The 57,013-nt window shown below is 50.3% G+C and carries 55 protein-coding genes, 2 tRNA genes and 1 riboswitch (1 of these 58 cut by a window edge); of the genes, 27 read left to right on the top strand and 30 right to left on the bottom strand.

The window, feature by feature from the left end:
* Positions 1 to 81: 81 nt before the first annotated feature.
* The 10 genes from PsW74_RS09835 to rpmH all read right to left on the bottom strand — a co-directional run bounded on the left by PsW74_RS09835 (position 82) and on the right by rpmH (position 9,120).
* Complete coding sequence (locus PsW74_RS09835) at positions 82 to 540, bottom strand: DUF4265 domain-containing protein (RefSeq protein WP_057462872.1); 459 nt, start codon at positions 538 to 540, stop codon at positions 82 to 84.
* A 200-nt stretch (positions 541 to 740) separates the two neighbouring features.
* Positions 741 to 1,592 carry a 2,3,4,5-tetrahydropyridine-2,6-dicarboxylate N-succinyltransferase gene (gene dapD / locus PsW74_RS09840; protein WP_063286794.1) on the bottom strand — a complete coding sequence of 284 codons (852 nt, stop codon included), beginning with the start codon at positions 1,590 to 1,592 and terminating at the stop codon, positions 741 to 743.
* Between the two features lie 110 nt (positions 1,593 to 1,702).
* Entirely contained in the window at positions 1,703 to 2,596 is an 894-nt protein-coding gene (locus tag PsW74_RS09845) for a LysR substrate-binding domain-containing protein (RefSeq protein WP_063286795.1), read from the bottom strand.
* A 191-nt stretch (positions 2,597 to 2,787) separates the two neighbouring features.
* Entirely contained in the window at positions 2,788 to 3,486 is a 699-nt protein-coding gene (locus PsW74_RS09850; protein ID WP_063286796.1) for a pyrimidine 5'-nucleotidase, read from the bottom strand.
* A 114-nt stretch (positions 3,487 to 3,600) separates the two neighbouring features.
* On the bottom strand, positions 3,601 to 4,488 hold the full coding sequence (gene argB, locus PsW74_RS09855) for an acetylglutamate kinase (RefSeq protein WP_063286797.1): 888 nt from the start codon (positions 4,486 to 4,488) through the stop codon (positions 3,601 to 3,603).
* A 146-nt stretch (positions 4,489 to 4,634) separates the two neighbouring features.
* Entirely contained in the window at positions 4,635 to 5,561 is a 927-nt protein-coding gene (locus PsW74_RS09860) for an EAL domain-containing protein (RefSeq protein WP_063286798.1), read from the bottom strand.
* A gap of 283 nt (positions 5,562 to 5,844) precedes the next feature.
* On the bottom strand, positions 5,845 to 6,495 hold the full coding sequence (gene yihA, locus PsW74_RS09865; RefSeq protein WP_063286799.1) for a ribosome biogenesis GTP-binding protein YihA/YsxC: 651 nt from the start codon (positions 6,493 to 6,495) through the stop codon (positions 5,845 to 5,847).
* A 162-nt stretch (positions 6,496 to 6,657) separates the two neighbouring features.
* Entirely contained in the window at positions 6,658 to 8,469 is a 1,812-nt protein-coding gene (yidC, locus tag PsW74_RS09870; protein ID WP_057462866.1) for a membrane protein insertase YidC, read from the bottom strand.
* Between the two features lie 49 nt (positions 8,470 to 8,518).
* A complete protein-coding gene (rnpA, locus tag PsW74_RS09875; protein ID WP_208981682.1) occupies positions 8,519 to 8,923 on the bottom strand; it encodes a ribonuclease P protein component in 405 nt (134 codons plus the stop codon).
* Between the two features lie 62 nt (positions 8,924 to 8,985).
* Entirely contained in the window at positions 8,986 to 9,120 is a 135-nt protein-coding gene (gene rpmH / locus PsW74_RS28330; protein ID WP_082596783.1) for a 50S ribosomal protein L34, read from the bottom strand.
* 445 nt (positions 9,121 to 9,565) lie between these two features.
* Here rpmH and PsW74_RS09880 point away from each other — a divergent pair, with 445 nt between their 5' ends.
* The 5 genes from PsW74_RS09880 (at position 9,566) to PsW74_RS09900 (ending at position 13,925) form a co-directional block, all read left to right on the top strand.
* Positions 9,566 to 10,342, top strand: a complete 777-nt coding sequence (locus PsW74_RS09880; RefSeq protein WP_057462864.1) for a VTT domain-containing protein — start codon at positions 9,566 to 9,568, stop codon at positions 10,340 to 10,342.
* A 40-nt stretch (positions 10,343 to 10,382) separates the two neighbouring features.
* A complete protein-coding gene (locus PsW74_RS09885) occupies positions 10,383 to 11,828 on the top strand; it encodes an FAD-dependent oxidoreductase (RefSeq protein ID WP_063286800.1) in 1,446 nt (481 codons plus the stop codon).
* A 151-nt stretch (positions 11,829 to 11,979) separates the two neighbouring features.
* Entirely contained in the window at positions 11,980 to 13,506 is a 1,527-nt protein-coding gene (locus PsW74_RS09890) for a HAMP domain-containing sensor histidine kinase (RefSeq protein WP_063286849.1), read from the top strand.
* A 191-nt stretch (positions 13,507 to 13,697) separates the two neighbouring features.
* Positions 13,698 to 13,774, top strand: a tRNA-Arg gene (locus PsW74_RS09895).
* Between the two features lie 74 nt (positions 13,775 to 13,848).
* Positions 13,849 to 13,925 (top strand) — tRNA-Arg (locus PsW74_RS09900).
* 70 nt (positions 13,926 to 13,995) lie between these two features.
* Here PsW74_RS09900 and PsW74_RS09905 read toward each other — a convergent pair.
* Positions 13,996 to 15,216: a dipeptidase gene (locus PsW74_RS09905; protein ID WP_063286801.1), complete on the bottom strand. Its 1,221-nt coding sequence runs from the start codon at positions 15,214 to 15,216 to the stop codon at positions 13,996 to 13,998.
* A gap of 211 nt (positions 15,217 to 15,427) precedes the next feature.
* On the opposite strand from PsW74_RS09905, the gene PsW74_RS09910 reads away from it, so the two are divergent.
* Positions 15,428 to 16,012, top strand: a complete 585-nt coding sequence (locus PsW74_RS09910) for a nitroreductase (RefSeq protein WP_057462861.1) — start codon at positions 15,428 to 15,430, stop codon at positions 16,010 to 16,012.
* A 5-nt stretch (positions 16,013 to 16,017) separates the two neighbouring features.
* Here the strand turns inward: PsW74_RS09910 and mog are convergent, their stop codons facing one another.
* Entirely contained in the window at positions 16,018 to 16,542 is a 525-nt protein-coding gene (gene mog / locus PsW74_RS09915; RefSeq protein WP_063286802.1) for a molybdopterin adenylyltransferase, read from the bottom strand.
* 523 nt (positions 16,543 to 17,065) lie between these two features.
* Between mog and PsW74_RS09920 the strand changes: the two genes are divergently transcribed.
* The 6 genes from PsW74_RS09920 (at position 17,066) to PsW74_RS09940 (ending at position 21,879) form a co-directional block, all read left to right on the top strand.
* Positions 17,066 to 18,682: a glutamate synthase-related protein gene (locus PsW74_RS09920; RefSeq protein ID WP_063286803.1), complete on the top strand. Its 1,617-nt coding sequence runs from the start codon at positions 17,066 to 17,068 to the stop codon at positions 18,680 to 18,682.
* Between the two features lie 45 nt (positions 18,683 to 18,727).
* A complete protein-coding gene (locus PsW74_RS09925; RefSeq protein WP_057462859.1) occupies positions 18,728 to 18,997 on the top strand; it encodes a hypothetical protein in 270 nt (89 codons plus the stop codon).
* The gene (locus tag PsW74_RS28855; protein ID WP_159096913.1) at positions 18,997 to 19,164 is read left to right on the top strand and encodes a hypothetical protein; all 168 of its coding nucleotides are present in this window, start codon (positions 18,997 to 18,999) and stop codon (positions 19,162 to 19,164) included. Before PsW74_RS09925 ends, PsW74_RS28855 begins: the two co-directional genes overlap by 1 nt.
* Complete coding sequence (locus tag PsW74_RS09930; protein ID WP_063286804.1) at positions 19,161 to 20,228, top strand: Rieske 2Fe-2S domain-containing protein; 1,068 nt, start codon at positions 19,161 to 19,163, stop codon at positions 20,226 to 20,228. Before PsW74_RS28855 ends, PsW74_RS09930 begins: the two co-directional genes overlap by 4 nt.
* Entirely contained in the window at positions 20,228 to 20,998 is a 771-nt protein-coding gene (locus tag PsW74_RS09935) for a hypothetical protein (RefSeq protein WP_063286805.1), read from the top strand. The genes PsW74_RS09930 and PsW74_RS09935 overlap by 1 nt, the downstream gene beginning before the upstream one ends.
* Positions 20,999 to 21,219: 221 nt before the next feature.
* Positions 21,220 to 21,879: a glutathione S-transferase family protein gene (locus PsW74_RS09940; RefSeq protein WP_063286806.1), complete on the top strand. Its 660-nt coding sequence runs from the start codon at positions 21,220 to 21,222 to the stop codon at positions 21,877 to 21,879.
* A 69-nt stretch (positions 21,880 to 21,948) separates the two neighbouring features.
* On the opposite strand, the gene PsW74_RS09945 is transcribed toward PsW74_RS09940, so the two are convergent.
* Positions 21,949 to 22,731 (bottom strand): transporter substrate-binding domain-containing protein, encoded by a 783-nt coding sequence (locus PsW74_RS09945; RefSeq protein ID WP_208981684.1) that lies wholly within the window; start codon positions 22,729 to 22,731, stop codon positions 21,949 to 21,951.
* Positions 22,732 to 22,975: 244 nt separating this feature from the next.
* On the opposite strand from PsW74_RS09945, the gene PsW74_RS09950 reads away from it, so the two are divergent.
* The gene (locus PsW74_RS09950) at positions 22,976 to 23,731 is read left to right on the top strand and encodes an amino acid ABC transporter permease (RefSeq protein WP_206599920.1); all 756 of its coding nucleotides are present in this window, start codon (positions 22,976 to 22,978) and stop codon (positions 23,729 to 23,731) included.
* A 15-nt stretch (positions 23,732 to 23,746) separates the two neighbouring features.
* Here PsW74_RS09950 and PsW74_RS09955 read toward each other — a convergent pair whose 3' ends face one another.
* A complete protein-coding gene (locus tag PsW74_RS09955) occupies positions 23,747 to 24,205 on the bottom strand; it encodes an NUDIX hydrolase (RefSeq protein ID WP_063286808.1) in 459 nt (152 codons plus the stop codon).
* A 378-nt stretch (positions 24,206 to 24,583) separates the two neighbouring features.
* Between PsW74_RS09955 and kynU the strand changes: the two genes are divergently transcribed.
* The 7 genes from kynU to PsW74_RS09990 all read left to right on the top strand — a co-directional run bounded on the left by kynU (position 24,584) and on the right by PsW74_RS09990 (position 31,685).
* On the top strand, positions 24,584 to 25,816 hold the full coding sequence (gene kynU, locus PsW74_RS09960; protein WP_063286809.1) for a kynureninase: 1,233 nt from the start codon (positions 24,584 to 24,586) through the stop codon (positions 25,814 to 25,816).
* Between the two features lie 2 nt (positions 25,817 to 25,818).
* A complete protein-coding gene (gene kynA, locus PsW74_RS09965) occupies positions 25,819 to 26,661 on the top strand; it encodes a tryptophan 2,3-dioxygenase (RefSeq protein ID WP_063286810.1) in 843 nt (280 codons plus the stop codon).
* Positions 26,662 to 26,979: 318 nt separating this feature from the next.
* Positions 26,980 to 27,753: an ABC transporter ATP-binding protein gene (locus PsW74_RS09970; protein WP_057462851.1), complete on the top strand. Its 774-nt coding sequence runs from the start codon at positions 26,980 to 26,982 to the stop codon at positions 27,751 to 27,753.
* Positions 27,753 to 28,523, top strand: coding sequence for an ABC transporter ATP-binding protein (locus tag PsW74_RS09975; protein ID WP_244271718.1), 771 nt, complete (start codon positions 27,753 to 27,755; stop codon positions 28,521 to 28,523). The genes PsW74_RS09970 and PsW74_RS09975 overlap by 1 nt, the downstream gene beginning before the upstream one ends.
* Before the next feature lie 14 nt (positions 28,524 to 28,537).
* Complete coding sequence (locus PsW74_RS09980; RefSeq protein WP_057462850.1) at positions 28,538 to 29,410, top strand: branched-chain amino acid ABC transporter permease; 873 nt, start codon at positions 28,538 to 28,540, stop codon at positions 29,408 to 29,410.
* Between the two features lie 13 nt (positions 29,411 to 29,423).
* Positions 29,424 to 30,404 carry a branched-chain amino acid ABC transporter permease gene (locus PsW74_RS09985; RefSeq protein ID WP_057462849.1) on the top strand — a complete coding sequence of 327 codons (981 nt, stop codon included), beginning with the start codon at positions 29,424 to 29,426 and terminating at the stop codon, positions 30,402 to 30,404.
* Between the two features lie 81 nt (positions 30,405 to 30,485).
* Entirely contained in the window at positions 30,486 to 31,685 is a 1,200-nt protein-coding gene (locus tag PsW74_RS09990; protein ID WP_063286811.1) for an ABC transporter substrate-binding protein, read from the top strand.
* Between the two features lie 67 nt (positions 31,686 to 31,752).
* Here the strand turns inward: PsW74_RS09990 and PsW74_RS28335 are convergent, their stop codons facing one another.
* Positions 31,753 to 31,920, bottom strand: coding sequence for a hemin uptake protein HemP (locus tag PsW74_RS28335; protein WP_082596781.1), 168 nt, complete (start codon positions 31,918 to 31,920; stop codon positions 31,753 to 31,755).
* Positions 31,921 to 32,219: 299 nt separating this feature from the next.
* On the opposite strand from PsW74_RS28335, the gene PsW74_RS09995 reads away from it, so the two are divergent.
* The 5 genes from PsW74_RS09995 to PsW74_RS10015 are packed head-to-tail and all read left to right on the top strand — an operon-like array spanning position 32,220 to position 35,414.
* A complete protein-coding gene (locus tag PsW74_RS09995; protein WP_063286812.1) occupies positions 32,220 to 32,663 on the top strand; it encodes a hypothetical protein in 444 nt (147 codons plus the stop codon).
* Between the two features lie 51 nt (positions 32,664 to 32,714).
* Complete coding sequence (locus tag PsW74_RS10000; protein ID WP_208987921.1) at positions 32,715 to 33,440, top strand: MotA/TolQ/ExbB proton channel family protein; 726 nt, start codon at positions 32,715 to 32,717, stop codon at positions 33,438 to 33,440.
* Positions 33,430 to 33,813 (top strand): biopolymer transporter ExbD, encoded by a 384-nt coding sequence (locus PsW74_RS10005; protein ID WP_063286814.1) that lies wholly within the window; start codon positions 33,430 to 33,432, stop codon positions 33,811 to 33,813. The genes PsW74_RS10000 and PsW74_RS10005 overlap by 11 nt, the downstream gene beginning before the upstream one ends.
* Positions 33,814 to 33,846: 33 nt before the next feature.
* Positions 33,847 to 34,233, top strand: coding sequence for a biopolymer transporter ExbD (locus PsW74_RS10010; RefSeq protein ID WP_063286815.1), 387 nt, complete (start codon positions 33,847 to 33,849; stop codon positions 34,231 to 34,233).
* Complete coding sequence (locus PsW74_RS10015; protein WP_063286816.1) at positions 34,230 to 35,414, top strand: energy transducer TonB; 1,185 nt, start codon at positions 34,230 to 34,232, stop codon at positions 35,412 to 35,414. The genes PsW74_RS10010 and PsW74_RS10015 overlap by 4 nt, the downstream gene beginning before the upstream one ends.
* A gap of 53 nt (positions 35,415 to 35,467) precedes the next feature.
* On the opposite strand, the gene rirA is transcribed toward PsW74_RS10015, so the two are convergent.
* Positions 35,468 to 35,938: an iron-responsive transcriptional regulator RirA gene (gene rirA, locus PsW74_RS10020; protein ID WP_082596779.1), complete on the bottom strand. Its 471-nt coding sequence runs from the start codon at positions 35,936 to 35,938 to the stop codon at positions 35,468 to 35,470.
* Positions 35,939 to 36,224: 286 nt separating this feature from the next.
* On the opposite strand from rirA, the gene PsW74_RS10025 reads away from it, so the two are divergent.
* Positions 36,225 to 36,899: a GntR family transcriptional regulator gene (locus tag PsW74_RS10025; RefSeq protein ID WP_057462842.1), complete on the top strand. Its 675-nt coding sequence runs from the start codon at positions 36,225 to 36,227 to the stop codon at positions 36,897 to 36,899.
* A gap of 84 nt (positions 36,900 to 36,983) precedes the next feature.
* Here the strand turns inward: PsW74_RS10025 and PsW74_RS10030 are convergent, their stop codons facing one another.
* The 7 genes from PsW74_RS10030 to PsW74_RS10060 form a co-directional block, all read right to left on the bottom strand.
* Positions 36,984 to 38,564, bottom strand: coding sequence for a BCCT family transporter (locus PsW74_RS10030; RefSeq protein WP_063286817.1), 1,581 nt, complete (start codon positions 38,562 to 38,564; stop codon positions 36,984 to 36,986).
* Positions 38,565 to 38,581: 17 nt separating this feature from the next.
* On the bottom strand, positions 38,582 to 39,724 hold the full coding sequence (locus PsW74_RS10035; protein WP_057462840.1) for a mandelate racemase/muconate lactonizing enzyme family protein: 1,143 nt from the start codon (positions 39,722 to 39,724) through the stop codon (positions 38,582 to 38,584).
* Positions 39,725 to 39,776: 52 nt separating this feature from the next.
* On the bottom strand, positions 39,777 to 40,952 hold the full coding sequence (locus tag PsW74_RS10040; protein WP_063286818.1) for a UxaA family hydrolase: 1,176 nt from the start codon (positions 40,950 to 40,952) through the stop codon (positions 39,777 to 39,779).
* A complete protein-coding gene (locus tag PsW74_RS10045) occupies positions 40,952 to 41,287 on the bottom strand; it encodes an SAF domain-containing protein (protein WP_063286819.1) in 336 nt (111 codons plus the stop codon). The genes PsW74_RS10040 and PsW74_RS10045 overlap by 1 nt, the downstream gene beginning before the upstream one ends.
* Before the next feature lie 302 nt (positions 41,288 to 41,589).
* Complete coding sequence (locus PsW74_RS10050) at positions 41,590 to 41,967, bottom strand: nuclear transport factor 2 family protein (RefSeq protein WP_063286820.1); 378 nt, start codon at positions 41,965 to 41,967, stop codon at positions 41,590 to 41,592.
* 60 nt (positions 41,968 to 42,027) lie between these two features.
* Positions 42,028 to 42,954, bottom strand: a complete 927-nt coding sequence (locus PsW74_RS10055) for a DMT family transporter (protein WP_063286821.1) — start codon at positions 42,952 to 42,954, stop codon at positions 42,028 to 42,030.
* Positions 42,954 to 43,931 carry a glutathione S-transferase family protein gene (locus PsW74_RS10060; protein WP_208987922.1) on the bottom strand — a complete coding sequence of 326 codons (978 nt, stop codon included), beginning with the start codon at positions 43,929 to 43,931 and terminating at the stop codon, positions 42,954 to 42,956. The genes PsW74_RS10055 and PsW74_RS10060 overlap by 1 nt, the downstream gene beginning before the upstream one ends.
* Between PsW74_RS10060 and PsW74_RS10065 the strand changes: the two genes are divergently transcribed.
* Positions 43,912 to 44,955 (top strand): LysR family transcriptional regulator, encoded by a 1,044-nt coding sequence (locus tag PsW74_RS10065; RefSeq protein WP_208987923.1) that lies wholly within the window; start codon positions 43,912 to 43,914, stop codon positions 44,953 to 44,955. The genes PsW74_RS10060 and PsW74_RS10065 overlap by 20 nt on opposite strands.
* A 228-nt stretch (positions 44,956 to 45,183) precedes the next feature.
* On the opposite strand, the gene PsW74_RS10070 is transcribed toward PsW74_RS10065, so the two are convergent.
* The 7 genes from PsW74_RS10070 to PsW74_RS10105 form a co-directional block, all read right to left on the bottom strand.
* Positions 45,184 to 45,876: an ATP-binding cassette domain-containing protein gene (locus PsW74_RS10070; RefSeq protein ID WP_063286823.1), complete on the bottom strand. Its 693-nt coding sequence runs from the start codon at positions 45,874 to 45,876 to the stop codon at positions 45,184 to 45,186.
* Complete coding sequence (locus PsW74_RS10075) at positions 45,863 to 47,410, bottom strand: ABC transporter permease subunit (RefSeq protein WP_063286824.1); 1,548 nt, start codon at positions 47,408 to 47,410, stop codon at positions 45,863 to 45,865. Before PsW74_RS10075 ends, PsW74_RS10070 begins: the two co-directional genes overlap by 14 nt.
* On the bottom strand, positions 47,386 to 48,366 hold the full coding sequence (gene thiB, locus PsW74_RS10080) for a thiamine ABC transporter substrate binding subunit (protein WP_063286853.1): 981 nt from the start codon (positions 48,364 to 48,366) through the stop codon (positions 47,386 to 47,388). The genes PsW74_RS10075 and thiB overlap by 25 nt, the downstream gene beginning before the upstream one ends.
* 33 nt (positions 48,367 to 48,399) lie before the next feature.
* Positions 48,400 to 48,506: riboswitch (TPP riboswitch) on the bottom strand.
* Between the two features lie 116 nt (positions 48,507 to 48,622).
* A complete protein-coding gene (katG, locus tag PsW74_RS10085; RefSeq protein ID WP_063286825.1) occupies positions 48,623 to 50,800 on the bottom strand; it encodes a catalase/peroxidase HPI in 2,178 nt (725 codons plus the stop codon).
* A gap of 591 nt (positions 50,801 to 51,391) precedes the next feature.
* The gene (locus tag PsW74_RS10090; protein ID WP_063286826.1) at positions 51,392 to 51,799 is read right to left on the bottom strand and encodes a hypothetical protein; all 408 of its coding nucleotides are present in this window, start codon (positions 51,797 to 51,799) and stop codon (positions 51,392 to 51,394) included.
* Positions 51,800 to 51,888: 89 nt separating this feature from the next.
* A complete protein-coding gene (locus PsW74_RS10095) occupies positions 51,889 to 55,230 on the bottom strand; it encodes a M10 family metallopeptidase C-terminal domain-containing protein (protein ID WP_063286827.1) in 3,342 nt (1,113 codons plus the stop codon).
* Positions 55,231 to 56,268: 1,038 nt separating this feature from the next.
* Positions 56,269 to 57,013 carry the 3' portion of a helix-turn-helix domain-containing protein gene (locus tag PsW74_RS10105; protein WP_063286829.1) on the bottom strand. The gene runs 11 nt beyond the window's last position, so only the last 745 of its 756 coding nucleotides appear in the window; the start codon falls outside the window, past its right edge — the gene reads right to left on this strand; it ends in the stop codon at positions 56,269 to 56,271.

The raw sequence follows: 57,013 nt of genomic DNA on the forward strand, positions 1-57,013 counted from the left end.
TAACGGGATCCTCAAACACAAACACCGCCGGGGTGATCCAGCGGTGATATTCGTGCTTGTCAGTTTGAGCGGGCTGAAACGCTAGACCTTATGCCCGCAGTGGCCTTCTTCAAAAGCCCAGATGCCAAGGCCTTCGCCTTCTTCAAGAATGGAATAGGCGACGTGGATGTCGACATTTGCCGGAATATCTACGCTGAACAGCGGTGGGTCAGCGTCAATGTCCTCGCATGTACAGCCAAGCTTTTCCAGCTTGGACCACTGCTTGGAGAATTCTTCCGGCTGTGTCGTCTCTTCCACCATGATCCGGTAGGTGGAATGACCCGATGCCTTATCGACCCTGTCAAAAACAAGCTGCCCTTTTTGCCGGTTGGCAAGCAGCTCGTCACCATTGGCAACGCCGCAAGCAAAGAAGGGTGTGTTTTCAAGCTTATAGCGATTGCCACCGAGCGAGCGTACCCACACAGTTTCACTCTCAATGCCGTGCCAGTCATGTGGATCCAGCTGGAAGACAAGTTTGTGCAGATTGCTGTTCTTATTCATGGGGCCTCACAAATTCTAAGCGCAATATACTCATGCGTTCCAGCGAAGCAACAAGCATCTTGAGGTAATGTGTTCATAGCCTAACAGAGCCGGTTTTTAGGTTAAGAGGCGCGTTTAAACACGTGGAATCCGCACCGGTTAGTCAAGAAAAAAGCCGGAGTGTTTGCCCCGGCTTTAATCGATCACATCTGATCTAAAACTTAGTCGCGCAGAAGATCGTTCACAGAGGTCTTTGCACGGGTCTGTGCATCAACGCGCTTCACGATAACCGCACAACCCAGGTTTGGACCTGGAGTGCCGTCTGGAAGCGGTTTGCCTGGCATGGAGCCCGGAACAACAACGGAGTACGCAGGAACTTCACCGTAGAAGATTTCACCGGTCGTGCGGTCGACGATTTTGGTCGTTGCGGAGATGAACACGCCCATGGAAAGCACAGCACCTTCACGAACAACAACGCCTTCAACAACCTCAGAACGAGCACCGATGAAGCAGTTGTCTTCAATGATAACCGGACCAGCCTGAAGTGGCTCAAGAACACCACCAATGCCAACGCCGCCGGAAAGGTGAACGTTTTTACCGATCTGAGCACAGGAACCAACAGTCACCCAGGTATCAACCATTGTGCCTTCGTCAACGAATGCACCAAGGTTTACGAAGGAAGGCATCAAAACAGCGGACTTGCCGATGAATGCACTACGACGAACAATGGAACCTGGAACAGCGCGGAAGCCAGCTTCTTCAAAGTCGATCGCGCCCCAGCCATCAAACTTGGAAGGAACTTTATCCCACCAGGGAGCCTCGTCCGGACCGCCTTTGATGATCTGCATTGGGTTCAGGCGGAAAGAAAGCAGAACAGCTTTCTTGGCCCACTGATTAACAATCCAGTCGCCAGAGGATTTTTCCGCAACGCGCAGCTTGCCGTGATCCATAAGGTTCAGTGCGGTGTTTACTGCATCACGCACGTCACCTGTGGTGTCAGTGCTGATGTTGTCACGGTCATCAAATGCAGCGTTGATGGTGGCCTCAAGGGCAGCAAGATCAATCTGGCTCATTGGCGGCAGACTCTCATAATTAATGGGTTTCGAATTAGAGCTACCGAGGGGTACGCAAGCCCCAACCAGAAGTCAATACTCTCAGACTTCCGGTTGTCTCATGTATCAATTTAGGTTGCTTCATGTGCCTTGAATGGTTGCTGGGATTGTTCCATCAGCCATTTGTGGAAGGAAGATACCGGACGGGTCAAAGGACGGTTCGCATTACGTACAAACCAATAGCCGCTTTCCAGAGAAAGGCGCGGCCAGTCCGGAACCACCAGATGACCTGCAGCCACTTCCTGTTCAACAAAGCGGGTATCAATCGCAATAGCACCCATGCCTGCAACAGCGGCCTGAATAGCCATGTTCCGGCTTTCAAACATCGCACCAGAGGTCTGGTCCGGATGAGGCAGGCCAGTGCCATTCAACCAACGCGGCCAGTCTTCACGTCTGGAGGAGGTATGCAGCAATTTCAGCTTATCAAGCAGCTTGATGTCAGGGTTCGGATCGCCGTTACTCAACTGAGGAGCAAACGCAACGACCAGATCTTCCTGCCAGAGTTGATGCCGTTCAACATGCGGCCAGGCCCCATCCCCCAATCGGATTGCGCAATCATAGGACTCTCGGTCAAGGTCCACGACGCGCATACTCGTCGAGATCAGCAGCTCAATATCCGGATGCTTATCCTGAAAGTCTGGCAACCGCGGAATAAGCCAGCGTGTTGCAACTGTAGAAAGGGTAGAAATGCGCAACTCAGTCCGGCTTCTGCGCCGGAAGGCTTCAACAGCGTGCTCGATTTGGTCAAACGAGTTGCCAAGATTGGAGGACAGGCGCTGCCCTTCTTCAGTCAGGGCAAGTCCGCGGCCATCACGAATAACCAGCGCGGCGCCAAGCTCATTTTCCAATGATCGGAGCAGGTGCGTCAGGGCTGATGGTGTAACGCCAAGATCCTCTGCGGCACGAGCTGCTCGGCCGTGTTTGGCCAACAGTGAAAATGCGTGTAGCGCGCGCAGTGAAACCATGACGAATGCCCTTCCTTATGAGTTCTTGAATTAATCTCAATAAAGGGAAAAAAGGCATTCGTCTAGACGATCGTGATATTTTTTCTCTTTGCGCCTTATTATGCGCAAAAATTGCAATTTTTAGCCGAAACTGCCCCTACAGGAGTTTGAGATGCGAAACCGGGGCACCTTCGTGTTTTGATGGAATGGCTCTAATTCTTGAGTTCCCCTAGGATATTATAGAGGAAACCGTCCAGATGATCGGTCACGAAATCCACGTGAGGCTCGCTGCCGCTCGAAAGCTCCCAATCTTCGCGGAAAACCTCACGTGTTCCGTCCGGAATGACAAGAACAGTGCGCATGCCAAGAGAGTTTGGAACAACCAGATTGCGCGAAAGGTCCTCAAACATGGCTGCTTTCTGCGGAAGAATACCGTTTTTCTCCAAAAAACGCTGATAGGTTGCTTCAGCAGGTTTTGGAACTAAATCTGCTTCCATAATCCCGAAGATGTCTTCGAAGTGCTGTGTGATACCCAGACGATTGGCAACAGATTCCGCGTGTTTCCGCGTTCCGTTCGTCAGGATGTAGCACTTGCCCGGCAGTTGGTTGATCGCATCTGCAAGCTGAGGATTTGGGTCCAGCACAGAGTGGTCAATGTCATGCACGTACTCAAGGAACTCATCGGGCTCAATGTGATGTTCAAGCATCAAACCACGAAGCGTGGTTCCATACTCTTTGTAATAGGAGATCTGTAACTCTCTCGCCTGCTCAGCCGGTTTTCCGGTGAGCTTTTGTACAAACTCAGACATCCGCTGATCGATTTGATCAAACAGATTTGAATGGTGAGGGTAGAGAGTATTATCCAGATCAAAAACCCAGCTTTCAACGCTGGCAAATGGGGAATTGGTCATGCTTATCCGTTCAGTTATCAGCTATGCCGATAAGTGTTGTTTGATACCAAGCAAAACAGGAAAGAATAAGGATAGCAAGAGAGGCGAGCGTCTTTCGCCTCCCTGTATCAATTATCAAGGTACGATCAGAGTACCAGCACCGTGGTCGGTGAAGAGTTCCAGAAGAACGGCGTGGGCGACTTTTCCGTCAACAATAACAACGCCTTCAACGCCCTGTTCAAGGGCCTCGAGACAGGTCTCAACCTTCGGGATCATGCCGCCGGAGATTGTACCATCCTCAATAAGAGCCCGGGCACCGGCACGGGTCAGCTGCTTGATAAGCTTGCCGTCTTTGTCCAGAACACCCGGAACGTCGGTAAGGAACAACAGACGTTTGGCGTTCAAAGAGCCCGCAATCGCACCAGCAAAGGTATCTGCATTGATGTTGTAAGTCGCACCATCACGACCCGGCGCAACAGGAGCAACAACAGGAATGAGGTCACGTTCAAGGATCAGCTCAAGCACCTTAGCGTTGACTGCTTCGGGCTCGCCAACAAACCCAAGGTCCAGAACCTCTTCGATCTTGGAATCCGGATCACGGTGCTTGCGGTGCAATTTACGTGCAGTGACCATGTCACCGTCTTTGCCACAAAGACCAACAGCACGCCCACCTTCGCGGTTGATGTCTGCCACAATGCTTTTGTTGATGGAGCCGGCCAGCACCATTTCGACAACCTCAACGGTCGCCTGATCCGTCACACGAAGGCCGCCTTTAAACTCGCTCTTGATGTTGAGACGATCAAGCATAGAACCAATCTGAGGACCACCACCGTGAACAACAACCGGATGAACACCAGACTGGCGCAACAGAGTGATATCTCGGGCAAAGGCGCGGGAAAGGGAGTCATCTCCCATGGCATTGCCGCCGTATTTTACAACAACACGTCGGTCATCATAGCGCTGCATATAAGGGAGAGCTTGGGCAATGACGTGCGCACGATTACTGGATTCCGAGAAACTCATAGCGATTTGTACACCTGGAGAAGACAAAGGACTGATACGCAAATCATACGGACTGCGTGTGAAGTATATAGCCGCATTATGAACACGTCACAAATGTTCAGTCATCCCCACCTGCGTGGATTTACTCAAGTAATCGAGGAAATTGTCTAATGCCTCTCGCGCAAATAATCTGCAAAACCGTCTTCACCCGCTGGAGGGGAGAACAAAAAGCCCTGAGCATTGGTGCAGCCGCTGCTTTCCAGCAAGTGCATCTGCTCTTCCGTCTCAACACCTTCAGCCGTCACTTCCATGTCTAGCAAATGAGCCAGTTCAATCAGATGAGCGCAAGCGGTGCTGTGAACAGCAGAGGTTGGCACTCCAGATAGGAAACTGCGGTCGATCTTGATCCGGTCAACAGGGCAATCCAACAAGTGCTTCATAGAGGCAAAGCCAGTGCCGAAGTCATCAAAGGCCACTGAGATACCTATCTCCTGCAGCTTCCGCATGTTCTCCATAGCATGTGGTGCTCTGTCCAGATCAATCCGTTCTGTAACTTCAAGCTCTAAGAAATGCCCGGGGGTCCCAGTGTCCTGTAAAATCTTTTGAATGCGGGAGACGATGTATTGATCAACAAACATCCTGCCGCAAATGTTCACGGAGATCTTGAAACTAGGGTCAACAAGATTACTCCATCCACTGCGTGCTTTGCAGGCCTCACGGATAACCCAGTAACCGACGTCCTTTCCAAGGCAACTGCGGCACAGGGTTGTGATGAAACGGGAAGGGGGCAACAATCCACTCTCAGGGTGCTCCCACCTGATCAAAGCCTCAGCCCCAACGAGCTTACGATCTGTCACACGGACGATTGGCTGATAATGCAGCACGAACTCATCACGGAGGTAGGCAGAAATTAGTGAACGCTCCAGTGGGGTAGGCCCAAACTGGCGTGCCTTGTACCACTTCTTCAAATTCAGCCCTGCCAACAGCAACGTCGGTAGCGCATGAATGAAACGCCACACATAGGTCAACGCATTGGTAATGGAATGCTCAGGTACAAGAGCCCAATGGTGACGGAGGGACGGAGTTGCACACATACATCACCCCCTTTGACTGATTTTGGCACTGTGATTGTAATCTTGTTTGTCTCTTCCAGACATTCGACGACCTCCCCTTCGACGACGGCCTGTCTATATTCGGGGGGTAAATTGACCCAAGGTCAAGAAAAGGTTAAGGCGGGCTGGGGAAAAGGCAGCAAAACGTGAGAACAAGGGGAATTCTGCAAATTGCAGGATGGACAAGGGGTTCTGGATATGTTTGTGCAGCCGCTGTCCGAAAGGGGAAGGCGCAGGGAAATATGAGCCCTGCACCTGCAATTGATTAGCCGTAACTGACCAGCTGCGCAATCTCTGCGCGCAATTCATCCAGACCGTTGCCTTTTTCTGAAGAGGTGGCAATGACTTCCGGATGTGCAGCAGGACGTTTCGCGAGTACTTTCAGCGTATCGTCTTTCATGCGCTGCAGTTGCCCTGGCTTCAGTTTATCTGCCTTGGTGAGCACGACCTGATAAGGCACAGCGGACTTGTCCAGAATCGACATGGCATCAAGATCGTTCTTTTTGATGCCGTGACGTGAGTCGATCAAAGAGAACACACGGCGCAAGGTGCTTCGACCACGTAGGTAGTCAAAAATAAGTGATGTCCACGCATCGACCATGCCTTTTGGTGCTTCAGCGTACCCGTAGCCCGGCATATCGACAATCTTGAGGATGGAGTGCTCTGCTCCAAAGAAGTTCAGCATCTGGGTCCGGCCAGGTGTGTTGGATGTACGAGCCAACGTTTTCTTACCGGTGAGCTTGTTGATCAGGCTGGACTTACCAACGTTGGAACGACCGGCAAACGCGATCTCGATACCATCCAGCTCAGGAAGCTGATGCATCTCTTTCACACTGGTAATAAAATCCCAAGGACGCGCAAACAGAAGGCGTCCCGCCTCCAGTTGTTCTGCTGAATATTCTTTTTCTGAGCTCATGCCCTGCCTTTTAACCTGCAATCTCGATTTGGTCGAGTGCTGTTTTCCAAAGCGCAGCCTTAATGTTTGCTACGGTGAAGCTTCACCACAAAAGGTGTTAACCCCAAACAAAAAACGCGACCCTGAGGCCGCGTTTTCGAAGTCTTATTCAAAGAGGAAAGCTTACTTGCTTTCTTCCTTAGGCTTGCGCTTGAACATGCTCTTCAAGTTATCAAAGAGCTCAAGTTTCACGCCCTGACGACGCATGATGATTCCCTGCTGTGCAACAGAAAGAGTGTTGTTCCATGCCCAGTAGATCACGAGACCAGCTGGGAAGGTTGCCAGCATGAAGGTGAACAGAACAGGCATCCAGTTGAAGATCATCTGCTGTGCAGGCTCAGCTGGTGCTGGGTTCATCTTCATCTGCAGGAACATGGTTACACCCATGATCAGAGGCCAGACACCAATCATCAGGAAGCTTGGCGGATCCCATGGGATCAGGCCGAACAGATTGAAGACTGTGGTTGGGTCTGGAGCAGAAAGATCCTGAATCCATCCGAAGAATGGCGCATGACGCATCTCGATGGTAACGAACAGAACCTTATAGAGCGAGAAGAAGACGGGGATCTGAATGACCATCGGCAAACACCCTGCCAATGGGTTGATCTTTTCCTTCTTGTACAGCTCCATCATGGCTTGCTGCTGTTTCTGCTTGTCGTCCTTGAACTTCTCGCGGATCTCAGTCATCTGCGGCTGCACGAGCTTCATTTTACTCATGGAGACGTAGGACTTGTTTGCCAGCGGGAAGAACAGGGCCTTCACAATAACGGTCACAAGCAGGATAGCGACACCGAAGTTGCCAACCAGAGAATAGAGCCAGTCAATTGCCCAGAACATCGGCTTGGTCAGGAAGTAGAACCAACCCCAGTCGATCATGAGATCGAAGCTTTCGATGTTGTAGGATGCCTGATAGCCTTCGATCAGCTTGGTAACTTTTGCACCTGCATAGAGCAGTGATGAGCTGGTGATTTTAGTGCCATCAGCTATCTGAACCGCGTCACCAAGATAGTCACTCTGGAAGTTCTGAGTGCGGGCGTTGTAGGAGAAGTTTGGCTGGAACTCAGTGCCCGGAGTTGGGATCAGTGTTGCAGCCCAGTACTTATCAGTAAAGCCGAGCCAACCCGTGTTAGCGCGACCTGGGCGAATGCTTCCATCCTCAATCAGGTCAGAATAGTTGATTTCCTGGAGGCCTTCTTCGCCGATAACGCCGATAAGACCTTCATGCAGTACGAAGAAGCCAGCGGTTTCTGGCTCGCCGTTACGCGCAATCAAACCATAAGGATAAAGCTGAACGTTCTGGCCAGTGCTGTTCTGCACTTCCTGGTCAACAGTGAACATGTAGTTCTCGTCGACGGAGAAAGTGCGCTTGAACACCAGCCCTTCGCCATTGTCCCAGCTCAGAACGATAGGGGAAGACGGTGTCAGGTTACCAGAAGTCTCTGCAGTCCAGACAGTTTCAGCATTCGGAAGCTTAACCTGTGCACCTGGATCCGCAACCCAACCATGCTCAGCGTAGTATGGCTCTGGGCTGCCTTTCGGCGAGAAAAGAACAACAGTTTCACTGTCCTTGGCCTGTGTCTGACGGTAGTCATTCAGGCGAAGGTCATCCAGCTTCGCGCCTTGCAAATTGACAGAGCCGGAGAGGCTAGGGGTGTCAATGGTCAGGCGAGGAGATGCAGCCAGTGCTTGTGCGCGACTGACGAATGATTGCGCCGCGGTCCCGCTATCGGTGCCAGGAGCAGCCACTTGACCGGATGCACCTTCAGGCAGTGCAACGGGTGAGCTGGAACCGGCTTGTTGTGCATCGTCTGCCAGCTGCGCCTGTTGCGCTTCCTGCTGAGCTTCTAACTGTGGTCCGGCAATAAAATATTGCCAGCCCAATAGCACAACCAGCGACATTACGATCGCTACGATCATATTGCGATTATCGTTCATCGACTGGATCACTCATTTTCAAAAGGGTGGAATAAATAGTCATCACTGGTCAGTTGGCCTCAACTTTATCATGTGGAGGTTTAGAATTTGCCAGCGAGTTCGGTTTTGATCGGATAGGGCGAGGTTTACGAGGCTTGAACGCATTTCTTACACTGCCTTTGAGGTCTTTCAGAAGATCTTCGAAAGGTTGTGAAAGTGCAGCTCTCCTGCCAACCAGAACATAGTCGGCGCCTATCTGGGCGATATCCAAATCAAGAAAGGCAACAGCGGCTCGAAGTCGGCGCTTTATTCGACTGCGCTCAACAGAGTTTCCGGTTTTCTTGGTGACCGTATAACCCATTCGAGGGTCGCCATCACTGCGGGTTTTAGCCGCTTGAAGCACAAAAGCGCGCCGAGCTGTCCTTCCGCCTTTTGCGACGGTAAGAAACTCGGAGCGCTTTTTGAGTGTTTTCATGTTTTTGCGGCGGAACTTTTGTTCAATGGATATGAAGTGAATGCCGCCGCGCAACGTCGCGATTAAGCGCTAAGACGCTTACGGCCTTTAGAACGACGACGTGCCAGTACCTGGCGGCCATTTTTAGTTGCCATACGTGCCCGGAAGCCGTGGCGACGCTTGCGAACAAGGTTGCTCGGTTGGAAAGTACGCTTCATTTTATTACCCTAGCAGAGCCGTTGGCTCCAACTTAAACGTTAATTTGGATTGTGCGTCTTCTCCCCGAAGTCACCGCGACTTTATTCAAGTTGCAGGACTTTGCGCAGGGGATCCGCACTCCTATTCGTCGGCGCTTATATTAGTGTGCGTGCTTCAAGTCAATAATTGCTGTGCCGGAATCTACGATATCCTGACTCTTTATTGTCTCACAGCCTCGTGTAGAGCCGTTACCCCTCATTCAAAACAGAGTGAAACTACGGGTAACGCACGAACCTGTGATAACACCGGAGGTCTTTCTGATTGTATGAAAATTGTAAGACATCAATTCATTAGGCGATTGAGCCTGCAAAAAACATAGTAACCTATTCAGTCTAGACTAGGCAAGAACACTGAGGTTTCGGTTCTTTTCAGGTCTGAACGTTGAAACCATCTAAGGAAAAGCACATGGGAATCACGGAACACAATGATAACAAGTCACCAGCCGAGGGAGCTTTGGGCTTCATCAAACGCTGGGGACTACTCTTTGTTATCCTTGCCGTGTCCGCCTATGGCATCTCTCAAGGCTGGCATCAGCAAATCACAATCAGCAACCTGATCAAAAATCAGCAACTGCTTTCTGGCTATCTGGCCGAATACCCAATCCTGACCCCGCTGATCTATTTCGTCGTGTACACACTTGCGGTTGCTCTGTCTTTCCCGGGTGCATCCCTGCTTACAATCGCAGGCGGTTTTTTGTTCGGTTGGTTCTTCGGTGGTTTGCTCACCGTTCTGGCAGCAACAATTGGTGCCGCACTGTTGTTCATCGCTGCAAAAACTTCGGTTGGTGCAACGCTCAAAGCAAGAGCAGGGCCGTTCCTCGATAAAATGTCAGAGGGTTTCCGTAAGAACGCGTTCAGTTACCTACTCTTTCTGCGTCTCACCCCAGTGTTTCCGTTCTGGCTCGTCAACATTGCGCCTGCGTTGTTCCATGTTCCGTTGAGCACATATCTGATCGCAACATTCGTCGGTATCATTCCAGGCACTTTCGCCTATGCCTTCGTTGGGGCTGGTCTGGATAGTGTGATCCTGGCGCAAGAGCAGGCAAATCCGGGTTGTTCGGCTGCTGGTACATGTGAAGTGGAGATTTCCGCACTCATTACGCCTGAGCTGATTTGGGCATTTGCAGCGCTAGGTTTGGTAGCGCTCATTCCGCCGATTGTTCAGCGTTTTCGCGGCAAATAAATCTCAGACCAGATCAATTTCGAAATGACGGACTTTCTCGATGACAAATAACAATAATGCAAAAACATTGACCCCGGATATCTGTGTTATTGGCGCTGGCTCGGGCGGCCTCTCAGTCGCGGCAGCTGCAGCAGCCTTTGGCGTGGATGTTGTCCTGATTGAAAAGGGTAAGATGGGTGGCGACTGTCTGAATTATGGCTGCGTCCCATCCAAAGCAATTATCGCAGCTGGTAAAGCTGCCGCTACCTTTCGGTCCTCAGAAAAGTTTGGCGTTGGTGCTCAAGAGCCTGAGATTGATTTCTCTAAGGTGAATGATCACGTTCATGATGTTATCGCCACCATAGCTCCACATGACTCTGTTGAACGCTTCGAAGGCTTGGGTGTGCACGTCATTCAGGGCGCAGGTGAGTTTACTTCCGCAGATACCGTCAAAGTCGGTGAGCAGGCCATCAAAGCACGCCGCTTTGTCATTGCCACGGGCTCCAGCGCTGCGGTCCCTCCGATCCCTGGTATTGAAAACATACCGTACCTGACCAACGAAAACCTGTTTGAACTGAAAGAACGCCCAGAGCACCTGATCATTATTGGCGCAGGGCCAATCGGCATGGAGATGGCACAGGCTCACCGTCGTTTGGGAAGCCGTGTCACAGTCATCGAAGCGCTACGTCCACTGGCGGTGACCGATCCTGCTCATGCAGCTCAAGTTATCCAGAAAATGGAGTCCGAAGGTGTTGAGATCCTTGCAAACACCAAGGTCAACAGTGTTGAACGCACTGACACTGGCGTAAAAGTCGCTATTAAAGTTGATGATGAAGCAGAAGGAACCATTGAAGGCACACATCTGCTGATCGCGGCAGGTCGTTCCCCGAACGTCTCTTCTCTTGGTTTGGAAGCCGCTGGTATTGAGTATAGCCGCAAAGGCATCAAAGCAGATGACGGGCTACGCACCACAAACCGTAAAGTATATGCGATCGGTGATGTCGCCGGTGGACCGCAGTTCACACACGCAGCAGGCGCACATGCGTCACTCGTCATTCGTTCAATCCTGTTCCGGATGCCAGTCAACCATAACAACATAACAATGCCTGCAGTGACCTACACTGAGCCTGAGATTGGGCAGGTCGGTCTTTCAGAGCAGCAAGCACGCGAACAGCTGGGCGATAAACTGAAAATCTTGACCGCAGAGTTTTCCGGAAACGACAGAGCGCTTGCTGAAGGCAAAGGTAAGGGCCAGGTTAAGCTCCTGACTAACGGAAAAGGACAGCTCGTTGGAGCATCTATTGTGGGCCCAGGCGCTGGTGAACAGATTGGTCTGCTGGCTTTGATGATCTCTCAAAAGTTGAAGGTCGGCGCTCTCTTAGGAGTGGTCCTCCCGTACCCGACACTAAATGAAGCAATTCGTAGGGCTGCACTTACGTATTATGCGGATGCCCCCAAAAATCCATGGGTCCGCAGAATTCTGGCGCTTCTGAGAAAGCTTGGATGACGCAGTTGTGATCAGCTGTGAGAGAAGTGTGTTGCTTGACACACGTCATCTGCTAAAAATGAGTAAGGCATAGCGCGTAACAACAATCTGCGCTGCACGATCATTGTGTACCAACTCATCAGGTAGGTGGATGGCTCAAAATAATGGGAGAGTGACCTCTGATACAGAGGTCACACCGAAAAAATTGAACTCGGATGGTACTCCGAAAGGCAAACACCGCAGATTATTTCGCGGGGGCATGGGACTCTCTGGCAAACTCCTGATGTTGACGATCTCGTTTGTCATGCTCAGCGAAATTCTTATTTTCGTACCTTCAATTGCAAATTATCGTAACACTTGGCTAAGTGACCGTTTGGCAGTCGGCGGTGTTGCTGCGACATTGTTGTCAGAAAGTGAGACACTGTCTCCGCAGGTCCAGCACAAACTACTGGAAGCAACGGGCGCTCAGGCCATCTCTCTTGCCTTTGGAGAACGTCGTAATTTGATCGCTATGGAGAGTTCAGAAATGAACGTCACCAAAACGATTGACATGACACAAGATTCTCCCTGGGATGCGATCGGATGCAGCCTTCAGTTTCTGACTGGAACGCGAACCGGCCAGATACGCGTCATCGGCGATATTGATATGCGCTCAGGCGGTAGAGTGGATATGGTCTTCCCAGCATCTTTGCTGCGAGACGATTTGCAGAAGTATGCTCTGAACATTCTGCAGTTATCTCTCCTCATCTCATGCCTGACAGCCGCGCTCGTTTACCTGTCCATTCGGTCATTGCTGTTGCGTCCTTTGCAGCGGCTCACTGGCTCCATGATGCGGTTTGCTGAATCCCCTGAGAACGCTCGGGAGATTATCAAGCCAAGCGGACGTACGGATGAGCTGGGTGAGGCTGAAATGCAGCTGCAGTCCATGCAGAAGTCTCTGAACCAGACATTGAACCAGCAACGCCGTATGGCAGCGTTGGGACTAGCTGTTTCCAAGATCAATCATGACATGCGGAATTTGCTGGCATCAGCACAGTTGTTCCTTGAAAGGCTGGAGTTATTGCCGGACCCGACCGTACAACGTGTTGCACCCAAGATTCTTGCGACGCTTGACCGAGCGGCCGCCTACACCAGTGCAGTGCTGTCCTACGGCAAGGCACAGGAAGCTGCTCCTGAGCTACGTGTCATCCGCCTTGCATCGGTTCTACGCGATGTGGAGGAGGTTCTTGGCCTGTCCAGATATGCTGATGGCATAGAGATGCATGTCAACGTACCGGAGACGCAGGAGCTGGAAGCAGATCCTGAGCAAATATTCCGCGTACTGCTCAACCTCTGCCGGAACTCGGTGCAAGCGATGGAAGCGTCCAAAGGCGCGTCTGGTGTTGTTTGCAGGATTGAGATCCATTCAGAGGTAAAAGATGACATGCTGTCTATCTATGTCTCTGATACGGGACCAGGCATCCCTGCAAAAGCTCAGGAGGGGTTGTTCAAAGCCTTCCAGACATCCGGCAAAGTTGGCGGAACAGGATTGGGTCTGGCGATTGCAGCAGAGATCGTTGTGGCGCACGGTGGTAAGATCACATTGGAGAAAGATGTGACGACCGGGGCTTGTTTCAAAATCCAGCTGCCATACCGGCATGGGGCACAAGCGACTGAAAAAATTACGAGACTATTCCCTGCTGACCGCAGCAAGGGCTAATCTCTGGAAAAGCTGTACTGTGCAAGTGCAGCTTTTCTCACGTTTAGGCTGCAATGCCCTACGTCTTTGTTCTGATAGTCAGAAATTGTTATCCCCAAAACGCAAAATCACTTTAAAAAACTTCTCTAAAGCGCTTGCCAAGGTCCAGTAAGGCGGCTACATAGACCCCCGTTCCGCAGGGAACGCGGCCTGCACCGGTAGCTCAGCTGGATAGAGCACCAGACTACGAATCTGGGGGTCGGGGGTTCGAATCCTCCCCGGTGCGCCATTTACTCTTCTCTTAAGAGTGGGTGGTTTAGATAGCACTAGGCCGATACATAATTCTTGTTCGCAAGAAACAGCGCACCGGTAGCTCAGCTGGATAGAGCACCAGACTACGAATCTGGGGGTCGGGGGTTCGAATCCTCCCCGGTGCGCCAATCTTCTCTCTCTTAAAATTTAACTGCTTCATCTGATAGATGAATTGTGCTTATTAAACTCTTTGAGCATTCAATTGCTTGAAGCGAGAGTTTCTTCTTCGCTCTGCCCTTGTGGAAGATTTTCCAGCAAAAACCTGATGATGTTTTCGCCCATCACAGCTGCGATCTGTTTTTCTGTGAAGCCCTTTTTCAAAAGTTCCTGTGTCAGAACCGCATATTCAGATGTATCGAAGGCAGTTGTAACAGAACCATCGAAGTCAGATCCCAGCACCACATGGTCGATACCAGCAATTGAAACAGCATAATCAATTGAAGCTGCAACGCCCTTTGGGCTGATGTCGCAAGCTGCTGCATCCCAAAAACCGATACCAATCAACCCGCCTTTTGCTGAAATCTTCCTGACTTGATCATCTGTGAGATTGCGAGGCGTGTCACAAATCCCCCTCACACCTGTGTGAGAAACGACGATCGGTCGTGTCGCCATTGCCAGCACATCTTCAACCACCGCTGGAGAGGAGTGAGCAACGTCAACAATCATCTCCTTCTTCTCCATAAGCCGTACCACGTCCTTGCCAAAGTCCGTGAGACCTGCCTTGGATTGGCCATGGAGAGAGCCACCCAGTTTATTGTCGAAGAAGTGCTGGAGGCCCATCAACCGCAATCCGCCCTCATAAAGCCGATCTACGTTCTTGATATCACCATCCAGTGCGTGCCCACCTTCTGTGCCTAAGACCCCGGCAATGATTTTGGAGCCTTGGGCTCTGGCTGTGAGGACAGCTTCCAGTTGTTCTCTATTGTGGACAACAGTAATTTCGTCTGGATGTTTCTGCTCTAGATCGTATAGGCGCTGCGCCTGCAACAGCGCACGCTCAGAAAGCTTATTCAGTGCGCTAGAAGGCCAGCTTTGCAGCCAACCTAGCAGAGTGATGTTGTCAAAGGCCTCGGCTGAGTTCTTCTTGTAGTTTTGTCCACGGGGGGACTTGGTGACGCTGGTGAAGATTTGTACACCAACATTACCCTTTTTGAAGCGCGGCAGGTCTGAGTGACCGATCGAAGATTCCTGCGATATGTTCCGGCCCCAAAGCAAAACATCATTGTGAAGGTCCGCAATGCGTAGCTTATCGTGTAAAGCCTGTGCATCTGCACTGATGGGATAGGAAGCGTGTTCGACAACGTGATTTTGGGATTGATCAACATACTGGGCAACGTAGCCAGATCGAATAATACCGTATCCAGCTGCTGCAATAATCACAACGGCACCTAAACCAACCTTTAAATAAGAGATACCCATAATACACGCTCAATATGTTTGTAGTCACCGACCCAGAAATATTGGTTTACCTTAAGGTAAATCGCATGTTTGTCCAGATACTCTAGCCGAGAGATGCTCCCGTTATAGTGCAGGCGTGTTGCGTATCTCCTTGTAGGCAGACAACACTTCTGGGTAATATGAGAGCGAATTTCATCGGTTCTATAAACAGTTAAAGGCGAAAGGCGTTATCATGAATGCTCAGCAACTGGTCGAGACCATTCGCTCGCGTACATCTGCATCTCTTAAGCTCATGAAAGCTCCCGGGCCGAATAGAGAAGAGATGAAGCTGATAATTGAGGCCGCTGCAGCTGCTCCTGATCACGGGCATCTACATCCATTCCGAATTTTGGAGATCCCGACAGACGCACGCAATGATCTGGGAGATCTGTTTGTAAAAGCCGTTGAAGAAATAAAAGATGACCCAACCGAAGAAGCGCTTACCCGTGCAAGGGAAAAAGCGCATAAAGGGCCTGTACTTCTGGTTTTAATCGGATGTTTTCACGGTTCGGATGAGACCCGTATTCCCCAATATGAGCAAATGCTCTCAGCGGGAACAGCTTTGCAAAACATGGTGCTTGTAGCTCACGCAATGGGGTATGCATCCCGGATTACCAGTGGTGACAGTGCGCGTTCCTCTGCCTTCCATAAAGGGTTGGGTCTCTCCGAAAACGAGGAATTCCTGTGCTTTATCTCTCTTGGTAAGGTTGATGAAGCAAGACCTGCCAAAGGTAGACAAGAAGCCCAGGAAATTCACTCAACGTGGGTGCCGGAATAACGCGCTTACTTCGCTTTTGGGCGGAACGCCACAATCACATCTGGGTCCGTTTCAATACGCCCTGCACCGATCAGATCAAGACAGTACGGCACCGCCTGAAACACTGCATCAAGGCAGGTTTTGATGCTGGCTGGTTTACCCGGCAAGTTGATGATGAGGCTTTTGCCCCGAATGCCAGCTGTCTGACGTGAAAGAATTGCTGTCGGCACTTCTTTCAGCGACAACTGACGCATCAGTTCACCAAACCCGCGAAGCTCTTTCTCCATAACGAGCTCCATAGCTTCCGGAGTCAGATCGCGAGGAGAGGGGCCTGTTCCGCCTGTTGTAAGGATGAGGTCGATACCATCTTCATCAGCCAATTGCTTCAAAGTAGTGCTGATGCTTTCAATTCCATCCGGAATGATCTTATGGATGGGTTCCCAGGGACTGGTCACAGCTTCTTCAAGGTATGCGAGAATAGCTGGGCCACTTTTGTCTTCGTAAGTTCCATCACTGGCGCGATCGGAGATGGTAACAGCTGCAATCTTCATGGATATCTCTCATAGACACGGATGATTTGCAGCGAGAGTAAGCGTGGAAATGCTTGGGTTCAAACATTAATTGCCTGCTACTTTCCTTGTCCTCTTATTCTTTATGGCTTGCAGAGAGCTGGCTTCCTTCCAAGGTTTGCCATCTACTCCCCATGTGTTTCTCACTGTGTATTTTGATAGACTGACGCTTCTTTGTTTAAACGTTACTATCCCGTCATTACTGAAGTTTTTAGGATGTTATCTACGTAATCCGGGGGGAGAAGCTGCAACAGATTGAGATGCATTTTACCCGTAACAGTAATGGTCTCTTGCAAGTCCGATACTAACTTTGGGTAAGGTCATATGCAGTTATTCTAAGTCACTCTCAGCTTACGACTTTGATGTGCCGGGATGTTTCGGACATGTACTCTGCAGCTGTGCTAAATAGAACAGATATGGGTAAGTACGTAGAATAGCTTGGCGATCTGAATTTTGAAATGCACTCAAACAGCTGTTGGGCTGCAAAGCGTAAGGAATCTGCTTAATGCGTAAAGTGCAAGTTGCTGCATTAGATGAACTTGAAGATCGTAAGCCTGCTCATGCACTTGTTAGCGAGGTAGATCTCGTTGTCGTAAGGTTCGATGAGGACATCTCCGTCCTCTACGGTCGTTGCCTCCATCGCGGTGCATTGCTTTCTGATGGATATGTCAGGGGTCGCAATCTGATTTGCGGACTGCACCAGTGGGATTATCGTCTGAACTCCGGCGTCAGCGCCTATGACAACAAAGAGTGCCTGCGAAAATTCACGCATTTCGTTGAAGACGGCAACATCTATGTTGATGAAGATGAAGTGAAGGCATGGGCTAAGGACAATCCGCAGCCCTATTTCCGCAAAGCCTATCTGGGTGAGTATGCGGACTTTCATGGTACGGAAGAAGAACCTCATAACAAGCTGATTCAGACATACGCTCGGGCAGGGCTGAAGCAGACGGGCCATCATGGCGCAATTGAAGCTATGGGAGTGCCGACAACAGAACTACCTCAATGGGAAGACATTCAGATACTGACAGCGCAGTTGCAAAAGCCGCCGCGGTTGGATGAAGAACCCGTTGGAACTGATATTGTTATCGGCCCCAAGGCCCAGAAGCCGTTACACCTGAAAATCCCGCTCTTTGTCTCAGACATGAGCTTTGGCGCACTATCAGAACCCGCCAAAATTGCACTTGCTCGCGGAGCAGAGAGCGTTGGCACAGGCATCTGTTCTGGTGAAGGTGGGATGCTCCCAGAAGAGCAAGCAGAAAACACACGCTACTTTTATGAATTAGCTTCTGCACGTTTTGGTTTCTCTTGGGATCAGCTGGAAAAAGTTCAGGCCTTCCATTTCAAAGGCGGGCAGGCTGCCAAAACCGGAACTGGTGGACATCTCCCAGCTGCGAAAGTGACTGAGAAAATCGCAGCGGTGAGGGGACTACCTCCGGGAGAGGGCGCTATCTCGCCTGCAAGATTTCCTGAGTGGATGAAACCAGCAGATTTCCGCAAGTTTGCAGATGAAGTGCGCGACAAGACTGGCGGTATCCCAATTGGTTTCAAGCTGTCTGCGCAGCATATCGAGAAAGATATCGATGCAGCTCTGGAAGTTGGCGTTGATTACATCATCCTCGATGGGCGTGGCGGTGGCACCGGTGCTTCGCCGCTCGTGTTTAGAGATAACATTTCTGTTCCAACCATTCCGGCGTTGGCGAGAGCGCGTCGTCATCTGGATCGCAGTGGTCAACGGGATGTGACGCTTGTCATCACCGGCGGTCTTCGCAAACCGGAAGATTTCGTGAAAGCAATGGCCTTGGGTGCCGATGCCATAGCCCTGGCGAATGCGCCAATGCAGGCCATCGGCTGTATCGCCATGAGAGCATGCCACACCAACAACTGCCCGGTCGGTATTGCCACCCAGAAAGACCATCTGGTCGCGCGTCTGGAAGTTGAAAAGTCTGCAAAGCGCCTGGAGAAGTTTTTCACGGCCTCAGTTGAACTGATGAAGGTGATGGCCCGGGCTTGCGGGCATGCGCATATCTCCGATTTCTCTATCGACGATATTACAAGTTGGAAGAAGGAAATGTCGGAGCTTGCTGGTATCAACTGGGCAGGGCACGGCCCCAATGACTAATTCTCCCTGCCATCAACGGCAGCACAAAATCAGTAGGGTGCAGAAATGATTGTTGCTGAAGGTATTATTCTGATTGCACAAATTTACTGCGTGATTGGCCTTGTCGTCGCACTGGCCTTTATCAGTTTTGGCCTTGGGCGCGTGGAACTTGCTGCACGTGGAGCTTTTCTTTTCCGCCTGCAAATCATCCCGGGGCTGATCCTGCTTTGGCCAATCGTCATTGTGCGTTGGATTGCGCTGGAACGCTCCGGTGAAAAAATCTTGCTCGATAAAGAAGAAAAAGAACTCCACGAAGAGCAGGAGGCCAAGAAGTAATGCAACGTGCCTATAGAAAAGCCCACCGCACCATTTGGCTCATTCTGGCCATTCTCATTCCTCTCGTTTTGGGCCTAGCGCTTTTGATGCGTCCAACAGGAACGCACGAACAGCCGCCTGTTCCCCTTGATGACACAGCAAAGTCGGCTCTGGAGGCAAACCAGTGAGTGTTAAATATGTACCGGTAATCTGGAACCGTACAAAATTTGTCTATGATGCCGTCGTCTTGGCAACTGTTGGCGCATATCTGGGAATCTACATCTACATCGCGCCGATGTTCCAGACAGTCACAAGACCGATTGATTGGGATATCTACAAAGCGCAGGCATTTGGTACCTGTGTCTTCTTCCTACTCACATTTATTCTATGTATCGGGCCACTAGCTCGACTGGACAAGCGCTTCCTGCCGCTTCTTTATAACCGCCGTCACCTGGGCGTGATCACTTGCGTGCTGGCCTACTTCCATGTCGACAACATTCTTGGCTGGTACAATGCATTCTCGCCAATTAATCGTTACGTCTCGGTCTTCATTGTAAATACCAGCTTCGACCGCTTTCTGGGTTTTCCTTTCGAAATCCTTGGCGTCTTTGCCCTTCTGATCCTGACCATTCTCGCAGTTACAAGTCATGATTTCTGGCTCCATTTCCTAAAGCCTACGCTTTGGAAGACACTTCATATGGGGATCTATCTGGTTTATGCGCTGGTTGTTGCCCATGTTGCACTCGGTGCTTTGCAGAGTGCTGCCGGTCCTTTCATGACCACTGCAGTCGGTGCGTCTGTTGCGCTTGTCGCCACCTTACACTTGCTTGCTGCAAGAAAAGAGCATCTCTTTGATACGCAACAAAATACGATGGATGACAGCGGCACGTGGATGGATGCAGGTGATCCAAAAGATGTTCCTGATAAGCGGGCGAGAATTATTTCCATTACCGATGACGAGCGTGTCGCGATCTTCAGAAATGGCAAGAAACTCTCTGCGATCTCCAATGTTTGCGCCCACCAGAACGGACCTTTGGGAGAAGGTAAGATTGTCTATGGCTGTGTGACCTGCCCATGGCATGGCTATCAGTACCGTTTGGAAGATGGAAAATCTCCACCTCCATTTACAGAGAAAATTTCCACTTATCGGCTCAAATTGGAAAACGGTCGTTTGTGGCTGAACGTAGAGGCTCTGCCACCGGGAACGTATGTTGAACCTATTGTTTCTCCGATAATGGCAGAGGGAAGCTAATGGCCAAAAAGAAACCAGATCCCTTCTTTATCGGTTGGGCGAAAAAGCCACCAAAGAGCCTGCAAGGCTTCTTGTTCCTAATCTCTGCAATTCTCGTTGGCGCAGCAGCAGGCGTGGCGTTTGGTATTGGCTCGTCTGTTCCGGACCCGGGTGACGCTCGCTTTGCTTGGGGCGCTGGATATCAAACGTTTACAGGCTACGTAGATGCAAAACCTTACCCTCTACTCCGGCTTCCTGCAGGAGAAAATGGGCGTGACAAGCCACATGCCATGCTGATTTCTGGTATTGGCAAACGCGGCATGCAGCAACTTGCCGGCCCTTTGGATGGTCAGCCTGTTGATGCTGGCGGCATTTTGCTGAAGCGTGGTGATCTCGATATGTTGCAGGTCGGAGGAAAGGTCTCTCTTCGCGCTGCAGAAAATCCAGTCCAAAATTTTACACCAGCACCAGCAGAGCATTTAGGCAAATGGCGGTTAACTGGCGAGATCTGTGATGGCAAATGCTACAACGGCGCAATGCGTCCGGGTGTTGGCTTAGCCCACAAGGCCTGCGCAAATCTCTGCATCATTGGCGGTATCCCTCCCGTTTTTGTGACTTCTACCCCCCTTATGGGAAGTGAATTCTTCGTGTTGGCTGACGAGAATGGTGAGCCCTTGACTGCTGAGGTTGAAGATTGGGTTGCTCTACTGATTTCGTTGGAAGGTGAGGTCGAGCGTCGGGATGATCTGATGATCTTCAAGGTGAATCTGGACAGCGCTAAACAACTCTAGCTTATCGGAGACAGCACTTACGGCGGCGAAGCAGTTTGCCGCCCAAAAACAGCGTACCCAAAGGTTGAAGTGGCGAAACAATTCATAGACTGCTAAAAACACCACGTTTGCAGTGCAACACAAATTGTATTGCGTCCTCCTTCCTAGGCGCTCTTATTTGCCGCATGTTCCCAAGCGTGCGCACAAAGCAGCGCCGCCGCTAAGCACAATCTGGTGATCCAATGATACAATTTTATGCCTACCCAGAATCCGTATTCTGCGCGAAAGTTCGAATTGCTTTGGATATGAAAGATCTGGATTACGCCGAGCTACCGCCCCCAGATGGATATGGATCAGCAGCCTATAAGAAGATCGTTCCAGCGGGTTCAATTCCCGGCCTGAAGGATGGTGAAGCTGCTCTGTCAGATTCAAACGCGATCCTTGAGTATCTTGAGGAAACCGCACCGTCTCCAGCGCTAATGCCAGAACACCCTGTCGAGCGCGCTAAAGTCAGAGCATTGATGGGCCTGCACGACACGCGGATTGAGCCATCAGTTCGTGCATTTTATGCCCCAATCAAAGCCGGAAAACCGCCGAGGGATGAAATCTACAAGCAGTTGATCAATGACATGAGTGCTGCGTTCGAACGTTTGGAGGACATGATTGAGGCTGAGCCGTATGCGATCGGTCATCATGTTACTTTGGTTGATGTAGCCTTTGCCACAACGTTTTCTCAGGCTCAGCAGCTTGCTGGTATGTTTGGTGGAGAGCTAATGCTGAAGCCTAAATGCCAACATTGGTGGCAAGCTATGCAATCACTCTCTCATGCAGCGACGTCAATCGATATAAACCGCAAAGCGATGCAGGATTGGGTCGCGAAGTTTATTCAGGTAGACGCATAAGCGTGCAGTGAACCCAAAAGAAAAGGCGCCCCAATTTGAGGCGCCTTTCTTATGCTTTATGAGCAGTTTTTACTGCGCCAAGCCCCATTTCTGAGCTGTCGCAGCAAGGAAACCATTCATTTTTTTAATCTTGATCCAGTTGTTGATGTAGTTGATCCAAACCTGATCAGTCTGCGGCATCAACATAGCGATCGGGGTCGGGTTTCTGCTTTCAGAAACTGGCACGTTGGTGATCTGCTTGAACTTCGCTTTCAGCGTAGCACCTTCAATGTTGGAGGTGATGAAAACATCAGCGCGGCCTGACAGCACTTCCTGATAACCACGAGCAGGTGCCTCAACAACCTTGATAGTCGCATTCGGGAACCATTCCTTGCTCAGCTTCTCAAAGGTAGTGCCAAGCGTGGTTGCTACCGTCACATCTTTCTGGTTGATGCTGTCCCAGCTGTTGAACTCACCAACTTTGCTGCTGGTTGTATACGGCAGGATCTCAACGGAAATATAGCTTTCGGAGTAACCAGCTACTTTCATGCGGCTTGGGGAGATTGAAGCAGAGCCAGTCAGGTTGTACTTGCCTGCAACGATACCATTCACCAAGGTTTTCCAATCGGTTGGAATAAAGGTGAGCTTCACACCAAGGTCGGTTGCAAGCTCGTTCATGATGTCGATGTCATACCCTTTATATCCATTGCTGGCAGGATCTCGAACAGACATTGGGTTCCAGTCTCCGGTTGTACCAACCCTCAGTTCACCGGAATCCAAAATTTCGTTAAGCGCGGATTGCGCAAATGCAGAGCCGGAGAACAACGTGCCGGCGGCGAAAATTACAGTAAGAAATGAACGTAGCATCTTCATGAGAGTTCCTTGAAACGCAGTTGGAATCTGGCCCAATGCAAACCTAGCCATTTTAGCGATAACTACAATGCTGTTTTTGAGAGAAAACCGACTTCAATTAATTGTGTGCGGTAAGTCTCTATAAGATTTGTATAAGAGCGCACGACACTCTAGGTTTTGTGTCCGGCAATCTATCTGTGTTGAGGCAGATACATGAGCTGCTTACGTGTTTTGCTTCCGTTGGCAGCCTTCTTAAATTTGGAAGGTGGATACCTTGAATTTCCGAAATGCAGCAGTGCTCGTCGCATTGGCATTCGTTTTGGCGGGCTGCACTGGTGACCAGTGGGGCTGGTATGTAGTCTCACCAGACACTGAGACAGGAAGAGTTAATCTCGGTTTCATGATCGCCGGGCTGCAAGAAACAGTCAGTATCTCGCTCACAGCAATCGCAATATCCATGTTCGTTGGCCTTCTTGTCGCTCTGCCGGGGCTTTCAGACAATAAGTACGGAATTGCGTTTAACAGAACTTACGTTGAAGTGGTGCGCTCAGTGCCAAGTCTGGTGCTGATTTTTTGGGTTTATTACGGCTTGCCTGTTGTCGCGAATATCTCAATCAACGTGTTCTGGGCAGGTGTACTGGCTCTTGCCCTGTCCGACAGCGCGTTTCAGGCTGAAATTTTCAGAGCAGGTATACAGTCAGTCGACAAAGGACAGATCGAAGCGGGTCGCTCTCTTGGGCTGAGTTATTTCCAGCGGCTTCGCTTTATCATTCTTCCGCTTGCTATCCGCCGCATGCTGCCACCGCTTGGAAACCAACTGGTCTATATGCTGAAAATGTCGAGTTTGGTGTCCGTGATTGGCCTGCAAGACCTGACAAGGCGTGCAAATGAGCTGGTCGTCACAGAATATCGACCACTCGAAATCTACAGCGTCCTTGTGCTGGAGTATCTAGTTTTGATCCTGATTGTCTCGCAAGGTGTTCGTTGGCTGGAGCGTCGTTTTAAGGCGGAGCATGCCTAGAAAACAGTCTGTTACCTAGCTTTCCTCTGGCGACCAGTTCGCCAGCAAAGCCTTTAGTTCCGGCTCATCTACAGCATGAACAGCGTCGCTTACGGAGAACCATTTCCGTGTGCGCTCGTCCTTTTCTGGCCAGTCCTCAAGCATCTCAGTCACTTCCAGCGGAAAAACCTTCACGCGGCAAGGGATTGGCTCTTTGGTGACCCGAAGTTTAGGGTAATGATAGATGCCCGCAGCTTGATCTGTCAGCTCACCTTTAATGCCAGCTTCTTCGAAGGCTTCTTGCTCTGCAGCTTCTCCACCACTGAGATCCTTCATTGGCCAGCCTTTAGGGAGAACCCAACGCTTGGTTTCGCGGGACGTAATCAGAAGAATTTGTAGCTTACCTTTTTTATTCTTTTTGAAAGGCAGTGCAGCAAACTGGCGTTTTGGTTCTGGCCAGACTTGTGCCTCTGTCTTTCTAAGGGCACTCTTCATGGGTTTCTTCCTTAACAGTGATCCGGCCTAGTTTCATTTTTGTTTGATCCAGATCTTCAGCCGTGAGCAGAGCTTTCCTTTGTTTGTGGTAGGAAGTTAGGTCTGCCCCTGACTATCTAGTGTACTGCTTATATTTTTTCAGCGCTATTGCAAGATATAGCTGTGATTGCAGCCCGGTTGAGCGAGATTTATTTCCTTTTCTACATATTTAGAATATTTGTTCTGAAATTTCCAGATAATACTTTTTACCTAGACTTCATGGCGAGACTGTTGCTAAAAATACTTTAAACTTGAAATATTAAAAAATGGAATCGCAGCTCGGTATTGCTTTGATGCCAAAAAGAGTGTGATCATAAAAACGATAATAGGGGGCTGATAGTGGAACTGGATGCAGTAAGCATTGAGCAAAGAGATGGAGCTGACCCGCTCGCTCATTTGCGCCAGCTTTTCTCAATTCCTGATGGGATTATCTATCTGGACGGAAACTCATTGGGGGCTTTACCTAAGAATGTGTCTGCGGTTTTAGCCAATGCAGTCGAAGAGCAGTGGGGCAAAAGTCTCATTAAAGGGTGGAATTGCCACGGCTGGATTGATCTGCCAAGCAAAGTCGGAAACCGGATTGCCAAGCTCGTTGGAGCTGATGACGGAACCTTGATCTGCACCGACAGCACCTCTCTGAATGTCTTTAAAGTCCTGGCGACTGCCATCAAGATGCGGCCGGACCGTAAAGTTATTCTTTCCGATACAGGAAACTTCCCGACTGACCTCTACATGGCGCAAGGTCTGAAAGAACTGACCGGTGGTGACATCGAGTTGCGTCTGGTTGCTCCGGAAGAAGTTGAAGCCGCCCTCGATGATACTGTTGCAGTCATGATGCTAACAGAAGTGGATTACCGCACAGGTCGCAAGCACGACATGAAAGCATTGACTGAGAAAGCGCATTCTGTTGGCGCTTTGGCGATGTGGGATCTATGCCACTCTGCAGGTGCTTTTCCGGTTCATCTGAAGGACGCAAAAGCTGACTTTGCCGTTGGTTGCTCCTACAAGTATCTGAATGGTGGCCCCGGTGCTCCGGCATTTGTTTATGTGGCACCCCAGCATCAGAACCATTCAGGCAACCCACTAACGGGCTGGATGGGACACAATGCGCCGTTTGCTTTCGATCTGGGATACACGCCATCTGCTAAAACAGACCAGATGCGCGTTGGTACGCCTCAGGTTCTTGCTATGACGGCTCTGGATGCGTCTTTGGATGTCTTCGATGAAACCTCTTTGGAGGCATTGCAGGCCAAATCCATTGAGTTGAGTGAGTTGTTTATTGCTGAAGTCAAACGCCGCTGCCCTAATCTGGCGCTTGCGTCACCAGCGGATCCACTTAAGCGCGGCTCACAAGTCTCGTTCCGCCATGATCAGGGCTATGCAGTCATGCAAGCACTCATTGATCGTGGAGTGATTGGGGACTTCCGCGCACCAAATATCATCCGCTTCGGGTTTGCTCCTCTGTACCTCTCTTTTGCTGAGGTCTTTAAAGCTGCTGAGATTCTTGAAGAAATTATTGCAGGAGATCTCTGGGACAAGCCGGAATACCACCAGAAGAGCAAGGTTACATAAGCATGGTTGAGAGTATTGATCGCAAATTAGAGCACCACGGGGCAGAGCTCTCTTTCAAAGAAAACATGTCTTATGGCGATTACCTTCGTCTTTCCGATGTACTGGGTGCGCAAGCACCTCTAACTGAAGCTCATGATGAACTGCTGTTTATCATTCAGCATCAAACAGCGGAACTTTGGATGAAGTTGGCGATCCGTGAGATGTCGGAGGCTTGCACTGCTTTGGCAGAGGATGAGTTTGCCGAGGTCTCAAAGCTGATGGCCCGCGTCAACAAGATCTTCGCGCAGCTCAACAGCGCGTGGGACATTCTACGCACCATGACGCCAAGCGATTACACCACGTTTCGTGATAGCCTTGGCAAGTCATCTGGATTCCAAAGCTACCAATACCGTGCCATCGAATTTGTGGTCGGTAACAAAAACCCGGCTCTGATGAAACCACATGAGCATATGCCGGAAGTATCAGCATGGCTTCGTCAGATTTATGAGGCACCGGGCATCTATGATCAGATGGTGCGTGCTTTGGCGCGTGCAGGCTTCGAAATCTCCGATGCGGTACTCAACCGGGACGTCACCGAGCCATATACAACTGATGCGTCAGTTCAGAAGGCTTGGGAAATAATATATCGCAATCCACGTGATAATTGGCATTTCTACGATCTCGCGGAGAAGTTAATCGACTTTGAGGACTTTTTTCGTCGGTGGCGATTCAATCACCTTACAACCGTAGAGCGTATTATTGGAAGCAAAATGGGCACTGGAGGCACATCAGGGGCACCGTACCTGAAAAAAATGTTGGATACTGTGCTGTTTCCAGAACTTTGGCAGGTGCGCAGTGATCTGTAAGATTGCTGCGAAAATTAATCAATTTATGAAATTATTTTGTTCTAAAATCTCTACAAACTGCGCATATAAGTGGAATTATCTATATGTTTCAGGCAATATATGCGCAGTTGAAGCTGTTTCCTCGCAACTTATGGGAAGGTTGTTGGGAGATGGAATCTGGAAAGTTTCACTCAACTTGTCCAGATAGAACCATGATAATCGAGTAATTAGGCTGCAAATGGCGCGGACTTCTGCCTTGAAATAACATGCTACTAAGGGCATTAGGTAGGTGCTTGACAACAATAAAACGCCAGTCCTTTGCAGTCTGGGGGGATAATAATGCTGGAAATCGAACAGCTGTCGAAGCAATTCGGCGGGTTTAGAGCCGTCAATAATTGCTCATTTTCGGTTCAAAAGGGCACAATCACAGGTTTAGTCGGTCCAAATGGAGCTGGTAAAACCACAACGTTTAATCTGATTGCCGGTGCCCTTCAGCCAACTGCTGGAAAAATCAAATTTTTGGGAGAAGATGTAACGCGCCTCAGCTCTGATCAGCTGTTTCATAAAGGCTTGGTACGTACATTTCAGATCCCGCATGAGTTTCATCGTCTGTCAGCTCTCGAAAACCTCATGTTGGTTCCGCCCGCTCAAAAGGGTGAGAGCTTATTCCAGAACTGGCTCAGCTTTGGCAGCGTGAAAAAGCAAGAAGAAGAAGTACGCCAGAAAGCTTTAGAGACACTGGAGTTTCTGGAACTGTCTCATGTTGTAAATGAGCGTGCAGGTAATCTGTCCGGTGGACAGAAAAAGCTTCTCGAGCTTGGCCGTACAATGATGACCGATGCAAAGCTTGTTCTGTTGGACGAGCCTGCCGCAGGTGTCAACAGAACATTGCTACGCCGCCTTGAAGACAAAATCCAAATCCTGAACCAGGAACGTGGCTACACATTCGTTCTGATTGAGCACGATATGGAGATGATCGAGAAGCTCTGCGATCCGGTCATCTGTATGGCGGAAGGCTCGGTTCTGATTGAAGGTGATTTCCAGACCGTTCGTTCTGATGCGCGGGTGCTTGAAGCCTACCTCGGTGAAACGGTTGGGGAGGCTGCACTCTAATGACGTCTCAAGCAATTGCAGAGCAACCAATGTCAAAGAACTCCGTGCAACAAGAATACTCCGGCAAACCAATCCTCACCATGACAGGTGTTCGTGGCGGATATGGCGATGCAGACATCCTGCAGGGTGTCGACATGCAAGTGACCGAGCAGGAAATTGTTGTAATTGTTGGCCCGAATGGAGCTGGCAAATCGACTGCGATGAAGGCGATCTTTGGCCTTCTGAAGGTTCGCGGAGGTTCTATTGTCGTCAATGGAACAGATATCGCGGGCTGGAAGCCAAACCGTATTGTACAGCACGGTGTTTGTTACGTCCCTCAGGTCAACAACATCTTCCGTGAGATGACCATTCACGAAAATCTCGAAATGGGGGCCTTCCTACGGAAAGGTGACATTTCTAAAAGCTTGGAAAGGGTCTACACCCTGTTCCCTGATCTCAAAGAACGCCGCAATGCGTTGGCTGGAAACCTGTCAGGCGGTCAGCGTCAAATGGTGGCAATGGGCCGTGCATTGATGCTCAACCCGTCATTGCTCTTGCTGGATGAGCCGACCGCTGGTCTCTCTCCAAAATACATGGAGCAGATTTTTGAGATCACCCGCAACCTGCGTGATGCAGGTCTTTCGATCTTGCTCGTAGAGCAGCACGCCAAGCAAGCATTGGCATTTGCTGACAAAGGCTACGTTCTTGCAGCTGGTAGCAACCGGCATGAAGGAACGGGGCAGGAGCTGCTCGCAGATCGTGAAGTTGCTGAAATGTTCCTCGGCGGGTAATAAGGGAAAATCCAATGCCATTTATGGAATTCGTCAATTTTTACCTCATGCCGGGGATCGTACTGGGCTCAATTTACGCTCTGGGCGCAGTTGGTATCACGCTGGTATTCGGTATTTTGAGATTTGCGCACCTTGCGCATGGTGACCTCGCAACGCTTGGCGCATTTGCGGCCCTCGGCGTGGTGACCATCTTCGGGGTAAGCCCTTGGGTTGCTCTTCCCGTTGCTATGGTTGTGTGCGCGTTTATGGCGATCGGCATCGACAAACTATTCTACGACTACCTCTCAGAGCGTCCAAAGATCATCGTGGTGATGTCCTCACTAGGTATCGCTCTCATGTTGCGTGCCGTTGTTCAGGTGGTCTGGGGTGTTGATACAGAAACCTATACCCGTGGTATCGTCAGACCAGATGATTACTGGGGCATCCGCATCCGTGATCGTGAGATCTACACTATCATCGCAATGTTTGTGATCGTTGGCGTGTTGTGGGCGTTCTTGCAGAAAACCAAGTGGGGCAAGGCCATGCGTGCCATGTCCGACAACCCGGATCTTGCGCTGCTTTCCGGTGTTGATAATCGCAAAATCACAATGTTGACTTGGGGCATCGTCGGCGTTCTGTGCGCCGCTTCTGGTTTCTTCCTTGGCATCAACACAGAACTGAAACCGCTCATGGGCTGGACGATGCTTCTGCCAATGTTCGCAGCTGCAATTCTTGGCGGTGTAGGGCGTGTGGAAGGTGCAGTCATTGGCGGCTTGATTGTTGGCATAGCTGAAGAGACATCTGTTCTGTTTATCCCGGGAGAGTACAAGGCCGCCATGGCGTTTGCGATCCTCCTGCTCATCCTTCTTGTGCGGCCAACTGGCTTGCTCAAGGGTAAAGTTCTGTAGGGGGAGAAGAACCATGGAACTCATCGGTCTGCTTAACTATGCGGTGTTCATGGCGATCTTTATCGGCATTTACTCCCTTCTGGCTCTCGGTCTTAATATTCAATGGGGCTTTTCAGGCCTCTTTAACGCAGGTATTGCGGGCTTCTTCGCTGTTGGAGCTTATTCATCTGCGCTGCTCACGGCACCAGAATCCGCTGTCCATCTGGGTGGCTACCAGCTGCCCGTTGTTGTGGGTTGGATCGGTGCGATGGTCGCTGCTGGCGCAATTGCATGGCCAATCGGCAAAGTCTGCTTACGCTTCCGCTCTGATTATCTGGCAATCGCGACAATCGGCGTGGCGGAAATCATCCGTTTGGTCGTGAAGTCAGAAGGTTGGATGACAGGTGGCGCACGCGGCGTGAATAAGATCCCGCGTCCATTTGGTGATCTGTCCTATCTGTATTCCCAGCTGGCTTATCTTGCTCTGGTCTTTGCCATCGTGCTCGTCGTGTACTGGGCTATCGAGCGTCAGATTTCAGCTCCCTGGGGCCGCATGATGCGCGGTATCCGTGACAACGAAGATGCGGCAACGGCAATGGGTAAGGACATCAAGGCGCGTCGTCTGGAAGCATTCATCTTCGGTGCTGCTGTGATGGGGCTTGGTGGTGCGCTGTTTGCTCACTTTAACCGTTCCATAACCCCTGAAGCCATCGACCCGATGATCGCCACATTCCTGATCTGGATTATGTTGATCCTTGGTGGCTCAGGTAACAACCGCGGTGCACTTCTCGGGGTTGCCGTTGTCTGGATCATCTGGTCTGCGTCAGAGTTTGTAACGGATCAGCTGCCAACAGAATACGCCATCAAAGCTAAGTACATGCGCGTGTTTATCATTGGCTTGCTTCTGCAATTGGTCCTCCGGTTCAGACCGGAAGGGATCTTGCCGGAACCTCAGGGAACCGCTGGCAGTCCAGAAGTCAAAACCTTTCAAAAACAAGAAAGTGCAGCGAAATAACGCCAGCACTCGTGGAAATCAATTTTAACGCCCTGGTCAATCCGGATAGTATTTGAAACAGGGCTCTTTGGAGGTGAACTGATGCTTAAGAAAATCGCATTGGCAGCAGGCTTGTTCAGCGCTACTGCACTTGCATCCAACGCTGTTCAGGCTGATGTAAAAGTCGGTCTTCTGGGAGGTATTTCTGGTCCAATCGCGGCTATGGCTCCACCAATGCTGGACTCTGCTAAACTGGCTATCCAGCAGGTGAACGAGCAGGGCGGTATTCTGGGTGGCCAGAAGCTTGAAGCTGTTGTGGGCGACAGTGCGTGTAACCCGCAGAACGGCGTGGATTCCGCAACCAAGCTGGTAAACATTGAACAGGTTGCGGGCCTTATCGGTCCACACTGCTCTGGTTCAGTTCTGGCTGTTGCGAACTCTGTGACTGTTCCTGCTGGTATCACGCTGATCACACCATCAGGGACTTCCCCTGAAATCACAGGTCTGGAAGATAAAGGTCAGGTATTCCGTACAGTACCTTCCGATGACTTCCAGGGCCGCTCACTCGCACGTACGCTGTTGAACCTCGGCACTAAGAAAGTTGCTGTTGCCTACCTTAATAACGACTACGGCAGTGGCCTCGCAAATGCGTTCAAAGTTGAGTTTGAAGCAAACGGCGGTGAGATTGCTGGATATTCAGCACACGAAGAAGGTAAGGCATCTTACCGTTCCAACCTTGCTGAGCTGTCCCGTGGTGGCGCAGATACGCTTGTAATCTTCGATTACGGTGACGGCACTGGCCTGACCATCCTGCGCCAGGCGCTGGAAAACGGTTTCTTCACCAACTTCGTTGGCGGCGATGGCATGAAGTCAGATGCAATCATCCGTGAACTCGGAGCTGAAAATCTGACCACATTCATTGCTTCTTCTCCAGTAGGCGAGAAGTCCAACAGCCTTGAGCTCTTCAACGAAGCGTACAAAGCGGTTGGCGGTAACCCGGATGCAATCTTCGTATCCAACTCCTACGACGCTGCATTCCTGATGGCTCTGGCTCTGGAAAAAGCTGGTGGTGACGCTGCTAAGGTTTCCGAGGCAATGGCTGCTGTGTCCGACGGACAGGGTGAAGCTGTTCTTCCTGGTGAATGGAAGAAGGCAGTTGAGCTGATCGCAGCTGGCAAAGACATCGACTACAAGGGCGCATCTGGCGACCTGAACTTTGACAATGCTGGCGACGTCCCTGGTTCTTACGGCCTGTTCAAGGTCGAAGGCGATGCATTCGCGCTGCAGCAGGCTCTGAACTAAGGCTCAGAACAGTCAAATAAGGAAAGAGCCGGCCTCATCTCAGGCCGGCTTTTTCATAGCAAACTTCTCACTTAGTAAGAATCAATTTGCCAAGTTTCGTGATCGACAATCGGTAGTTATCTTCGCGATGGGAGATTGTGATCTCGCGCTCATCGCCAAAGAGTGCCTTGCTATCAACAGTGCGCTCATGTGGCTGACTTTGTGAGCTTTCCTGAGCTTTTTCCATATCAGTCATTCGCCTCAGCCTTTCCCCAATTTTGGCTAGCGTGGATGGTCGCGATACCCTCAAGAGCTAGGGGGACTCTATCGCGTTTATTTCTTGACTTTCATATTCATGTTTTATTACAAGTGCAATGCCTACTCAATAATTGCTGGAGATCGCGTCCTCCCGCAAACCGTCCTGGAGTAGGATTTGTATCGATGCGCAAGCCAGCTGTTACTCTCTCCCTCAACAGCCAGCCAGCCCACGATATCCTTGATATCTGCGACTGATTTGCATTTGCAACTAGGTCTTAATTTTTGGGTTGGGGTCCTATGAATAAGTTGGTTAAGCTGTTTTCACTTGCTCTTGCTGCCTTGTGGATAACGCAAATAACTGCAGCTGAAGCAGCAAACACGACAAGAGAACCAGTGATCGCTCTCCAGTTGAACAAAGCTGAGACCACTCAGAACGGGTGTCGTGTAAGCCTTCTTGTTCGCAATCACCTTAAAGATGAGATCAATCAACTGGCGTTGGACTTGGTAGTCTTTGATAGTACAGGCGGAATTGCTGATTTCCTGAGCATGAAGACAGGTCGTCTTCCTTCCGGAAAGACGCGAGTTCAGCAGTATGACCTCCCATCCAGCAGTTGTGCTGACATCTCGTCATTGCTCATCAATGATGTCAGCCAGTGCGAGGGAGCTGAAAATGTATCTCCGGCTAGCTGCTTAGACTCATTGAATGTATCCTCTCGCGCTGCGATAGAACTAACACTCTGAACCGCTGCCGAACTGAACTAGAAAAACAACGAGATTTCCAGAATGAATGCCATGATTGAAAACCTGGGCCTGACCGCAGCAATAACACCTTTTATGGATCTGCTTGCAAAAGGTGGTGTGGTTGTTGGGTTGCTGCTGGTTGTCAGCGTACTTGCTCTAACAATTGTCATTGCAAAACTCTGGCAATTCTGGATTGCGGGCGTTGGTCGTCATCGCAAAGCTGAGCAGGCTGTAGCCTTCTGGCGTGTTGGGAAGCGTGATCAGGCCTACAGAATCGTGGTAACAGATCGCTCTCCGGTCTCCGATGTTCTGGCACATGCCATGCGTGGCCTTATGAAACCGCAGGTGCCTGAAAAAAGAGTCCGGGAAGATGTCGAGCGCGTTTGCTTCACGCATCTCGCGGATCTCCGCAGTTATCTGCGAGCATTGGACATGATTGCTCAGATCGCTCCTCTACTCGGTCTGTTCGGAACTGTGCTTGGTATGATCGGGGCGTTTCAGGCTATGGCCGACGCTGGGTCGCAGGTCGATCCATCTACTTTGGCTGGTGGCATCTGGGTTGCGCTGCTGACAACTGCCGTTGGTCTGGCCGTTGCAATCCCGGCTTCCGTGATGCTGTCACTGTTCGAAGGCCGCATCGAACGAGAGCAGAGCGCAATGGAAAAGATCGTCACTGAACTCTTCACCGGGGCAGTCACGTCCATCGCTACTCAAACTGAAGAAGCGGAACAGGTTGGAACACAGCCACGTTTTGAGGTTGTTCACGATGCGCCTTAGTGAGGCTCCAAAACGAAGTCGTGCGCCTGGTCTCACATCTCTGATTGATGTGATCTTCCTTTTGTTGATGTTCTTTATGCTCGCTTCCACGTTCTCGATATACCAAAAATTGGATGTGACATCGGGAACTGAGGGCGCAGGACAAATGGAACAGTCCCCAATCCTGCTGCAAGTTTTCGCAGAAGGACAGCTGTCGGTGAACGGTGACCGGGTGAAGGTTGAGGCGTTGATTGCGGCGCTCGACAATGCAGGTATCGAAAAAGTACGACCTGTGGCGATCATTCCTGCCAAGGATTCTACTGTGCAGGATGTCGTGAGTGCGCTTGAGATGCTTAAAACAGCAGGCTGGTCAGCGACGATCGTTGGCAATTGAATTCAGAATATTGCGAAATAAGAAGTTTAAAGAATGCGTCTGAAGACAAAACCACAAAAGAGGACATTTGAGAACACGATCCCATTGATCAATATCGTGTTCCTGATGCTCATCTTCTTCCTCTTTGCAGGTTCAATTGATAGAGACGATGCAAAAAACGTGAGCCCTGCAGAAACGCAGGAGCAATCCAGTCGTGAGCTTATTGCCGGAGCGCTGATTATCGCTCCTGATGGATTGATAACCCAAAACGAACAGCCAGTTCTTGTTGAGGATCTGATACCGCTGGACGGTAATAAAGACCCTCTGATGGTTGTTGCTGACAAGGCACTGTCTGGTCAGACACTTGCCAGAACCCTTGCCGCGCTGAAAAAACAAGGTTTCTCTGATATTACATTGGTCACTGTAAGGGCTGCCCAATGAAGAAGAGCATTCGCAGGAAAATCGGTGGTTCAGCCCTCACGACCGCCTTACTCGTGTCTGTCAGCGTTCACGCAGCTGGGTTTGCTTGGTTCTATACACGGGCTCCTGAAGTTCAGGTTGCCTCAACACGGTCAACGTCACTTTCTGTCGTCGGGTCGATTGAGGATCTTATTGCAGGTTCTAAGGAAGTTGTTGAACCGATTGAGCCGGACCAGCCAGATGAAGTTGAGCCTCGTGAGATTGAAACTCCGATAGAGCAAGTCAAAGAGATTGAGTCTGTTGAGCCCATTGAGCTGGCTAAAGCAGAGATCACACCAATCAAACCGATTGCAACGCAGGCTGTGAAACCATTACCAGAACCTGTTGCTGAAGGTGTTACCATCAAGGCTGAGATTGAGCCAATCAAGCCAAAAGAAGAAATTAAGCCGCTCAAACTTGAGCTTCAGCCCGAACAAATCAAACCTGCTGAGGTGCAGGAGATTAAGCCCGTTGAAGTTGCAAAAGTTTTGCCTGTTAAACAGGAAGAAGCCAAATCAGCTCAACCAGAAAAACTGGATTTGGTAAAACAGGAAACACCTGAAGAGACGAAGCCGGTAGAAAAGAAGATAGCTGAACCCGTTGACGAAAAGAAAGAGCTTGAGGCAAAGCCTGTTGAAACTGAAGTTGCCGCAGTAACGGTTCCCGTCCCGCGAGCAGCGCCGCCACGTCCCAAGCTGCTGCAGAAAACTGCCAAGAAGGCTCCACCAAAAGCCAAGAAAGAACCTGCCAAGAAAGCAGGTAACTCGGATGTTAATTCTGCTCGTGGCTCCAAGGTCGCCCGTAAAGGCTCCAACACCTCAAAGAATGGCAACAACATCGCAGGCTCAGGCGATATTGCAGGCAATGCAGCGACGAGCAATTACTGGGGCAAGGTTCGAGGTAAAATTGAACGCGCTGCCTATAAGAGATATCCGCGACGTGAAAAGCGCCGGAATAAATCTGGTCAGGTGAGTGTTAGTTTTACATTACATAGCAACGGGACTGTTACTGGTGTCTCAGTAACTAAGTCGAGTGGAAATGATCGGTTCGATCAAGCTGCGGTCAAAGCGATTAAGGCTGCTTCACCATTTTCATCTTTCCCACCATCGATGAAAAGCAAATCTATCAGGCGGACACTTCCAATCAGGTTTCGAGTAAACTAACAAAAAAGGCAGCGAATGTTCGCTGCCTGATCATCTCGTCGCTGATGACGCGCTTACTCAGCAGCAGCCATATTCTTTGGCAGAAGTGGGTCTTCAATCTGCAACAGGTGGCGAATGCTCGCACGGTTGTCAGCAAGATCTGCAATCGTGCACTTGTCGAGCACACCGAGGAATGCTTCCAGCGCTTCATGCAGAACAGAATTGAAGCCGCAGTGGTTGACGAGCGGGCAGTCCTGACGGCCACTGTCAAAGCACTCAGCAAGAAGGAATGACTCTTCAGTTGCACGTACCACCTGTCCTACACTGATTTGCTCAGCTGGACGTGGCAATACGATACCACCGTTACGCCCTCGGATGGTTTTCATCAGATCAGCGTCAACGAGCACCTTCATGATCTTGAAAAGGTGAGTTTCTGACATGGAAAACGAAGCCGCGATCTCAGCAACTTTGCTTGGCTTGCCAGGATTTGCCGCACAATACATCAGGGCACGTACAGCATAGTTGGTTTGTTGAGTGAGTCTCATAATATTAGCTATGCGTCTTCCGGTGTCTGTCGTCAATAAAAATATGCATCTCTAACTCAACAATAAACCATTCCCAGTTTAGAGTCATTAAAAACTTTGTCGGTGCTGGCAGCAAACCCGACACCGTTCTTTTGCCAGTGCACGCGCAAAATATATCTAAATCCAGCTGATCCTACAATAATCACAGAGCAAATATCTGGCGTGAGAAACTCGTCATTTATTCAGCAAGCTAATGGTGATACAGCTCAAATATGAGAGTGAACACGACGGACGCAATTGAGTTCCAATGAAGATTTCAAAACAAAGCCTTGAGGAGCAAGCCGCAGATTTTCTGAGGCAGCAGATTTTGGCGGGTCATTATGTCTCAGGCGACAAGCTGACGGAAAGTACGCTTGCAAAAGGTCTGGAGCTTTCACGCACAACCGTGCGTATGGCGTTGAACACACTCTCGAGCGAAGGACTTGTCTCGCAAAAGCCTTATGCTGGGTGGAGCGTAACGACGCTGACGGACCACGATATCTGGGAAATCTACCATCTTCGTGTCGCGTTGGAGAGCCAGGCTGCTCAAATGGCAGCTGAGACCATCACGCCGGAAAAGGCTGTTCGGCTGCGTAAGGAGCTGGAAGTCTTCAAGGAGATCTGCCAGCAAGACGGTGTCTCTCTAACAGAAGTCACGTTCTATGACTTTGAGCTTCACAAGCTAATCATTGAACTGAGTGAAAGCGCACGCTTGGCGCACATGTACAAGAGCGTGATCAATCAGCTTTCAATCTATATTCGTATCACGCACTTTGACTTTGATATTGAAGACAGTGCGAACACCCATGTCGGTTTAGTGGAAGCCATTTGCTCTGGCGAGGCGGAAAAAGCCCGCAAGCTCGCTATTGAGAACATCAGTACCTTCACTGAAATGGGCCATAAGCTGAAACATGAACATGTTAAGCTGGCGACTGATGACTGATGACTGATAGTACTTGAAGATTTGAGATAGTCATAAAAAAGGGCGGCCCGGAGGTCGCCCTTTTGCTTTGCCTGAGGAGGAAGCTTATTCCGCAGGAACAGCACCAGCTGCTTCGCGGGACTGCCGGAGAATATCTTCGCCACTTGTTAAAGCGAAGTCCTCACGCATCCACTTGATGAATCCGTAAACCATATAGCTGATGATAAACATCAGTGGGATAGAGGTTACGATGGCACATGTTTTGATGGTGTTCAGTGGGGCGTCAATGAACATCATCGCAAGTGGAACTGCAGCCAGCATCACACACCAGAACAGGCGCAGCATTGGAGATGGCTCTTCGTTCTCTTTCAGACCCTTTGTAGAAGCCGCTGCCATGGTGAAGGCTGCAGAGTCCAGAGTGGTTGCCAGGAAGAGAACGGAGACCAGCGCAAACAGAACGATGAAGATCGCGCTGAGTGGCAGGGTGTTCATGACCTGAACAATCGCCTGATTTCCTTCGCCGGAAGCTACAAGACTAGCAACATCAACAAGACCGGTTACGTTTGCTGACTGAGACAGACCACCAAGGATACCGAAGAAGAAGAAGCAACCAGCACTACCGCTCAGCAGCATGTTCGTGATGACGCCACGGATACTACGACCCTTGGAGATTTTGGTCACGAAGATGGATACGAACGGAGTGTAGGTGATCCAGTAGAGCCAGTAAAAGATTGTCCAACCTTCTGGGAAGCCGCCATTGTCAACCGGATCAGTGTAAAGGCTCATGCGGATGAAATCCTGGATCATGATGCCAAGACCATTCACCGTAGACTTCGCAATGAACATTGTTGGGCCAACTAGGAACACAGCAATACAGAAGCCGATTGCCAGATATGTGTTCATGGAGCTGATACGCGCCATACCCTTCTGAATGCCCACATATGAACTCAGAGAGAAGAATGCGGAGATAATCAGTATCAGAACCAGATTCACATTGAAGGTTGGTTCAATACCGATCAGAGAAGACAGGATCTCAGAAACCATCGGCACAGACACACCAAGTGTGATGGAAAGTGCACCGAAGATAGTGAAGATGAAGATCACGTCAATCACACGGCTGATCAAGCGCCAAAGCGGAGTGATCGGCTTGTCACCGCGGATAGCAGTACACACAGCTGAAAGGCTGAGACCAGGGTTCTTGCGAACATGGAAGTGGTAAGCAACTGGCAGAGAGACAATGCAGTAAGCTGCCCAGGCGCTGAAGCCCCAGTGGAACAGGTTGTAAGCAGTGCCCAGCTCGTAAGCCGCAGTCGTACCAGTCTGAACTCCTAGAGGAGGGGCGTTGAAGTAATATGCCCACTCAGTAAAGGCCCAGTATACTGTTGCAGAACCCAGACCTGCACAGATCATCATGGAAACCCATGCGAACGTGCTGTACTCAGGGCTACCCTCACCTAGACGGATATTGCCGTATTTGCTTATACCAAGCGCAGCCAGAAAGATAACTGATCCAAACACAAGCAGCAGCACAGGCGTGCCGAAGATCGCATTGAATGTACCGAACAGGTAGTTGGCTATCTCGTTGCCCTTTTCAGGGAAGATTGTCAGGCCAGCAACAATGGCGATGACAAACCCCAGACTTATTGAAAGCAGTAAGGTGTCTAATCTTTTCCCAGTGTTAGACATTTATTATTCCTCCATCTTCAAGCGTAAGCAGGTTGTGCATTCACTTGATATTTTTTGATTAGGTCTTCGTTCAGCTCGATCCCAAGGCCTGGGCGATCAGGAACAACAAGCTGCCCCTCAGCGAAGACCACTGGCTCTTTAGCCAGCCCGTTACCCGCAACAAGCGGACTATTGCTCTGGGAGTATTCCATCAGGTTTCCTTGCTCGCAGGAGGCAAGGAAATGCACAGATGCAGCAAGCAGAATGTCTGTGCTGAACCCATGAGGAATGAGTTGGACACCGCGCATCTGCGCCATGTCATAAATCTTGCGCATCTCGGTGATGCCACCACAACGCGTAATGTCTGGTTGAATGATGTCTGGCTCACAACGCTCCAGCATGTCGTGGAATTCACGGCACGTGGTCAGAGCTTCACCGCCAGCTATCTTTTGAGAAGCCTGAGCTCCGAGTTTCACATAGCCACGTTCATCGTCAGCCATGACGGGTTCTTCAATCCAGTGCAGATTGAAAGGTTCCAGACGCTTACACATATGCAAAGCATGAGAGGCAGTGCGCCATTTGGTGGCAAGGTCGATCTGCAACTGTATGTCTGGACCGATTGCTTCACGCACAACGCGTACAATCTCATAATCAGTGTCTGGATCATCACCCAGAATGCCGCCGCCAAATTTCAGGCTGGTGAAGCCCTTTGCGACCAGATCCTGTGCGATCTTGCGGTTGTCTTCTGGGTTATCTGCCGGGATGAAAGTGCCGTAAGCCGGAATCCGATCACGATACTTTGCTCCCAACAGAATATGCAGTGGTACACCATAGTGCTTGGCAGAGATGTCCCACAGTGCAATATCGATAGCGCTCATGGCATGAATGCCAGCACCGCGACGACCAACATAGTTGCTGGACCAATACATCTTGTTCCATAAGCGGCTGATCTCAAGTGGATTTTCGCCGATCAGCAGGGACTTCAGACCCGTGCAATACAAGTTGGACTGCGGTGCTTCAATGAGTGCTGCAATCACGGTTGGCGAGCTGTCTGACTCCCCAAGCCCCACCAGACCAGTGTCGGTGTGGATGCGTACGATCAGTGCATCTTCGCCCCACTCGCAATTTTGTGCGAGCAGCGGGACACGAAGATGGATGACCTCAACATCAGTGATCTTCATTTTATTCTCCCTGATGCGCAGGTCCTCAATGAAGGCCTGCGCGTTGTTTTAATTATTCTGCGGGGATGGAAAGCAAACGCTCGACGCGCTGATCTTTCTGAATGAGTGAGCAGTAAGCGTAGCCAAAGTCTTCGATGGCGGTTTTCTCGCCATTGATCACGCCTTCGAGTGTTTTCAGGATTTGTTCGGAGACATTCTCAAGGCTGTCTTCACCGCGCATGATGCCGGTTGCATCAATGTCGATGTCTTCATTGATCAGCTGACTGTTGCCACTGACGCGGATGACTGGAACAATCGGATTATTGAAACCAGCCCCACCAGTGGTCCAAAGGATCACCTGACAGCCGAGTGCTGCAAAATGCATCGCTGAGCCACCACAAAGCATTGTCGTTTCAGACAAGTACATGCCTGGAGCCTCTGGCTTTTCCAACTTAGTCGCATTGATGCGCAAGATATCCTGAATTGGCCTGGAGCCTGTTTTTGCAAGAGCGCCGAGTGACTTTTCTTCGATGGTTGTCAGGCCGCCAATGCTGTTACCAACACTCATGGTTTCAACCTGAGTGCCCTCAACGTGCCAACGCTTTTCTTCATCACTGATCAGCTGGTCGATCTTCTCAGAGACTTTTGAGGTGATAGCTCGTTCTTTGAGAATATGCTCACAGCCAAGCAATTCCAGAAGCTCACCGGCTACAGCAGAGGCACCCATATCAATCAGCTTATCTGCGGCTAGACCAACACTTGGGTTAGAAGCAATGCCAGAGCTGGTGTCTGAGCCACCACATTTGATACCCACCAGCAGCTTGCTGATTGGAGCATCAACCATCGGTGTTGCATCGGCATGCTCAACGATCTTGGCAATACGCTTCAACCCTTCGCGAATGGTTGAAACTGTTCCGCTTTCTTTAATACAGGTAAGGGTCTCTACAGGACGCCCGGTTGCACGGATTGGCCCAGCCACAAGGTCAGGCGTAATGCTGCCACAACCCATATTGATCACCAGCGCCCCGGCGATGTTCGGGTTGGTCGCTGCGTTGATCATGGTGCCAATCATCTCTTCGTTGCCACCATACATGCAGGTATTGTAATTGGTGACGACAACAGTACCGGGCGTCTTCTCAGAGATCGCACGTGCGATGCCTTCCGCGCACTCATCGGCAGCAATAACCATGATGAGATTGCGGATGCCGACAGATCCATCTTCTCGCTGATAGCCTCTGAACGTCTGCATCAGTCCACCTCAATTTCCATTTGGGTGATGATTTCGTTGATCATCACCTCTGGAATATCCAGATTTAAGCTTCGAATGTTTTGAACGTGAGCAAGCTGGCCCTGAGGAACAGGTTTGATTGCTTTGCCGACTGCGACGCCGCCTTTAATCAGCTGGTCCTCTGGTTTCATGGGGCGCAGTGCGACTTTGTTGCCGAAGGGAATAGCTTGCAGAAGCTCCAGCTCTCCCAAGCTTTCGTTTTGTTCGGAGATCACCAGAACTGTCTCCCCCTTGCTGGCATTTTCCAGCAGGGTTGCAACATTGTCTGCAGCATTAAGGCGAAGTGCCTTGATCATAATGTACTCCGTCGATTGTCCTACAATCGACTATTGCATAAAATACACATCAAGTCTTGAGAAAAATCAATATTGTCTGACAATCGAGATGGCGGGGGAATTAATTATTAAAATTCAGCGACTTAGCTTTGAAAAAATTCGGGTACTGGGGGCTCATGAATGTTCTCAGCTAGGAAGAACTAAGTAAAATCTAGCAGAAATACTGGCTTTTTACAAAAAAACACGGCGCAAAACCAAAAGCTTCACGCCGTGCCACCAAATGAGTCTCCCTGTTCTATCCAGGAAGGGATCAGCTATTTCCCCTAAAGTGGAGAAACGTCGACATAGACCTGATAGTCATAAATCAGAGTGTCATTGCGCTTTAAAACAGCTGAGAAAGGGATCTGGAGTGTGCTTTTGTCATGACGCGTATAATGCACCGCGCCCGTGCAAATGACTGTATCACCAACACTCCAGGCGTCTTTGAGTGTGTGTGACATAGCTGCGATGGATTGGAAAAAGGTTGCATTTGCATCGACAACCTGCTGGTAACCTGAAATCTCACCAAAATTCCCAAGCTGGAACCGTACGTCTTGTGCCAAAAAAGATCCGACAGCCTCAGCGCTCAAAGAGTCAACAGCTTGATAAAGCTTATTGGCAAAGTCGCGTGCATCTACGTGTGTCTTAGTGAGGGATGTCATTTTCTTTCCTATCGTTCTTTTAGGTTGGGAGAGTGGTTGCTGCATCTGAAAGGGCAGTATTCAGGGAGCTCGAAGTTTCGTGAGTTGAATGTGTCCGTTTGTCAGTGCCAGCCCAAAGAACAGAACGGCAATAGCAGCGAAGATGGCCATGCTGATGGGTTCTGAAAACACCAGTGCAGCAACCAAAATGCCTGAAACTGTGGCAAAATATCCGACTTGGCTGAAGCCAACACTGTCCGTTCTGTCTTGAATAAAGAACGTGAGAGCATAGCTCGCTGCACTAAGAAGTCCGATGCCAAGGATGATCCACCAGATGTCCTGGATTGGCTCGACAAGCGCTGGCAGACTATCGCCAAGAAGAAGCAAAGGCAGCAGCAACAGCACTTGAGAGAACATGGTCCCGGTTGCAGTCCCAACTGAGGAGGCGTCTTGGGGATAGGCTTTGTTGCGGTAGATGTTTGCAATTGCCAGCGACAAAGGCATGCCTGTCCCAATCAAAATCCAGATAGGATCAAACTGACTGACTTGAGCGCTACTGAGTGTCACAAAACTAATCCCGGCAAGCCCAACCAAAATCCCGACAAGCCGCTGTGTTGCAATCAGCTTTCCATCGACGATTGATGAGAGCACCGCCGTAATCAAAGGCGATAGAGTTACAAGAACAGTCAAAAGCCAGGCTGGAATATGCTGTAGGACCAGGTATGCAACCAGCGAAGGCACTGTGATCCCAAGAAAGCCATTGATGATGTAATACTTGATATGGCGGCGTTTCAGCGAGAGGCTCTCATGCTTCAGATGAAGCAAGAGGTAGAGGAACAAACCCGCCAATAGTAACTGCGCAAATGTTGCGCTCAGTGCTGTGACCCCAGCTTTTGTCACAAGCTTGGCAAGAGCGTAATTAACGCCAACAATTGCGCCGATCAGGATGATGTAACCTGTTGGATTATTGTGCTTTCCAGTTTCCGTATAAGTTGCTTGACGATCCATTAGGCAGCTCCTTTTTGGAAGACACTGGTCTGGTCGCGACCGTGCGGTTTCAGAAGATCTGGCTGCGGGCCAATTGAAACGATACCTGTGGGATTGAGATGACGGTGGCTGCGGAAATAATGCTCCCGCATACGTTGGAAGTTCACTGTTTCTGCGATACCAGGATACTGATAGAGCTCGCGGAGATATGAGCTGAGATTGGGATAATCTGTAATGCGTCGCAGATCGGTTTTGAAATGTGTCACGTAAACAGCATCAAACCGAATGAGACTAACAAAAAACTTCCAGTCAACTTCGGTGATTTGAGCTCCTGCCAGATAACGCCGAACACTCAGCCGAGCCTCCAAAAGGTCAAGAGCTTCAAAGAGCTTAGAGACAGCAGCATCATAAGAACTTTGAGAAGTTGCAAAGCCAGCGCGATAGACGCCAGAACTCACGTTTTCCTGAATGAAATCAGCAAGCTCATCAATCTCCTCGCGTAATGCTGCTGGATAAAAATTGATGTTTGAGGAAGCCAGACCAGCAAAAGCTGTGTTCTGCATCCGCATGATGTCCGCTGAATTATTGCTGATGATCTTGTTTGTCTTCTTGTCGACCAGGAGAGGGACCGTAAGCGCGCCGGTGTACTGGGGAAAGGCGCGTAAATAGACGTCAAAAATAAATGTGTCTCTTGGAACACCTGCTGCATCATCAAACAAGGTCTGGTCAATCTGCCATCCCTTATCCCCCATGATCGGATGCATCTCGCTGACAGAAATGATCCCCTGCAATCCCATTAATGATCGCATCACCATCACACGATGGCACCACGGACACGCATGTGATGTGTAAAGATGGTAGCGATCTTCTTCCGCAGGAAACTCAGCAGCCACATTCGGTTCTATCCAGTTACGAATATCGCTGCTGATAGGGCGATAGGTTCCGTCACTGCTTTTGGGTTTTTCATGCAGTTGCCCATTGATAAGCATCATAGCCATCGGATTGTCCTCTTCTTCTGAAGAGAACTTAGTAAGTTTCCTATTTCGCGATAATCACCTAATATGGAAACTTGCTGGTGAGAAAAAGAGAACGAATAAGACAGGGCGAATGGAACATATAAATGCAATACCCGTTTTCGTAACGGTGGTTGAGCAAAAGGGATTTGCCGCTGCTGCGAGGCAGCTTGGCGTTTCAAAGTCAGCTGTCAGCAAACGGGTTTCTTTGCTGGAGGAACATCTTGGTGCGCGTCTTCTCCACCGTTCCACCCGCAACATTAGCCTGACTGAAGCAGGAGAACTTTACTACGCTCGCGCGGTAGATGCATTGGCTGCAGCGCAGGAAGCAGAAAGTGCCGTTGCGCAGCTACAGGGCAAGCCAAAGGGACGGCTAAAGATAAATGTCCCAATGACATTCGGCCGGCTACACATAGCTCCGCTGATCCCTAAGTTCTTAAAGAATAATCCAGAAATCAGCATCGATATGATCATGGATGATCGCTTGGTAGATTTAGTTGATGGCGGATTTGATCTGGCAATCAGAGGAGGGCGCCTTCAGGACTCGTCCTTGATCGCTCGAAAAATAGCACCTTGCCGCAACGTGCTAGCAGCCTCTCCCGGTTATCTGGATGAGTTTGGAATGCCAGAAAACCCGAAAGATCTACACCACCATAATTGCTTGCATTACGCATACTTTAGTGACCAGCAAGAATGGACGTTAGAGGGTGCAGACGGACCCATCAAAATTGAAGCCTCTGGCAATTTCCAAGTCAACAATGGCGACGCCCTCACAGTTGCTGTTTTAGGCGGTTGCGGAATCGGTCGACTGACCACCTTCGCAGCAGGTGATTACCTAAGATCAGGAGAATTACGCCAAGTCTTGCCAGAATACACCTTACCAACCCAAAACATGTACGCCGTCTACCCCGCCCGCCAATACCTCCCTACTAAAACCCGCAGCTTCATCGACTTCATCTCATCAGAAATCGGTGGCGATAAACCTTACTGGGATGAGGGGTTGTTCTGACTTAGTGGTTCTTCAAATTCTTTAATGTCTAGAATACACCGAATACACGTGGAACTTATTCGAAATTATCATCAGCTGCCGGCTTGAGTATATTAGTGGACTAAATCCATCAATTTCTTGGCATGCAGTGATAATGGGTAGCTTGATAAAATCAGAAATGCGATAGTTACACCAATCACGCTTTCGAGCGGGCGGGTTAGCATCTTTTAGATACTTGTGATTACAGGATCACCCCAAATACTCCCGCAATGCTTGCGGTGGGTTGTTGAGCAGTTGTTGGGTTTCAGCAGGTGGGTGCGCTGATCCGTCGGCGACGAGGATTGCTTTGTTCGTGATGCGGCGGGCATCTTGTGGGTCATGACTGACCATGAGAAGCGTCGTGCCTGTTTCTGCAACTAGATCTGCGACCAGGTCCAGCATCTCGGCTTTAAGCGCAGGACCAAGGGCCGCGAAGGGTTCATCGAGTAACAGCAGATCACGGTGCTGAACCAATACACGGGCAAGCGCGACACGGCTTTGTTGGCCACCAGACAATTCAGCTGGTTTGCGTGCTCCCATCCCTGCCAGTCCGACCCGCGCAAGGGCTGCTTCTACTTGTTCTTGCTCAGGTTTTGAGAGCTTTCCGTCAGGCCGCAAACCAAGGGCTGCGTTTTGGGCCGCGGTTAAGTGCGGAAACAGATTGCCATCCTGAAACAGCATGGCGATTGGGCGTTTTCCCGGAGCCTGCTTGGTAAGCTCTTGTTCCTTCCAGAAAATGCGTCCTTGCGATAATTCACGGAACCCGGCAATAGCCTCAAGCAGGGTTGATTTTCCTGCGCCTGATGGGCCAATAACGGCAACGCTACTGCCAGCTTCAACGTGCAAATTGGCCTGCAATTGGAACCGGCCATTTGCAATGAGACAAGAGCTAAGCTTCAGCATGCCAGCGACCTCCCCGGTCTAAAATCCAGAACAGTGCCATTGAAAGCACAAGCAGTAAAAGAGCTCCGCCGGCTGCTGCCTGCATTTTGTATGCCCCCATCAAGCGGTAAATCTGTAAAGGCAGCGTTGCAATTTCCGGATCTGCAAACAGGGCAATCACGCCAAGGTCTCCCATGGAAAGTGCCGCAGCAAGCCCCGCAGCAAACCCGATCTGTGGCCGCATACGTGGAATGAGGACACGTGAGAAGAACACCCAGCCTTCCATATTCAGAGACAAGGCCAACCGTCCATGTCGCGAAACCGTATCTCGTGCAGCAGGGACAAGAATGCGAAGTGCAAACGGCAATGCCATCGCCGCGTTGACGAGTGCTGTCACTGGAAGAGCAAGGTCAGACGGGGTTGCCCATGGACGTATAATGATAAACAAGCCCGTTCCGATCACCAGCGGGGATGCCGCTAATCCCAGAATTCCAGCAAGTTCAACCACACTATGCCGGCGAATGGCAATTGCGGCTGCCATAGGCAACGCGAACAGCAACAAGATTACTGTGCTGGCTACGGCGACAGCAACAGAAACGAGGGCCGCCTTCAACACAATAAACGGCACCAGAAACAGACCGCTAAGCCCTGACAGAACAACGGCACTGAGCGGCAAAAGCAAAAACAGCGTTGCAAGTGATATCCAGAGGATGTCTGCAACAGGTGCACCGCCATCCCAGCGCTGGATCGCACGGTCTAGTCCCGCACCAAACCCTTCACCGCGTGAGAGCTTCAGCGCTGCGAAAGCCGCAGCAGCGGTGAGCGTGAGTTGCAATGCAGAAAGCAGCGCGGCACGGCCAAGATCAAAATCGTATGTAAAAGCCTGGTAGATCGCCAGCTCAATAGTTGTCGCCCGCGGTCCACCACCAAGCGTCAGAGCAACAGCAAAGCTTGTCAGGCAGATCGCAAAGATCACAGCCAGTGCACCGGGTAAGGTGCGCGCGAGCATGGGGAGTTCTATCAGCCGAAACAGGGCTTTTCCATCACATCCAAGTTGCGCTGCAAGGCGAAAGCGCTCTGAAGGAACCTCTTGCCATCCCTGCAAAATCAATCGGGTTGCCAGCGGAAGGTTGAAGAAAACATGAGCCAGCACAACACCGTGGAGACCATAGATGCGAATGGATGAAGCACCGAAATAGACAAGCACATCAGATATCCAGCCCGCACGGCCAAACACTTGCAGTAACCCAAGAATGGCGACAATAACTGGAAGAATGAAGGGGGCACCAAGCAGGGCAATAAGCAAACTGCGGCCCGGAAACCGCCGTCGCGCCAGGGCGCGCGCAACCGGCACAGCCAGTGCAACACTGATCACTGCAGAAAGCACAGCCTGAGTGAGCGTAAACTTGAGAGCGGCCCAATCGGAAGAGGAAAAGCCGTGACCCGCTTCAGCTCGCAGAGCAACCGCGGCCAACGTGCCAAGTATGAGTGCCGCGACAAGAAATGCCGCGGCAACACCGGGAAGCGAACTTATTGGCTGAGCGCTTCTAGCCATTCCGGCAGAGCCTCACTTCTAGCAGCAGCAGCTTCTTCAGGCTTAAAGAACAAAGCTTTTTCCGGCACCTGCAGTGTGTCAAAGCCAGCAGGTAAACCACCTTTTGGTGTCACAGCTGGATACATCCAGTTGGTTGTTGGAATGATTGTCTGGAAAGCATCTGAAACCATGAAGTTCAGGAATTTGTCTGCCAGCTCAGGCTGATCAGTTCCGGCAAGCTTTGCCGCTACTTCAACCTGCATGTAATGGCCTTCTTCAAACGCAGCAGTGGTTTTGCTGTTATCTTCCTCGGCAATTAGGTGGTAAGCCGGAGACGTGGTGTAACTGAGCACCATCTCCGCTTCCCCATCAAGGAAAAGACCGTAGGCTTCAGACCAACCTTTTGTAACCGTCACGATGTTATCGGAAAGATCCGCCCACACATCAGCAGCTTCGTCTCCGTAAGCCGCTTTCACCCAAAGCAGCAGCCCGAGGCCGGGCGTAGAGGAGCGTGGATCCTGAATAAGGATCTTGGCATCACTCTTTGCAAGCTCGCGGAAGTTGGTTGGTACGGTTTCGCCAGCCTTGTGTACGAAGGCAAAGTAGCCCCAATCGTACGGCACAAAGGTTTCGTCAGCCCACTCCACTGGCAGTGTGTATTGGGCTTCAACAGTGTGTGGTGCAAACAGGCCAGTTTTCTTGGCAGTCTCTACCAGATTGGTGTCCAGACCCAGCACCACATCGGCATCTGAGTTTTTACCTTCAAGACGAATGCGGGAAAGCAGTGCTGCGCCATCTTCGACGCCAACAAGTTTCAGGTCACACTCGCATACAGCCTCAAACGCTTCTTCCACTTTTGGGCCTGGGCCCCAGTCAGAAACGAAGCTGTCGTATGTGTAAACTGTCAGTTGAGGCTTCTCAGCAGCCATCGCTGATGTTGCAGTGAGTAATCCCGCAGCAATTAACAGATGTTTCAAGTCATCCTCCATTGCGGCGAGAGGGCAAGGATGGATGAAACCGGTACCCTTCCCTCCGCCGGTTCTAGCCGGTTCAGGTTCAACGGGTTCGCCACTAAAGCATCTCAGCACGACAAATACGCGCACCCCGAGGTCAAGCGGTTCTTAACCGGAAAAACACAGAAGCGCAACTGGATATAGCCAGCGTCTGGAGAGCACCTGTAGGGAGTTGCAATAAAAAGCCCGGGCAGTTTCCTGCCCAGGCTCGTCGCATTTATTAGGCTGTCAGGTCGAAGCGGTCGGCGTTCATGACCTTGGTCCATGTTGCCACGAAATCGCGGACGAACTTTTCGTGGTTGTCATCCTGAGCATACACTTCAGCATAAGCGCGCAGGATTGAGTTGGAGCCAAACACAAGGTCTGCACTGGTTGCAGTCCACTTAGGCTTGCCAGATTTGCGGTCACGGATTTCATAGGTGCCATCTTTGAGTGGATGCCAGCTGTTGTCCATATCGGTCAGGTTGACGAAGAAGTCCGTTGTCAGCTGACCTTCGCGGTCCGTGAAGACACCGTGCTTTGATCCGCCATAATTGGCACCAAGAACGCGCAGGCCACCAACAAGTGCAGTCATTTCCCAGCCAGTGAGGCGGAGGAGCTGAGCACGATCCAGCATCATCTCTTCCGGGCTAACAGCGTACTCTTGCTTCTGCCAATTACGGAAGCCATCAGAAATAGGCTCCAAAACAGAGAAGGATGTCGCGTCTGTCATCGCATCTGTTGCATCACCGCGACCAGAAGCGAATGGAACTTCCACGTTGAAACCAGCTGCCTTGATGGCATTTTCCACACCAACATTTCCTGCCAGCACGATCACATCTGCGACTGAGGCTCCTGCCTGCGCTGCGATTGGTTCAAGCACAGCCAGAACTTTGGCAAGCCGGTCTGGCTCATTGCCAACCCAATCCTTTTGAGGAGCAAGGCGGATACGAGCACCGTTGGCACCACCGCGCATATCAGAACCGCGATAGGTACGTGCGCTGTCCCAAGCGGTTTTGATCAGGTCTTCATTGCTCAAACCACTTGCCGCAATTTTTGCTTTCACCGCAGTAACATCATAGTTGGTGTTGCCTGCTGGAACAGGATCCTGCCAGATAAGGTCTTCTTTCGGCACATCCGGGCCAAGATAATTGGCTCTCGGTCCCATGTCGCGGTGTGTCAGCTTGAACCATGCACGCGCAAACGTATCTCTGAAGTACTCAGGATCTGCGATGAATTTCTGACAGTACTCGTTGTAGATCGGGTCAACCTTCATCGCCATGTCCGCATCCGTCATGATCGGATTGTGACGAACAGACGGGTCTGTTGGATCAACAGGTTTGTCTTCTTCCTTGATGGACACCGGTTCCCATTGCCATGCGCCGGCAGGCGATTTTACCTGCTCCCATTCATGGCCGAACAGCATATCGAAAAAGCCCATATCGAATGTGGTTGGGTGTGTGGTCCACGCACCTTCAATGCCAGAAGTAAAGGCATTCGTTGCTTTGCCATCCTGTCCGGGGTTAGACCAGCCAAATCCCTGTTCTTCAAGACCTGCGGCTTCCGGTGCGACGCCGATGTTATCGACAGCACCGCGTCCATGGGTCTTACCAACGGTATGACCACCGCAAGTCAGCGCAGCAGTTTCCTCGTCATTCATTGCCATACGAGCAAAGGTTTCGCGGATCTGATCGGCTGTTTTTTGCGGACCGGGAACGCCATTTACGCCTTCCGGGTTCACGTAGATCAAACCCATATGGGTTGCTGCAAGCGGATTTTCGAGCGTTGAAGGATCATCCAGATCGTCATAACGCTTTTCACTGCGCGCAAGCCATTCTTTCTCAGATCCCCAATAGGTGTCGATCTCCGGACCCCAGATATCCTCACGGCCAAACCCGAAACCAAAGGTTTTCAGACCCATGGAGTCATAGGCGATAGTGCCTGCGAGAATAATCAGATCAGCCCAGGAGAGAGCGTTGCCGTACTTTTTCTTGATAGGCCAAAGCAAACGGCGGGCTTTATCGAGGCTTGCGTTATCAGGCCAGGAGTTAAGCGGAGCAAAGCGAATGTTGCCGGAACCGCCGCCACCGCGACCATCTGCCAGACGATAAGAGCCAGCTGTGTGCCACGAAAGGCGGATCATCAGGCCACCATAATGACCCCAATCCGCTGGCCACCAGTCCTGACTGTCGGTCATGAGCGCATGAACGTCTGCCTTCACCGCTTCGAAGTCGAGTGATTTAACAGCATCATGATAGTTGAAGCCTGGGTCCATCGGGTTGGTACGCGCACCATGTTGATGGAGGATGTCGAGATTCAAAGCATCAGGCCACCATCGGGTAACCGGCTTATCCATCGATGTGTTCGCGCCATGTACCACCGGACAAACACCGGCTGTCTTGACATCGTTACCGTGCATTGCTGTCTCCACTATCTAATTTGGCTCTTGCTGGTTTTGACGTAGCGTTTACCTTAAGCGGTGAGACGAAACGATGCATCCAGCAAATTCTAGACTGAATATAGGTCGCCAAACACATTAAGTGAAATTGCATCTTCTACGCATATCAATAAGTTTTTCTTATTGTATAGTTTTTTAGAGATCTGCGTTGTTATCAGCCTAAAATATATATTGAATTTTAGTTTTAAAAGATGTTGCAAATGGTCTCTAAGTCTCATTGTTTCAACCAAGTGAGAATGGTAAATGTGTTTAGATTTTTCTATCTTGCTTCAAGGCATGAGGATCTGAGTATAGATTGCCACATAACAAGGCAAAACCATGTCAGTGTGTGTTGACAGCTGTACGAACGTATCTGTCGGATAATTCTGCTCTGAGCTAGAGTACGAAATAGTTGAAGTCTGCTAAGTTCAATGTTGCATGTCCCCCCAACCATTTTCAGAGCGTCACAATAGAAATTATGAACCAAATAGACTGTATCTATGTGATCTGACGAAATTTGATTAATTAAGTATAATTATAAAAATATAACTTTTGTTACTTCTTATTTGTTGATCAATACATCGTCCTGTAAAGCATAATGCCCAATGGCTTGCCGGAATTAACCTTAATGCTGCCTTGGGCGAGGAGCCAGCCGTCGGGGCGTTGTAGTTGGGCTATGATCCGGAGTGTTGGTGACGCCTGAACGTTTGAGGGGCGAGCGACGGAAAAGTCGATGGCTTTTGATTTGCCTAAGCTATTGAGATGGGTCTGGGTGGTGAGTTCTCGTGTACTGTCCTTGATGGCAGTGTCTTCAATGTAGATTTTGATTTGGCCCTTGGGAATTTCTGTATCGCCTGCGAACGTAAGGGTGCCGCGAATGTCTGATGCTTGCGCTTCGGTGGTCTTAGAGAACGCATCGGTACCAGCGGCCAGTAGACCGGCTGCTAACAAAGCTGCACTACGATTGATCAGAGGCTTCATTCTTTTCCCCATCGGATTGCGTCATCAAAACAGTTTAGGTGCATAAAGATAGCAGGAGGGGAGCAAGAGAGTCCCCCTCCTGTAAGTTATCAGACGATAACGAAGTCATCTGCAGAAAGTGACAGACCAGTCTTCAGCTGTGCAAACTGAATTGCACCAATGTCTCCTGAACCATCTGCATCATACAACAGAGCACCGCTGTCGGTATCGTAGATGATGCGGTCAGCAGCATCCTGACTAACACCTGCAGCACTCATGTGGAATGCAGTCAGATCAAGAGCGCCAGTGCCGCCCAGTTCAGCAAAGATACCATTGTCGAGAAGGATCAGATCCTCACCAACACTGAAGTCTTTGATCTTGTCGACATTGTCGTTGCCAAGCTCTGTTGAGAAGCGGAAGGAATCTTCACCAGCACCACCAACCAGAATGTCAGCACCTAGGCCGCCGTCAAGGAAGTCACTACCTTTTCCGCCGTAGAGCTTATCATTACCAGCTTCACCCGGCTGAATTGGCTCAGGTGGGAATTCAACTGATACGTTAAGTTTGTATGTTGAACCCTCTGGCACTGCTTCTGACCAACCATCACCTGGAACGTCCGGTGACCATGCACCCTCCAGAATGTAGTAGGTACCGGTTTCTTCAACAACGAAGACTATGCTTGAATCACGGTTGCTTGTAGAGCCGGGATCTCCGCCACCATCATCGTTCTGGGTGACAATATTTCCATCAGCATCGAGCAGTCTGACCCAGCTGTCATGGACGTTTGGATCTGCAATACCGTCGATGTCGACAGTAATGGTCGTACCTGCAGCAAGCTCGATACCATAGTATCCACCTTGGCCATTTCCGGTCGCATTAACTGTTGTATGAAGAACAGTTGTTGAATCGAAGATGTCAGGATCTTCTGTCAGAGAGAAGTTATCGGAGATATCGAATGCAGTCGCGATTGAGTTGTTCGTCGCATCTGGACCAAGCGTTGCGTACCCTGTACCCATGCCTGGGCGTGGAATAGGTTCACCTTGATCAGCGAAGTCGCCGAAGAGGACATCATCGCCTTTACCACCACGAAGAACATCGTTGCCACCCTGACCAGTCAAGGTGTTGGCAGCGTTATCACCCTTCATGCGATCATTATGTCCAGAACCTGAGAGGTTCTCGATCGAGATGTAAGTGTCACCTTCTGACTTGCCGCGTCCTAGATTGAGATTGACACCGCTGGTCGCGTCGGAATAGTCCGCAGTATCACTGCCGCGACCACCGTTCAGGACGTCAGCACCTTCGCCACCGGTCAGAATGTCGTTACCTGAACCGCCAGAGAGTTCGTTTGTCTGGTCATTGCCAATGAGGTGATCATCGAAGAAAGAGCCAACAACGTTTTCAACGTCAACGATGATATCATGCCTGATGACTGTGCCTCGTCCTACAATCTGGACTGGACCATCTGCGTCGCCACCGCGTGCTGTGCCGTTAGCAAGGTCAACCGTTACGCCCTCAGAACTTCCAGAGTAAACGACTGTGTCGATGCCTTCGCCACCGTCAAGATAATCCTGACCAGATCCGCCGATGAGCGTATCATTGCCTTCATCACCATACAGCAGGTCACCGTCGTTGCCGCCGTCGAGGATGTCATCGCCGCCGCCGCCGTTGAAGACGTCGCCGCCACCACGACCCCAGAAATGGTTGTTGTCGTCTGTACCAATGAAGCGGTCAATACGGTCATCAGAGCCGATCAGGTTTTCAATGCTATAGAACGTGTCACCTGATGCAGTACCACCGCTGGCAACATTGGTTTCAAGGTTGACAAGCAGCTGGAACGGGCTCTCATGGCTGTAGTCGACTGTGTCAACGCCGTCACCACCGCGGAAGATGTCAACACCATCCTGACCCATCAGTGTGTCGTCGCCGTCACCGCCATCAAGGATGTCGTCACCAGCACCACCAAAGATGGTATCGTTGCCGCGACCACCATAAAGCACGTCATTTCCGTCATCGCTTTCGGTCTGATCTTCAAGATCTTCGAATGCAATGGTGTTGTTGATATCACGGCTCGCCAATGTGTCACGACCACCAATGATGAGGTCATCACCATCCAGACCAAAGATCGTGTCGCCACCAGCTCCACCTTCAAGGGTGTTGTTGTCTTCATCACCAAAGATGAGGCTGGTCAGAGAATCGCCGGAATCGCTTGAGGTGTCGTCGTTACCGGTATCGACTGGCTGGGTCGGAGTGCCACCCACGTAGATGATGTTTTCGACGTTCTCGATTTCACCCAGGTCCAGATCGCTGTTCAGCACAATGATCGTATCGTTTCCGCCGTCGGCTTCCTCGCGTACGATATCATCAGCGGAATCGACGAAGTAGACATCGTCACCTTTGCCGCCAGCCATTTTGTCAGCACCGCCGCGACCATCCAGAACGTTGTCGCCATCGTTACCGATCAAGATGTCATCGTATTCACTACCGATACCATTCTCGATGTAGTATTCGGTCTGGTCTGCATTGTGGCCAGCAAAGATAGACACATTGTTGCTGTGCCCATTAACGCTGGAGAACTGACCTGCACGCAGATCGAGGATCGTGCCTGCCGTTGATCCGGAGAAGTCAATGGTATCAACACCACCGGTATCGTGGATAGTAAATCCGATATCGTGCTGCATGCCAGAGGATGTTAGCTCATAGCCATACTCTGTGCTGTTGAAGCCGTACGTGTTGTCACCTGTGTTGAGATCGATCTTCTGGTAAGTCCGTGCACCATCCTCGTCGACCTCGGAGAAAAAGCGGCGGATTGTAGCTTCAATATCTGCCATCAGTGGCGTGGAAGCTGACCAGCGCGTTGTTTCTCCAACGTCAATGCCATCAAAATAAGACATCACACTGTATTGCTGACGATCATAAATCCAGGTCGCGTTGTTCAGATAGTTGATCTGAACGCCTCCAGGGCCGCTGTAGTTATAAAGACCCGGGTGATTCAGGCCAAATTCATGACCGAACTCATGGATGAAGCTGTCAAAAACATAACCGCCGATGTCTGTTTTGTTTGGCTCTGTATCGTGGAACTTCTGACCGATACTGACATAGCGGTTGCTTGAGAAAGCACTACCGTCGCTTTGTTCACCTATCGCAGGACTAACGACCTCCATCCACTGTGTTTCAGAGTCGAATGGCACATCATCTACAATTTCAAACTGGAGAGGAGTAACAGCAGACCACACCTCCAAAGCGCCAATAGCTGCTGCTTTGTATTCCGGGTAATCATTCAATCCGCTGACATTAATCACCAGCGGCTGCGCTGCAATCTCAGGTGTCAGGCTGCGAGGCAATGCACTGACGTAATCGATGTAAGCTTCGTAATCTTCACTTTTACCAAACGGATTATCCGGCGTTTGGTCATTAACCCACCACTGATCGTTGGGTTGGTTTGAATTTGGCATCTTTGTCTCTCCCGTTATACAAAGTTTGGGTGTTTAATGCTGCTTGGTTTTATGGTGCGGCCAATTAAAGTGCGGCCAATTAAAGCCTGACATCGCATGCACGAATGCATTCAATGGCATTGAAGAATGACTGAAGGAGTTGATTGGCTAAGAGGCTATGAAAGCTGCGGCCCGAGGCATTCTTTGCTTAGAGGTTGCCCTAGATCTTGCAGCAGTGAATGCCACAGAATGAGCCTGATAAGAGCTAATCAGACTGCCCGAATTTGATGAACCCGGATTGAGTAAAAGCGTAGGCTTCAATCTGCGAGCAAGAGCAATACTGGCTGCGTAAATGCTGCTTCTAAGAGGTTTCCATAAGTTTTCTGGGCTGTCGGTTCCTCCCAGAAACCGGCTGGCGATGCCACCAGCTGTAGCTCGCGAAGAACGAGTGCGCTTATCGATACATTCGGCAAGAGATTCCTCATAGTAATCAAACATTTCGACAGCCCCAAGTTCAGGTGAAGTGCCGTCCCCTCATGAGCAAGCACATCAGAATTCTTTTGGTTCTTCAATGCCTTGTGTAGATTTAACCTAAGCACACTGCATGCAGTGCTAGAATTCTTTTTTAAATGAGGTTTAAAGTCAACGCTGTTAAAGATGATAATTTTTAAGTTACCAAACGTAATGCTAAAATATTTAATCAATAATACAATAAATTACTTTATCGCTATTTCGTGCGCTTGCGTTTATTCATAACCTATCTGAGGTTGTGCGGATTTAACATTATAACCAGCTTGCGGTTGATCAATGATATTGAAGAAATTTCACGTACAGTATTTTACAGACACTTGCAGCTTCTGCTTGCATTTAGAATGCGTGGATCTTCTGTTTCCAGCACGAAAATTACGTGGTGGGGTGGGTAGACGTACGTCAAAGGTGTCAAAATGCTCAAGGGAGAGGTATTGGCCTCCTGTCGCTGTGGTCATACACCCCACTAATCAAGTTGCCGGACTTATACACAAAGTATTGATGGTAAAGTGTATTCTAAAATTCAACGCCTTAACCTACGCCCATGTTCCCCTCAATCGTCTCCTTACAGCTGTTCAGGAGCTTCATTAGTTCCATTGTGCTGGGTTCGGGAATCCAGCCGGAGACGGCTATGGCGGCGGTGATTGGGGTGCCTACTGTGGTGGCGATGGTTTGGTGGATGTCGCTGGCTTTTCCGAGAGGGTCTGGTTGAACCTCAATGTAGGCATAGCTTTTGGAACGGATCTCATCGAGCCGTTCCAAAAGCGTCTCTGGCCCCTCGGGGAAACCGGGGATATCTCGTTCGGTATAGAGAGTTGTTATCTCCTCATCAGACTTATCTGCGAGCAGCGCCATACCCACGCCCGTCATTGTTGCAGGCCGCGACCCGATCCGGCCAAGGGCGTCTCCAGCCGACATACCTGGCGTGCGGTGGTAGAGGTAGGCAACCTGATCCCGCCATAGAACTCCCAGCGCTACAATCAAGCCTGTTGATGTCAGCGTTTCTAGCGCGTTCATAGAATGGCGCAGCAAGCTGGAGGCATGCAGGCTTTGCGCAGCGAGCACATGCATGCCCGGGCCCGGCTCATACTTGCGTTGATTGGTCTGCTGCAGAATATCCATGGAAGCCAAAGTCTTCAGCAGTCGGTTAACCCGTGTGGTTTCCATATCCAGCAGTCGTGCCAGCTCGCGCCCGCCCATGGGGCGATAGGCAGAGGCCAGTGCCTGCAAGACGATAAAGCCGTCAGAGATGCTTTTGTTGGACTGGGCCGGACTC

It is taken from the genome of Pseudovibrio sp. W74 (assembly GCF_001623085.1).
Lineage (GTDB): Bacteria > Pseudomonadota > Alphaproteobacteria > Rhizobiales > Stappiaceae > Pseudovibrio.

What these genes read in the sequence shown, in the direction of transcription:
- PsW74_RS09835 (WP_057462872.1), bottom strand. Translation starts at nt 540, where the DNA reads ATGAATAAGAACAGCAATCTGCACAAACTTGTCTTCCAGCTGGATCCA.
- dapD (WP_063286794.1), bottom strand. Translation starts at nt 1,592, where the DNA reads ATGAGCCAGATTGATCTTGCTGCCCTTGAGGCCACCATCAACGCTGCA.
- PsW74_RS09845 (WP_063286795.1), bottom strand. Translation starts at nt 2,596, where the DNA reads ATGGTTTCACTGCGCGCGCTACACGCATTTTCACTGTTGGCCAAACAC.
- PsW74_RS09850 (WP_063286796.1), bottom strand. Translation starts at nt 3,486, where the DNA reads ATGACCAATTCCCCATTTGCCAGCGTTGAAAGCTGGGTTTTTGATCTG.
- argB (WP_063286797.1), bottom strand. Translation starts at nt 4,488, where the DNA reads ATGAGTTTCTCGGAATCCAGTAATCGTGCGCACGTCATTGCCCAAGCT.
- PsW74_RS09860 (WP_063286798.1), bottom strand. Translation starts at nt 5,561, where the DNA reads ATGTGTGCAACTCCGTCCCTCCGTCACCATTGGGCTCTTGTACCTGAG.
- yihA (WP_063286799.1), bottom strand. Translation starts at nt 6,495, where the DNA reads ATGAGCTCAGAAAAAGAATATTCAGCAGAACAACTGGAGGCGGGACGC.
- yidC (WP_057462866.1), bottom strand. Translation starts at nt 8,469, where the DNA reads ATGAACGATAATCGCAATATGATCGTAGCGATCGTAATGTCGCTGGTT.
- rnpA (WP_208981682.1), bottom strand. Translation starts at nt 8,923, where the DNA reads ATGAAAACACTCAAAAAGCGCTCCGAGTTTCTTACCGTCGCAAAAGGC.
- rpmH (WP_082596783.1), bottom strand. Translation starts at nt 9,120, where the DNA reads ATGAAGCGTACTTTCCAACCGAGCAACCTTGTTCGCAAGCGTCGCCAC.
- PsW74_RS09880 (WP_057462864.1), top strand. Translation starts at nt 9,566, where the DNA reads ATGGGAATCACGGAACACAATGATAACAAGTCACCAGCCGAGGGAGCT.
- PsW74_RS09885 (WP_063286800.1), top strand. Translation starts at nt 10,383, where the DNA reads ATGACAAATAACAATAATGCAAAAACATTGACCCCGGATATCTGTGTT.
- PsW74_RS09905 (WP_063286801.1), bottom strand. Translation starts at nt 15,216, where the DNA reads ATGGGTATCTCTTATTTAAAGGTTGGTTTAGGTGCCGTTGTGATTATT.
- PsW74_RS09910 (WP_057462861.1), top strand. Translation starts at nt 15,428, where the DNA reads ATGAATGCTCAGCAACTGGTCGAGACCATTCGCTCGCGTACATCTGCA.
- mog (WP_063286802.1), bottom strand. Translation starts at nt 16,542, where the DNA reads ATGAAGATTGCAGCTGTTACCATCTCCGATCGCGCCAGTGATGGAACT.
- PsW74_RS09920 (WP_063286803.1), top strand. Translation starts at nt 17,066, where the DNA reads ATGCGTAAAGTGCAAGTTGCTGCATTAGATGAACTTGAAGATCGTAAG.
- PsW74_RS09925 (WP_057462859.1), top strand. Translation starts at nt 18,728, where the DNA reads ATGATTGTTGCTGAAGGTATTATTCTGATTGCACAAATTTACTGCGTG.
- PsW74_RS28855 (WP_159096913.1), top strand. Translation starts at nt 18,997, where the DNA reads ATGCAACGTGCCTATAGAAAAGCCCACCGCACCATTTGGCTCATTCTG.
- PsW74_RS09935 (WP_063286805.1), top strand. Translation starts at nt 20,228, where the DNA reads ATGGCCAAAAAGAAACCAGATCCCTTCTTTATCGGTTGGGCGAAAAAG.
- PsW74_RS09940 (WP_063286806.1), top strand. Translation starts at nt 21,220, where the DNA reads ATGATACAATTTTATGCCTACCCAGAATCCGTATTCTGCGCGAAAGTT.
- PsW74_RS09945 (WP_208981684.1), bottom strand. Translation starts at nt 22,731, where the DNA reads ATGAAGATGCTACGTTCATTTCTTACTGTAATTTTCGCCGCCGGCACG.
- PsW74_RS09955 (WP_063286808.1), bottom strand. Translation starts at nt 24,205, where the DNA reads ATGAAGAGTGCCCTTAGAAAGACAGAGGCACAAGTCTGGCCAGAACCA.
- kynA (WP_063286810.1), top strand. Translation starts at nt 25,819, where the DNA reads ATGGTTGAGAGTATTGATCGCAAATTAGAGCACCACGGGGCAGAGCTC.
- PsW74_RS09970 (WP_057462851.1), top strand. Translation starts at nt 26,980, where the DNA reads ATGCTGGAAATCGAACAGCTGTCGAAGCAATTCGGCGGGTTTAGAGCC.
- PsW74_RS09975 (WP_244271718.1), top strand. Translation starts at nt 27,753, where the DNA reads ATGACGTCTCAAGCAATTGCAGAGCAACCAATGTCAAAGAACTCCGTG.
- PsW74_RS09980 (WP_057462850.1), top strand. Translation starts at nt 28,538, where the DNA reads ATGCCATTTATGGAATTCGTCAATTTTTACCTCATGCCGGGGATCGTA.
- PsW74_RS09985 (WP_057462849.1), top strand. Translation starts at nt 29,424, where the DNA reads ATGGAACTCATCGGTCTGCTTAACTATGCGGTGTTCATGGCGATCTTT.
- PsW74_RS09990 (WP_063286811.1), top strand. Translation starts at nt 30,486, where the DNA reads ATGCTTAAGAAAATCGCATTGGCAGCAGGCTTGTTCAGCGCTACTGCA.
- PsW74_RS28335 (WP_082596781.1), bottom strand. Translation starts at nt 31,920, where the DNA reads ATGACTGATATGGAAAAAGCTCAGGAAAGCTCACAAAGTCAGCCACAT.
- PsW74_RS09995 (WP_063286812.1), top strand. Translation starts at nt 32,220, where the DNA reads ATGAATAAGTTGGTTAAGCTGTTTTCACTTGCTCTTGCTGCCTTGTGG.
- PsW74_RS10000 (WP_208987921.1), top strand. Translation starts at nt 32,715, where the DNA reads ATGATTGAAAACCTGGGCCTGACCGCAGCAATAACACCTTTTATGGAT.
- PsW74_RS10005 (WP_063286814.1), top strand. Translation starts at nt 33,430, where the DNA reads ATGCGCCTTAGTGAGGCTCCAAAACGAAGTCGTGCGCCTGGTCTCACA.
- PsW74_RS10010 (WP_063286815.1), top strand. Translation starts at nt 33,847, where the DNA reads ATGCGTCTGAAGACAAAACCACAAAAGAGGACATTTGAGAACACGATC.
- PsW74_RS10015 (WP_063286816.1), top strand. Translation starts at nt 34,230, where the DNA reads ATGAAGAAGAGCATTCGCAGGAAAATCGGTGGTTCAGCCCTCACGACC.
- rirA (WP_082596779.1), bottom strand. Translation starts at nt 35,938, where the DNA reads ATGAGACTCACTCAACAAACCAACTATGCTGTACGTGCCCTGATGTAT.
- PsW74_RS10025 (WP_057462842.1), top strand. Translation starts at nt 36,225, where the DNA reads ATGAAGATTTCAAAACAAAGCCTTGAGGAGCAAGCCGCAGATTTTCTG.
- PsW74_RS10030 (WP_063286817.1), bottom strand. Translation starts at nt 38,564, where the DNA reads ATGTCTAACACTGGGAAAAGATTAGACACCTTACTGCTTTCAATAAGT.
- PsW74_RS10035 (WP_057462840.1), bottom strand. Translation starts at nt 39,724, where the DNA reads ATGAAGATCACTGATGTTGAGGTCATCCATCTTCGTGTCCCGCTGCTC.
- PsW74_RS10040 (WP_063286818.1), bottom strand. Translation starts at nt 40,952, where the DNA reads ATGCAGACGTTCAGAGGCTATCAGCGAGAAGATGGATCTGTCGGCATC.
- PsW74_RS10045 (WP_063286819.1), bottom strand. Translation starts at nt 41,287, where the DNA reads ATGATCAAGGCACTTCGCCTTAATGCTGCAGACAATGTTGCAACCCTG.
- PsW74_RS10050 (WP_063286820.1), bottom strand. Translation starts at nt 41,967, where the DNA reads ATGACATCCCTCACTAAGACACACGTAGATGCACGCGACTTTGCCAAT.
- PsW74_RS10055 (WP_063286821.1), bottom strand. Translation starts at nt 42,954, where the DNA reads ATGGATCGTCAAGCAACTTATACGGAAACTGGAAAGCACAATAATCCA.
- PsW74_RS10060 (WP_208987922.1), bottom strand. Translation starts at nt 43,931, where the DNA reads ATGGCTATGATGCTTATCAATGGGCAACTGCATGAAAAACCCAAAAGC.
- PsW74_RS10070 (WP_063286823.1), bottom strand. Translation starts at nt 45,876, where the DNA reads ATGCTGAAGCTTAGCTCTTGTCTCATTGCAAATGGCCGGTTCCAATTG.
- PsW74_RS10075 (WP_063286824.1), bottom strand. Translation starts at nt 47,410, where the DNA reads ATGGCTAGAAGCGCTCAGCCAATAAGTTCGCTTCCCGGTGTTGCCGCG.
- katG (WP_063286825.1), bottom strand. Translation starts at nt 50,800, where the DNA reads ATGCACGGTAACGATGTCAAGACAGCCGGTGTTTGTCCGGTGGTACAT.
- PsW74_RS10090 (WP_063286826.1), bottom strand. Translation starts at nt 51,799, where the DNA reads ATGAAGCCTCTGATCAATCGTAGTGCAGCTTTGTTAGCAGCCGGTCTA.
- PsW74_RS10095 (WP_063286827.1), bottom strand. Translation starts at nt 55,230, where the DNA reads ATGCCAAATTCAAACCAACCCAACGATCAGTGGTGGGTTAATGACCAA.